Below are 57,671 nucleotides of genomic sequence, written 5' to 3'. Positions count from 1 at the left end.
TGGGAAAACGAATGCCCAAGTATACCCGCTAAACGCTGGCCTCAGGCCTCGATTGCACCACCGGCCAGCGCACACAGCTGGATCGGGTCGAGAATGTGCACTTCCTTGCCTTCGGCGCGGATCAGGCCATTCTGCTGGAACCGGGTGAACACCCGCGAAACGGTTTCCACCGCCAGGCCCAGATAATTACCAATTTCGTTGCGCGACATGCTCAGGCGGAACTGGTTGGCCGAATAGCCGCGGGCGCGGAAGCGTGCCGACAGGTTGACCAGGAAGGTGGCAATGCGCTCGTCGGCGGTTTTTTTCGACAGCAGCAGCATCATTTGCTGGTCGTCGCGGATTTCCCGGCTCATCACCCGCATCAGCTGGCGGCGTAGCTGCGGCAGCTGTACCGACAGCTCGTCGAGGCGCTCGAAGGGAATCTCGCACACGGAAGTGGTTTCCTGAGCCTGCGCCGATACCGGGTAGGCCTCGGTGTCCATGCCCGACAGCCCGACCAGCTCGCTGGGCAGGTGGAAGCCGGTAATCTGCTCTTCGCCGCTGTCGCTGAGGCTGAAGGTTTTCAGGGCGCCGGAACGTACCGCGTAGACCGAGCCGAAATTGTCACCCTGGCGGAACAGGAACTCGCCTTTTTTCAGCGGGCGGCCGCGTTTGACGATTTCATCCAGTGCATCCATGTCTTCCAGGTTCAGCGAAAGAGGCAGGCACAGGGGGGCCAGGCTGCAGTCCTTGCAGTGGGCCTGGTTGTGTGGGCGCAGTTTGACTGGCTCGGACATTTGAATCGATCCTTGTGGGAAAGCACACATAAGTCGTAAGGGTAACCTACGACGCAGGGTGTAGGCCAGTGTGCGCGTTTTTGGTGCGCACTGGCGAAACCCCGGCAGGTGCCCTGCCGGGAGTCCTTGTGTGCCCATAGTGTGCCCGGCAAGGAAACTTGTCCATGCGGTTGAACGCCTCGGTTTTCAGATCACCCGCGAGAAGCGCTGGCGGTTTTGCATGGCCAGGTAGGCGTCGAACACCATGCACACCGAGCGTGCCAGCAAGCGGCCCGCCGGCAAGATGCGGATGCCTTTGTCGTCCAGGCTGATCAGGCCGTCGCGCTGCAAGGTCAGCAGCTCGGGCCAGAGGTCGTTGAAGTAGCCGCGAAAATCGATAGTGAAGGCCTGTTCGATCGGCTCGAAGTCCAGCTCGAAATGGCAGATCAGCTGCTGGATCACAGCCCGGCGGATACGGTCGTCGTGGTTGCACAGCAGGCCGCGCTGGGTGGCCAGCTGGGCGTTGGACAGGCTGTCCTGATAGGTGTTGAGGTCGCTGCTGTTCTGGCAGTACAGGTCGCCGATCTGGCTGATGGCCGACACGCCCAGGCCAATCAGGTCGCAGTGCCCGTGGGTGGTGTAGCCTTGGAAGTTGCGCTGCAGGGTGCCTTCCTCCTGGGCAATGGCCAGCTCGTCGTCGGGCAGGGCGAAGTGGTCCATGCCGATGTAGCGGTAACCGGCGGCGGTCAGTTGGTCGATGGTGGCGTGCAGCATCTCCAGCTTGGCCGCCGCGCTGGGCAGGTCGTTGTTGTCAATGCGCCGCTGCGGCATGAAGCGCTCGGGCAGGTGGGCGTAGTTGAACACCGACAGCCGGTCGGGCTGCAAGCGGATCACCTCTTCGACGGTGCGGGCAAAGCCTTCCGGGGTTTGCTTGGGCAGGCCGTAGATCAGGTCGAGGTTGACCGAGCGGAACTGCAACGTGCGTGCGGCTTCGATCAAGGTGCGGGTTTGCTCAAGGCTTTGCAAGCGGTTGACCGCACGCTGCACGGCAGGGTCCAGGTCCTGCACGCCCAGGCTGACACGGTTGAAACCCAGCTCGCGCAGCAGGCCCATGGTCGACCAGTCGGCTTCGCGGGGGTCGATTTCGATGCCGTAGTCGCCAGAGTCGTCGTCCAGCAGGTGGAAGTGCTGGCGCAGGGTGGCCATCAGCTGGCGCAGTTCCACATGGCTGAGAAAGGTCGGCGTGCCGCCGCCGAAATGCAGCTGTTCAACACGTTGTTTAGGGGCCAGGTGGCAGGCGATCAGCTGGATTTCCTGCTCCAGGCGCTGCAAATAGGGCGCAGCGCGGGCGCGGTCCTTGGTGATGACCTTGTTGCAGGCGCAGTAGTAGCAGATGTTGGCGCAGAACGGCACATGCACGTACAGCGACAGCGGGCGCACGGCTCGACGGCTCTCGCGCAGGGCATGGAGCAGGTCGAACGAGCCCACCTCGCTGTGCAGTTGCACGGCGGTCGGGTAAGAGGTGTAGCGTGGTCCGGCCAGATCGTAGCGGCGGATCAGGTCGGTATCCCAACGTAGGTCGTCGAGCATGAGGGCGGTCCCCGGAAAGAGCAGCAGTGCACCGGAGTCTATGGCCGTCTGTAGGAAACTGTGTTGATTTGTATCAAGGGCATCGGGGCGTCAAAGCGGCCCCATCAATGCCCCATCAGCCAATGCTGGTGCGGCCCGGGCAGGGTCCACACCCCAAACAGCATCACCAACACCCCGCCAGCCACCCGCACACTGCGCCGTCTCAACAAAGCGTTTACCCGCTCTGCTGCCAACCCGGTAGCCAGCAGCACTGGCCACGTCCCCACCCCGAACGCCAGCATCAACGCCGCGCTATACCCGGCGTTGCCCTGGCTGGCCGCCCACAACAGGGTGCTGTACACCAACCCGCACGGCAGCCACCCCCACAGCGCGCCCAGCAACAATGCCCGGGGCAGGCTGGATACCGGCAGCAAGCGCGAAGCGACCGGCTGGATGTGCCGCCACAGCCCCCGGCCCAGCGCTTCGATGCGGGTCAGCCCGCTCCACCAGCCGGCCAGGTACAGCCCCATGGCAATCAGCAGCAGTGCCGCCAGCACCCGCAGTGCCAGTGCTGCCGGGCTGCTGGCCACGGCCCAGCCAGCCAGGCCCAGCAGCAGGCCGGCACAGGCATAGCTGGTAATGCGCCCGAGGTTGTACGCCAGCAGCAGGCGCAAACGCCGGCCACGCTGTTCGGGCGGGATGGCCAGGGTCAGTGCGCCCATCAGGCCGCCGCACATGCCCAGGCAATGGCCGCCGCCAAGCAGGCCAAGGACCAGTGCCGAGCCCAGCAGGGGAAGCAGGTCAGGCACGGGGCGGTGGTTCCTTGTCGGTGTCGGCCGGGGCGTCGTCAGGTTTTACCGCCGCCTGGTGGCGCGGGTCCTGGTCGTCGAAGAGGATGCTATGGGCGGGGCCTTCAAGGTCGTCGTACTGGCCGCTGTCCACCGCCCAGAAGAAGATGTACACGGCCACGCCCACCAGCAGCAAAGCGGCGGGAATCATGACATAGAGGGCGGGCATGGCGACTTCCTCCCGGGCAGGGGTGTTTCGGTGTTCGGCAAGGCCGCTGCCGGGTGCATGCGGGTCAGGCGCAGGGCATTGAGCACCACGATCAGCGAGCTGACCGACATGCCGATGGCGGCCCAAACCGGGGTAATCCAGCCGAGCGCGGCAAACGGCAACATCAGGCCATTATACAGCGATGCCCATAGCAGGTTCTCGAGGATGTTGCGGCGGGTGCGGCGGGCCAGGTCGAAGGCCTGCACCAGTGCCTGAAGGCGGTTGGACAGCAGCACGGCATCGGCGCTGGTCTTGGCAAGATCCGTGGCACTGCCCATGGCGATGCTGATATCGGCGGCGGCCAGTACTGGCACGTCGTTGACCCCGTCACCCAGCATCAGCACCTTGCTTCCGGCTGCCTGCAACGCTTTCAGCCGGTCCAGCTTGTCGTCCGGGCGCAGGCCGCCAATGGCCTGGTCTATACCCAGCTGCGCGGCCACTTCGGCGACCATCGGCGAGCTGTCGCCCGACAGCAGCAGCGTACGCCAGCCCCGGGCCTTGCAGGCGGCGAGCAGGGCAGGCGCATCGTCGCGCAGTCGGTCGTCCAGGCCGAACCAGGCCAGCGGCCCCTGGCGGTCACCCAGCAGCAACCACTGGCCGCGCGGTTCCGGCACGCCGGGGATCTCCGCGCCGCTCAGGGCACAGACGAAGGTGGCCTGGCCAATGCGCAGGCGCTGGCCGTCCACCAGGCCTTCCAGGCCCAGGCCGGGTACGGTCTGCACATCATCCGCGGGTGTGGCGGTGCGGCCAAAGGCGCGGGCGATGGGGTGTTCGGAGCGGTTTTCCAGCGCGGCTGCCAGGGCCAGGCAGCGGTCGGCGGGCAGGCTGCCGAGTGGGCGGATGCTGCGCAGGGTAAGGCGGCCTTCGGTCAGTGTGCCGGTCTTGTCGAAAATCACCGTGTCGATCTGGTTCAGGCCTTCCAGCACATGGCCACGGGTGACCAGCAGGCCGAGCTTGTGCAGGGTGCCGGTGGCGGCGGTCAGCGCCGTTGGCGTGGCCAGGGACAACGCGCAGGGACAGGTGGCTACCAGCATCGCCAGCACGATCCAGAACGCCCGTGCTGGGTCCAGATACCACCACCACAAGCCAATGGCCACGGCGGCCAGCAGCGAGAACAGCAGGAACCACTGCGAGGCCCGGTCGGCGATTTCGGCCAGGCGTGGTTTTTCGGTTTGCGCGCGTTCCAGCAGGCGCACGATGGCCGACAGCCGCGAATCGTGGCCCAGTGCTTCAACCTCCACGTTCAGCGTGCTTTCGACGTTCAGCGTGCCGCCGGTGACCCGTTCGCCCACCCGGCGCGGTTGTGGCAGGTATTCGCCGGTCAGCAGCGATTCATCCACACTGGAGCGGCCTTCGACAATGCGCCCGTCGGCGGGGATCACGGCGCCCGGCAGTACTTGCACCGTGTCGCCGCATTGCAGTTCGCTGAGCAGGATGCGTTCGCTGCGGCCGAGGGCGTCCAGGCGCAGGCACGAGGCCGGCAGCAGGTTGACCAGTTGCGCGGTGGCGGCGGCAGTGCGTTCGCGGGCGCGGCGCTCCAGGTAGCGGCCCGTGAGCAGGAACAGGGCGAACATGCCCACGGTGTCGAAATACAGCTCGCCACTGCCGGTGATGGCGGTCCAGATGCCGGCGCCGAAGGCCAGGCCAATGGCCAGCGATACCGAAACGTCCATGGTCAGGTGGCGGGTGCGCAGGTCGCGTGCTGCGCCTTTGAAGAACGGTGCGCAGCTGTAGAACACGATGGGGATGGTGAGGAACAGCGCCACCCAGCGCAGGATGGTGTGCAGTTCAGGCGACAGGTCGATGTTGAATTCCGGCCAGGTGGCCATGGTTGCCATCATCGCCTGGAACCACAGCAGCCCGGCCACGCCCAGGCGGCGCAGGGCGCTGCGGTTTTCGCGGGCCAGCTGTTCGGCGGCCTGGTCGGGTTGGTAGGGGTGGGCGGCGTAGCCAATCTGGCGCAGCTCGGCCAGCAGGCGCGAGAGCGGCTGTTGCTTGTCGTCCCAGTTCAGCAGCAGACGGTGGTTGGACAGGTTCAGGCGGACTTCGGCGACGCCGGGCAGGTTGCGCAGGTGCTTTTCGATCAGCCAGCCGCAGGCGGCGCAGCTGATGCCTTCGACCAGCAGCGTGGTTTCGGCCAGCTCGCCCTGGTGGCGCACGAAGCTTTGCTGCACGTCGCTACGGTCGTACAGGGCCAGCTCGTCTTGCAGCTGTTTGGGCAAGGCTTCGGGGTTGGCGCTGTTGTCGCTGCGGTGCTGGTAGTAGTGCTCCAGGCCACCGGCAACGATCGACTCGGCCACCGCCTGGCAACCGGGGCAGCAGAACTGCCGAGGCTGGCCAAGGACCACGGCGGTGAAGCGGCTGCCAGCGGGGACGGGCAGGGCGCAGTGGTAGCAGGGGGTGGGCTGGGTCATCACATCATTGCCTTACACATTTCGCGAGCGATACACATTACCTGTGGGAGCGGGCTTGCCCGCGAAGCAGGCGACGCGGTGGATGGCACGGGCTTCGTCCGTGTTCGCGGGCAAGCCCGCTCCCACAGTGATCGCGCCAACTTCTAGTTTTTGTGCAAGACAGTTACTCCCACAAGGGGCGGTGGTGGTGCAGTTATTGGTGTTCAGCACCTTGCAGCGCTTCGTCACCCAGCTGCAAGGTCACCCCATGCTCCACTTTTTCCTCTTCGAACAAGCGCCACACCTGGCCACCTTCGCTCCCCAGCAGCTCAACAAAGCGCCGCCCCTCCACCTTGTCCTCCAGTTGCCCCACATAACGCCCTGCTTCAACCCGGCTCAGCAGCACTCTGCGGTCTTTCTCTGGCTGGGTAGGCGAAATCAGGTTCAGCTCCAGGCTCTGCGGGCCGCTGTTGCCGGTCAGGCGCAGGTCCACTTCGCCGGTGAGCTCGTCCAGGTGCACGCTGGCCTTCAGCCCCAGCTGCTGCGCCAGCAGTTCACGGTCCAGCGAGCGGTTGATGCCCTTGCCGGCCTCGTAGTAGTTGTCGTTCACCAGGTTGTCCGGGTTGTTCACGGCGATACTGACCATGGTCAGGCTCAGGCACACCGAGGTGGTGAGGATGCCGATGATGATCCAGGGCCAGAGGTGCTTGTACCAGGGGCTGGCGGCGGTGGCGACAGGCATTGTGCGTTATCTCTCTTAGCGGATCTGTGGGCCGATGAAACGGCTCTTGGCTTCAACCTGGGCGTCACTGTCGTCGGCGCTTTTAAGGATGAAGGTGATTTCGTTGGTGGTCGAGGGCAGCTTCTCGGGGGCCACCGACAGCTGCACCGGAAGGCTGACGATATCACCGGCAGCCACGCGGATCTCGCGCTGGCCCTCAAGCTTGAGGTCTGGCAGGCCGGCGGCGTCCAGTACGTAGACGTGGTCGCGCTGGTCCTTGTTCATCACCTTCAGGCTGTACACGTTCTCGATCCTGCCCTGGGCGTTCTCGCGGTACAGCACGCGGTCTTTGCTGACGTCGAAGCCGACCAGCGAGCGGGTGGCGAAGGCGGTGGCCAGGCCGATGATCATCACCAGCAGCACCACGGCATAGCCGATCAGGCGCGGGCGCAGCATGTGGGTCTTCTGCCCGGACAGGTTGTGTTCAGTGGTGTAGCTGATAAGCCCTTTGGGGTAGTTCATCTTGTCCATGATGCCGTCACAGGCGTCGATGCACGCGGCGCAGCCAATGCACTCGATCTGCAGGCCGTCACGGATGTCGATGCCGGTAGGGCAGACCTGGACGCACATGGTGCAGTCGATGCAGTCGCCCAGCCCCTGTGCCTTGTAGTCGGCATCCTTTTTACGCGGGCCGCGGGTTTCGCCGCGGCGCGGGTCGTAGGAAACGATCAGTGTGTCCTTGTCGAACATCACGCTCTGGAAGCGGGCGTAGGGGCACATGTAAACGCACACCTGTTCGCGCAGCCAGCCGGCGTTGCCGTAGGTGGCGAGGGTGAAGAACCCGACCCAGAAGTAGGCCCAGCCATCGGCCTGGCCTGTGAAGAATTCGATGACCAGTTCGCGGATGGGCGAGAAATAGCCCACAAAGGTCATGCCGGTGACGAAACCGATCAGCAGCCACAGGCTGTGCTTGGCGAATTTGCGCAGGAACTTGTTGCCGCTCATGGGGGCTTTGTCGAGCTTCATGCGCTGGTTGCGGTCGCCTTCGGTGACTTTTTCGCACCACATGAAAATCCATGTCCACACGCTTTGCGGGCAGGTGTAGCCGCACCACACCCGGCCGGCGAACACGGTGATGAAGAACAGGCCGAAGGCGGCGACGATCAGGATGCCCGACAGTAGGATGAAGTCCTGCGGCCAGATGGTGGCGCCGAAAATGTAGAACTTGCGCTCGGGCAGGTTCCACCATACGGCCTGGTGAGCACCCCAGTTCAGCCATACGGTGCCGAAGTAGAGCAGGAACAACACGGCACCACCGACCATGCGCAGGCGGCGGAACAGGCCGGTGAAGGCGCGGGTGTAGATCTTTTCCCGGGAGGCGTAGAGGTCGACGGAATCCTTCCCTTTGCTGGCAGGCGGGGTGACGTCATGTACCGGAATTTGCTTGCTCATCATCAAGTCCCACGGCAGTGGAGAAACGCCGCGGCCAGTGCGTGCCGGCCGCAGTCTCGCGCAATCTGCTAGCGCTCTACGGCCCATGATACGCCGCTGATGGCGGTATGGGGTCGCACTGCGACCTTTAGTCGCGTTGGGTTTGTGGTGTGAATCGTGTTATAGCGGGTGTCAATTGATCCAGGTCAGTCTGGCGGTGGAAAACCGTTGTCAGTGCTGGCCTCTTCGCGGGCAAGCCCGCTCCCACAAGTACTGCACAGGTCCCGAGGCATGTGCAGGACCTGTGGGAGCGGGCTTGCCCGCGAAGAGGCCAGGCCTGCTTACTCGGTCTTGGCCGGCGCCTGGTCCTGATGCGACAGGCTGTACACATAAGCCGCCAGCAAGTGCACCTTGTCATTACCCTGCAACTGTTCCTGCGCCGGCATCTGCCCCTGGCGACCATAACGGATGGTCTGTTGCAGCTGGGCAAAGCTGGACCCGTAGATGAACGCCTGCGGGTGGGTCAGGTTCGGTGCGCCCATGGCCGGTGTGCCTTTGCCTTCCGGCCCGTGGCAGGCCACGCAGTTGGCGGCGAAGATCTTCTGACCGTTCTCGGCATCGGCCTTGACGCCTTCCGGCAGGGTGCGGCCATCCAGCTTGCTGACCACGAACGCCGCCACGTCGGCCACGCCCTGATCACCGATCACCTCGGCCCAGGCCGGCATCACGCCGTGGCGGCCGCCCATGATGGTGGTCTTGATGGTGTCGGGCTCACCGCCCCAGCGCCAGTCGTTGTCGGTGAGGTTAGGGAAGCCGAAGGCACCCTTGGCGTCGGAACCGTGGCACACCGAGCAGTTGGAGGCGAACAGCCGTGCGCCCATTTTCAGCGCCTGCGGGTCCTTGGCCACGTCCTCGATGGGCATGGCGGCGAACTTGGCGAAGATCGGCCCGAAGCGGGCGTCGGCCTTGGCCATTTCCTTTTCCCACTCGTGCACACCGGTCCAGCCCGGCTGGCCGTTGGAAAACTCGGTCTGCTTTTCGTTGTCCAGGTACGAGTAGCCCGGCAGCACGCCTTTCCAGTTGCCCAGGCCCGGGTACAGCACCAGGTAGCCAAGGGCGAAGATGATGGTGCCGACGAACAGCCAGAACCACCATTTCGGCAGTGGGTTGTCGTACTCCTCGATGCCATCGAAGGCATGCCCGACGGTTTCGTCGGTCACTTCTTCGCGCTGCCCCTTGCGGGTGGACAGCAGCAGCCAGGTCAACGAGAAGATGGTGCCCAGGGTCAGGACGGTAACGTACAGACTCCAGAAGGTTGTCATTGTTGTTTGCTCCCAGAAGCTTTTGCTTGCTCGACGTGCCGGGTGGCCTCGGGGTCATCCGCGAAGGGCAGTTGGGTTGCTTCGTCGAAGTCCTTTTTACGCCGTGGGTTGAACACCCACAGCGCCAGGCCCACGAAGGCCACCATCACCACGACGGTGCCCAGGCCGCGAATCATCCCGATATCCATCAGCGTCACCGTTTGCTTTTGATGATGGTGCCAAGACCCTGCAGGTACGCGACGATAGCGTCCATTTCGGTCTTGCCCTTGACCGCGTCACGCGCGCCGGCTATGTCGGCGTCGGTGTACGGGGTGCCGAGTGTGCGCAGCACTTCCAGTTTTTTCGCGGTGTCCTTGCCGTCGAGCTTGTTCTCGACCAGCCACGGGTAGGACGGCATCTTTGACTCCGGTACCACGTTGCGCGGGTTGTACAGGTGCGCGCGGTGCCAGTCATCGGAGTAGCGGCCACCCACGCGGGCCAGGTCCGGCCCGGTACGCTTGGAGCCCCACAGGAACGGGTGGTCCCACACGCTTTCGCCGGCTACCGAGTAGTGGCCGTAGCGCTCGGTTTCGGCGCGGAACGGGCGGATCATCTGCGAGTGGCAGCCCACGCAACCTTCGCGGATGTAGATGTCGCGGCCTTCCACTTCCAGCGCGGTGCGCGGCTTCATGCCTTCAACGGGTTTGTTGGTGACGTCCTGGAAAAACAGCGGGACGATCTGGGTCAGGCCACCGACGCTCACGGCGATGACCATGAAGAAGGCCAGCAGGCCTATGTTCTTCTCGACGGCTTCATGCTTCATCAGTGCGCTCCCACAACGACGATCTTGGCGGCTTCCTCGGCCTGTGCCGGGTTGGCGGCACGTACGGTACGGAACACGTTGTAGGCCATCAGCAGCATGCCGCTGGCGAAGAACGCACCGCCCAGGGCGCGGACGATATAGCCAGGGTGGCTGGCCTGCAGGGCTTCGACGAAGGAGTAGGTGAGGGTGCCGTCATCGTTGATGGCGCGCCACATCAGGCCTTGGGTGATGCCGTTGACCCACATCGAGGCGATGTACAGCACGGTACCGATGGTGGCGAGCCAGAAGTGCGCGTTGATCAGGCCGATGCTGTGCATCTGCTCGCGGCCGTAGAGTTTCGGGATCATGTGGTACACGGCACCGATCGAGATCATGGCCACCCAGCCGAGGGCGCCGGCGTGGACGTGGCCGATGGTCCAGTCGGTGTAGTGCGACAGTGAGTTCACGGTCTTGATGGCCATCATCGGGCCTTCGAAGGTGGACATGCCGTAGAACGCCAGCGAAACGACCAAAAAGCGCAGGATCGGGTCGGTGCGCAGTTTGTGCCAGGCGCCCGACAGGGTCATCATGCCGTTGATCATGCCGCCCCAGCTTGGCGCCAGCAGGATGATCGACATCACCATGCCCAGCGACTGTGCCCAGTCAGGCAGGGCGGTGTAGTGCAGGTGGTGAGGGCCGGCCCAGATGTACAGGGTGATCAGCGCCCAGAAGTGGACGATCGACAGGCGATACGAGTAGATCGGCCGCTCGGCCTGCTTGGGCACGAAGTAGTACATCATCCCCAGGAAGCCGGTGGTGAGGAAGAAGCCCACGGCGTTGTGGCCGTACCACCACTGGATCATCGCGTCGGTGGCGCCGGAGTACGCCGAGTACGACTTGAACAGGCTCACTGGCAGCGAGATGTGGTTGACGATGTGCAGCATCGCGGTCACCACGATGAAGGCGCCGTAGAACCAGTTGCCGACATAGATGTGCTTGGTCTTGCGCTTGACGATGGTGCCGAAGAACACCAACCCGTAGGTCACCCAGACGATGGCCAGCAGGATCGCCAGCGGCCATTCGAGCTCGGCGTACTCCTTGGTGGTGGTATAGCCCATCGGCAGGGTGATCAGCGCGCCGACGATCACCGCCTGCCAACCCCAGAAGGTGAAGGCCGCCATGCTGTCGGAGATCAGCCGGGTCTGGCAGGTGCGCTGCACCACGTAGTAGCTGGTGCCGAACAGCGCGCAGCCCCCGAAGGCGAAGATCACCAGGTTGGTGTGCAGCGGGCGCAGGCGGCCGAAGCTGGTCCAGGGCAGGTCCAGATTCAGTTGCGGCCATACCAGCTGCGAGGCGATGAAGACGCCGAGGCCCATGCCAAGGATCCCCCAGACCACCGTCATGATGGCGAACTGGCGGACGACCTTATAGTTATAAGCAGTCGGACTGATTGCTGTGCTCATGCTAAGGTTCCACGGTTTTAATGTTCTTGTTGGTCGAAAAATCGGCGCCAGTATTGATAACCATCAGGGTTACCGCAACGCAACTTTGGTACGCCGACCCGTGTCCGAGCCCGTTCGCTGATGTCCCGCAGCGATCGGGTCCGGACGATTGTACACAAATAAATATTTGTAATGTGTACCGTTTTTCATCTTTTTCTGATCGATCGGTCAGGCTTTTTATCGGGACGGCGACAGGCTATGCGCCGCGTCTGCATCGGTCCTTTCGGAGCGAAGCCCACTGAGGCAACAAGCTTAGTTCTGTTCGGAGGGGGTGCAAGGAGGGGGTAGGGTGGGGGTAAGGCTTTCGTGTTGTGGTGGGGCGGATATCGAGCGCCGCCCGCGCGGCGCATCGCGAGCTGCGCTCGCTCCTACGTTTGCTTCGGGCCAGTAACGCCTGTTACAGGCGCGCGCGACCGCCTTGTTTGTACGACCCGATATTACGCCATGCGCCAAGGCGTTCGCGCGCAAATCCCCCAGGAATAATTGGCCCGAAACAGACGTAGGAGCGAGCGCAGCTCGCGATGCGCCGCGCGGGCGGCGCTCGGTCTTACAGGCGCCGAATCCCTCTCGGCGAACTCATTTGGCGGTCACAGTTTCAGCAGCGCCATCCTGCGACAGGCTATACACATAAGCCGCCAGCAGGTGCACCTTGTCGTTGCCCTGGATCTCGGCCTGCGCCGGCATCTGCCCTTGGCGACCATAACGAATGGTCTGCTGCAACTGGGCAAAGCTCGACCCATAGATGAACGCCTGCGGGTGGGTCAGGTCTGGCGCGCCCATGGCGGGAGTGCCTTTGCCTTCCGGTCCGTGGCAGGCCACGCAGTTGCCGGCGAAGATCTCCTTGCCCTTGGCCGGGTCGGCCTTGGCGCCTTCCGGCAGGGTGCGGCCGTCCATGCTGGTCAGCACGTACGCGGCCACATCGGCCACACCCTGCTCGCCGATCACCTCGGCCCAGGCCGGCATCACACCATGGCGGCCGTTCATGATCGACGCCTTGATGGTTTCCGCATCGCCGCCCCAGCGCCAGTCCTTGTCGGTGAGGTTGGGGAAGCCGAAGGCACCCTTGGCGTCCGAGCCATGGCACACCGAGCAGTTGGAGGCAAACAGGCGGCCACCCATTTTCAGCGCTTGCGGGTCTTTGGCGACTTCTTCCACGGGCATGGCAGCGTACTTGGCGAAGATCGGGCCGAATTTGGCATCGGCCCTGTCCATTTCCTTCTGCCATTCGTTGGCGCCAGTCCAGCCGTTTTCATAACCCGGCAAGATGCCTTTCCAGTTGCCCAGGCCCGGGTAGAGGATCAGGTAGCCGACCGAGAACACCAAGGTGCCGACGAACAGCCAGAACCACCACTTGGGCAGCGGGTTGTCGTACTCCTCGATGCCGTCGAAGCTGTGGCCCATGGTCTGGTCGGTGGTGTTCTTGCTCTCGCCCTTGCGGGTGGCGAGCAACAGCCAGGTCAGGCCAATCAGGCTACCGATGGTTAGTACGCTGATGTACGTACTCCAGAAGGTGGTCATTGCCCGTTACTCCTTTTTGCAGCAGGTTCCTGCCCGGCAGGGGGCAGGCGGTCGTCGACGAAGGGCAGCAGGCGCGCTTCGGCGAAATCACGGTCGCGGCGGCGGTTGAATACCCACAGCGAGAGGCCGATGAAGGCGATCATCACCACCAGGGTGCCCAGGCCGCGGATCATGCCGATGTCCAGTTCCATCGCACTCACCTCTTGTTCTTGATCGCGGTGCCGAGCACCTGCAGGTAGGCGACCAGCGCGTCCATCTCGGTCTTGCCCTTGACCGCGTCGCGGGCGCCGGCAATGTCGTCGTCGGAGTACGGCACGCCCAGGGTGCGCAGGGTGCGCATCTTGGTGTCGGTGTGGCTGTTGTCGACCTGCTGGGCGACCAGCCACGGGTACGACGGCATCTTCGACTCCGGTACCACGTTGCGGGGGTTGTACAGGTGCGCGCGGTGCCAGTCGTCCGAGTAGCGGCCGCCCACGCGGGCCAGGTCTGGCCCGGTGCGCTTGGAGCCCCACAGGAACGGGTGGTCCCATACGCTTTCACCGGCTACCGAGTAGTGGCCGTAGCGCTCGGTTTCGGCGCGGAACGGGCGGATCATCTGCGAGTGGCAGCCCACGCAGCCTTCGCGGATGTAGATATCGCGGCCTTCCAGCTGCAGCGCGGTGTAGGGCTTCATGCCTTCCACCGGCTTGTTGGTGACGTCCTGGAAGAACAGCGGGACGATCTGGGTCAGGCCGCCGATGCTGACGGCGAACACCATCAGCAGGGCCATCAGGCCGACGTTTTTCTCGATGACTTCATGTTTCATCAGGCGTTTCTCCTCAAGCCAACTGGGCGTTCGCAGGGGCGACATCAAGCGCTGGCGAACGCACGGTGCGCCAGGTGTTCCAGGCCATCAGGAACATGCCGCTGAGGAAGATCGCGCCGCCGACGAAGCGCACGACAAAGCCTGGGTGGCTGGCCACCAGGGTTTCCACGAACGAGTACGTGAGCGTGCCGTCGCTGTTGACCGCGCGCCACATCAGGCCCTGGGCGATGCCGTTGACCCACATCGAGGCGATGTACAGCACGGTGCCGATGGTGGCCAGCCAGAAGTGCGCGTTGATCAGGCCGAGGCTGTACATGCGCTCTTTGCCGAACACTTTCGGGATGGTGTGGTACAGCGCGCCGATCGAGATCATCGCCACCCAGCCGAGGGCGCCGGCGTGCACGTGGCCGATGGTCCAGTCGGTGTAGTGGGACAGGGCGTTGACCGTCTTGATGGCCATCATCGGGCCTTCGAAGGTGGACATGCCGTAGAACGCCAGCGAAACGACCAAAAAGCGCAGGATCGGGTCGCTGCGCAGTTTGTGCCAGGCGCCCGACAGGGTCATCATGCCGTTGATCATGCCGCCCCAGCTCGGTGCCAGCAGGATCAGCGACATCACCATGCCCAGCGATTGCGCCCAGTCGGGCAGGGCGGTGTAGTGCAGGTGGTGCGGGCCGGCCCAGATGTACAGTGTGATCAGCGCCCAGAAGTGCACGATCGACAGGCGATAGGAATACACCGGGCGTTCGGCCTGCTTGGGCACGTAGTAGTACATCATCCCCAGGAAGCCCGCAGTCAGGAAGAAACCTACCGCGTTGTGGCCGTACCACCACTGCACCATGGCATCGGTAGCGCCGGCGTATACCGAATACGACTTGGTCAGGCTGACTGGCAGTTCCAGGTTGTTGACGATGTGCAGCAGCGCCACGGTCAGGATGAAGGCCCCGAAGAACCAGTTACCCACGTAGATGTGTTTGGTGTTGCGCTTCATCAGCGTGCCGAAGAACACGATGGCGTAGGCCACCCAGACGATGGTGATCAGGATGTCGATCGGCCATTCCAGTTCGGCGTATTCCTTGGAGCTGGTGTAGCCCAGCGGCAGGCTGATGGCCGCCAGCAGGATCACCAGTTGCCAGCCCCAGAAGGTGAACGCGGCCAGGCCCGGTGCGAACAGGGTGGTCTGGCAGGTGCGTTGCACCGAATAATAGGAGGTGGCGAACAGCGCGCAGCCGCCGAAAGCGAAGATCACCGCATTGGTATGCAGGGGGCGCAGGCGGCCGAAGCTGGTCCAGGGGAGGTCGAAGTTGAGGGAAGGCCAGGCGAGCTGGGCGGCGATGAAGACGCCGAGCCCCATCCCGACGATTCCCCACACCACCGTCATGATGGCGAATTGGCGGACCACCTTGTAGTTATAGGCGGTACTGCTGGTTGTGTTCATGTATGGGTTCCCATCCACGGTTATTTGGCAGGCTTTACAGCGAGGCAAGCATGATTAATGGGCAAAGTGCCGGTATTGACGGGGATCAATGGGCGAAGGTCGGAAATGTCCCAGGCTTGCGCTGCGATCCTCCACAGGTTCAGGGTAAGGACGGCTACAAGGGCTGCCTGATCCTGGCCCACGGCGCAGGTGCGCCGATGGACAGCGGGTTCATGGACGAAATGGCGCAAAGGCTTGCGGCGCTTGGGGTGGCGGTCGTGCGCTTCGAGTTCCCGTACATGGCCGAGCGCAGGGTTACCGGTGGCAAGCGGCCGCCGAACCCGCAGAAGGTGTTACTGGAATGCTGGCGCGAGGTGTACCGGCAGGTGCGACCTTTGGTCGCGGGCAGGTTGGCGGTGGGTGGCAAGTCCATGGGTGGGCGCATGGCCAGCCTGCTGGCCGACGAACTGGGTGCGGATGCACTGGTGTGCCTGGGCTATCCCTTTTACGCGGTGGGTAAACCTGAGAAGCCGCGCGTGGAGCACCTGACCGGGTTGAAAACACCGACGTTGATCGTGCAGGGCGAGCGCGATGCGCTGGGCAACCGTGAGGCGGTGGCAGGGTATGCGTTGTCGCCGTCGATCGAAGTGAGCTGGCTAGTGGCGGGGGACCATGACCTGAAGCCGTTGAAGGCTTCGGGGTTCAGCCATGAGCAGCATTTGCAGACGGCGGCTGAAAAGGTTGCGGCATTCCTGAAGGGTTAGTGCTGGATTCTTCGCGGGCGAGCCCGCGAAGAGGCCGGAACGGGCTACCGCTTAGTCGCGGTACTCGCACAGGTAAGCGGTATCCACTTTCACCTGCAGCTGGAACTTGCTGTCAGCCGGTACATTGAACTTGTCGCCCGCCTTGAAGGTTTCCCAGTTGTCGCTGCCTGGCAGCTTCACGGTCAGCGCACCCGACACCACATGCATGATCTCGCGTTTGGCGGTACCGAACTCGTATTCGCCCGGGGCCATCACGCCGACAGTGGCCGGGCCTTCTTCGCCCTTGAATGCGATCGACTTGACGGTGCCGTTGAAGTACTCGTTGACCTGGAACATGGGCGACTCCTGAACAGGGTGATGAAAAATGGCTGGCCAGTATGCCCAAGCCCATTGCCTGCGTCATCTGCTTTCAGGGGCCATTGGCGGGGAGCGTCAGCGGCAGCAACCGCGCCGTATTGCGCGCGTCTTCCAGCGCCCTGTGCTGCTGCCCGCAAAAGTGCATGCCGGCCAGTTGCAAGGCCCCGTTTAAACCCGTGGGGCGTTGCAGGTGACGGGCTTTGGCAAAGCGTTGTTTGAGGTTGATGTGCGGCAGGGTGCGCAGCAGACTGTCGAGCCCGTGCTGCTGCCATTCCTGGTGCAGTTGCTGGCGGTCGTAGTCGCCCCAGCTGACCCAGGCCTGAAGCTGCCCACGGTGGTGCCCGAGCCAGCGCTCGAAGCTTGCCCACACCTCGTGAAACGGTGCGGCGCCGTCCACGCTGGCCTGGCTGATGTGCGTCAGCTCACGGCAGAACGGGGTAAGCTGCGGACGCCGCCGTGGCCGCACAAAACGCTGGAAGTGGTCAACCTCGCGGCCTTCGCGGGTGACCAGGCTTGCGCCGATTTCAATGATTTCCATCTCTGTGACCGGCCACCCACCATCGTCGGTGGTGGCTTCCAGGTCGATCACCAACCAATGGCCCATACCAGGCTCCCTTGCAGATCCTGCTAGAGCGTAGCCAATGTCGGGGCATACGGCACCCTATGGCATTTTGCCGCCTGCTTTGGCACAAAGATGGGAACCGGCAGTTGTGCCGTCAAGGGAAAACGCCTAGCTTAGACGGACCCAGGCATGAACCGTGATGAGTGTCCGTCTTGACTCCAGCGCCCGGCCTCAAGGCCCTGTCCTCCCTGATGCTGCTGGCCGTGTACTGGCTGGCGGTGCCGGCATGGGCCGCAGATGCCGTCGAGGTGAAGATCGGCGCTGCGCACTTCCCGCCTTACACGGTGCGCCCCGAACAGGGGGCCGACACCGGCCTGCTGCCGCAATTGGTCGACGCGCTCAACCGCTTGCAACAGGCTTACCACTTCGTCCTGGTGCCCACGTCCATCCAGCGGCGTTTTGGTGACTTCCAGCAGGGCCGCACCGACATGGCCATTTTCGAGAACCCGCAATGGGGCTGGGAGCAGATTGCCCACCAGACCGTGGACATGGGCCTGGAAGATGCCGAAGTGTTCGTCGCCCGCCAGGCCAATGGCCGTGACCCGCATTACTTCGACGACCTGCGCGGCAAACGCCTGGCCTTGTTCAACGGCTACCATTACGCGTTCGCCCGCTTCAACCCCGACCCGGACTACCTGCGCAAGGCGTACAACGCGACCCTGACCTACTCCCATGACAGCAACCTGCTGATGGTGCAGGCCGGCCGCGCCGACATCGCCCTGGTCACGCGCTCCTACCTCAGTGACTTCATGGCGCGCAACCCGGCCAGCAAGGCGCAGCTTGTGCCCTCGCAGCGCATTGATCAGGTGTATCACCACTACGCCTTGCTGCGCCCGGGGGCGCCTATCGGCCAGCAGTCGTTCGCCGGCCTGCTGCGAGACCTGCGTGACAGCGGTGAGCTGGCCCGGATCTTCGAGCCTTACCGTATCACCGTCTTGGCCCCGAAAGACTAAATTCACGCGCCACGGCAACGTTCTCAGCAGTGAGCCTTTTCTTCATTTTCGTGAGTCAAGCCCATGCCGTTCGATGCCGCTTCGCAGCCCCCGTCACCGCCACGCTGGCGCCACCTCAGTGCCGAGGAGGGGGGCGGCTGGCTGAGCCTTACCCTTGAAGGCCAACCGTTGATCCAGGTGCGCCTGGAGGCCGGTGCCGCCTTGCATGTTCACCTGGACCGTCTTTGCCCCGAGCGCCCGTACCAGGCCTTGTGGGCTGCCTGCTACTGGTTGCTGTCTCGAGACACGGCCTGCCAGCGCCTGGTCTGGCACTTGCCCGAGCCACAGCCTCAGGCGCTGGCCTGTGGTTTGCTGCGGGTGGGCGAGCAGCCTGGCCAATACCTGTGCGAGCGGGCGTTGTTCTGGCAGTTGCCACAGCCTTGGCTGGGGGAGTCGATGGCGGCGGTGTACCCGCAGCAGATGCAGATCAGCAACGGCAAACGCCACCCACGCCGCGCACCCAAGCCGCGTGGTGAGGTGTACCGGCGCTTCGATGCGCGCCTGGGAAGCTGGGTGTCGTTGCGCACCCTTGAGATCGAGCACGACCTGGAGCGTTTCAACCGCTGGCAGAACAACCCACGGGTAGAGGCGTTCTGGCAGGAGGGCGGTACGCTGGCGCAGCACCGCGAATACCTGGACAAACTCGAAGCCGACCCGCACACCCTGACGCTGATCGGCTGCTTCGATGATGAGCCGTTTGCCTACTTCGAGGCGTACTGGGCCAAGGAAGACCGTATTGCACCGTTTTACCCGGCCGATGATTACGACCGTGGCATCCACATGCTGGTAGGGGAAGAGAGCCATCGCGGGCCACACAAGGTCGCCAGCTGGCTGTCGGCGCTGGTGCACTACCTGTTTCTGGATGACCCGCGTACCCAACGGGTGGTGGCCGAGCCGCGTGCCGACAACGGCAAGATGATCGGCTACATGCAGGACCAGTGCTTCCATTGTGACAAGGAGTTCGACTTCCCGCACAAGCGGGCGGCGTTGATGATTCTGGGGCGGGAGCGCTTCTTCGATCGCTGCAGATTGGCTTGAGGGTCATGGGGCCGCTTAGCGGCCCCGTAAGATCAACCTTGGCGATTGGCCGTCTTGCGGCAATGCACCAGTGCATCACGGATCATGAAGTTGACCAGTGTCGGCGACACGCCCAGCTCCTTGGCGATGTCCTTCTGCGGCACGCCGTGCAAGCGGTACATCTCGAAGGCGTAGCGGGTGCGCTGCGGCAGCTCGTTCAGTGCCTCGGCAATGTCATCCAGCGCAGCGAGGTTGATGTGCGTGGCTTCGGGCGAGGCGTTCTGGATGACCACATTCAGGCCTTCCTCCTCGCTGCCGGAGTATTTCAGCTCCATCGCCTGCTTGCGGTAATGGTCGATCGCCAGGTTGCGCACGATCTGGAACAGGTAGCTGAGCTGCGCCTTGAACGACGATGTGATCTGCGGGGCGGCGCTGAGCCGGAAGAAGGCGTCCTGCACCACATCTTCGGCGCGCGAGCGGCAGCCGGTAATGCGCGCAGCGATCTTGACCAGGATGCTGCGGTTGTCGACGAAGGCCTGCAGTAATGGTGAATCGCACTTACTTGTGGATAGTTGTTCCGCCATGGAAATCACCTTGTCACAGAGGGGAAAGGAGGCACCCAAGGCTGGGAAGCTTCCTACGACGTGCGACAAGCTATTCAGAATGATAATGGTTGTCAAATGCGAAACGTAATTAGTATCTGTATTTTTCAGTTCTAAGGCCGCGCGTCTCTGTCTCAGGAATAACTGGCCCGAAACAAATGTGGGAGGCGGCTTGCCGGCGATGCGCCGCGCGGGCGGCGCTCGATCTCCCAGGCGTCACACCTCTCAAGACATGACCCGTTAATTTCTGCCCCTGCCCATCCGTTCCCCTGTGTACATCCTTGGTCGCCATTCGCTGCCCGCCCACGTTCGCGCCGCAGCCGGCCCGCCCCACCCAGACACTGGCAGGAACACCCCATGACGGACGCCTTCGAACTCCCGCTCTCGCTGGTCCAGGCCCTGGCGCAACGCGCCGCCCAGACCCCGGACAAGGTCGCCTTGCGCTTTCTGGCCGACGCCCCCGGCGAGCAGGCCGTGCTCAGCTATCGGGACCTCGACCAGCGCGCCCGCACCATCGCCGCCGCCTTGCAGGCCCGTGCCGGCTTCGGCGACCGTGCGGTGCTGTTGTTCCCCAGCGGCCCGGACTACGTGGCAGCGTTCTTCGGCTGCCTGTATGCCGGCGTGATCGCGGTACCGGCGTATCCGCCAGAGTCCGCGCGCCAGCACCACCAGGAGCGTTTGCTGTCGATCATCGATGACGCCGAGCCACGTCTGTTGCTGACCGTGGCGGCACTGCACGGCAACCTGCAGGGCCTGGAAGCCCTGGCAGCGGACAACGGCCCTGAGCTGCTGGCAGTGGATAGCCTGGACCCGGCGTTGGCCGCGAACTGGCGCGAACCTACGCTGAAAGGCGATGACATCGCCTTCCTGCAATACACCTCCGGCTCCACCGCGTTGCCCAAGGGCGTGCAAGTCAGCCATGGCAACCTGGTGGCCAACGAGCAGTTGATTCGCCAAGGCTTCGGCATCGATCTCAACCCCGACGACGTGATCGTCAGCTGGTTGCCGCTGTACCACGACATGGGCCTGATCGGCGGCCTGTTGCAACCCATCTTCAGCGGAGTGCCGTGTGTGCTGATGTCGCCGGGCTACTTCCTGGCCCGGCCACTGCGCTGGTTACAGGCCATCAGCGAGTACGGCGGCACCATCAGCGGTGGCCCCGACTTTGCCTACCGCCTGTGCAGCGAACGGGTCAGCGAGGCCGCGTTGGCCGGGCTAGACCTTAGCCGCTGGCGCGTGGCCTATTCCGGCTCCGAACCGATCCGCCAGGATAGCCTGGCCACCTTCGCCGACAAGTTCCAGGCCTGCGGTTTCGATGCGTCCAGTTTCTTCGCCAGCTACGGCCTGGCCGAAGCCACCCTGTTCGTCAGCGGCAGCCGCCGCGGCCAGGGTATCGCCGCGCTGGAGCTGGACGCCGAAGCCTTCGCCGCCAACCGTGCCCAGCCGGGCCAGGGCAGCGTGCTGATGAGCTGCGGCTACCCGCAGCCTGGGCACGCCGTGCGCATTGTCGAGCCGCAGCAGCTGCAGGTACTGGGCGACAACCAGGTGGGTGAAATCTGGGCGGGTGGCCCAAGCATCGCCTTGGGTTACTGGCGCAACCCCGAAGCCAGCGCACGCACTTTTGTCGAAATGGACGGCCAGACCTGGCTGCGCACCGGCGACCTGGGCTTCATGCGCGAGGGCGAGGTGTTCGTCACCGGGCGCCTGAAAGACATGCTGATCGTGCGTGGGCAGAACCTCTACCCGCAGGACCTGGAGAAAACCCTCGAGCGTGAAGTTGAAGTATTGCGCAAAGGGCGGGTGGCCGTGTTCGCCGTCGAGCATCAGGGCGAGGAGGGCATCGGCGTGGCGGTGGAGATAAGCCGCAACGTGCAAAAGGCAATAAAGCCTCAAGACCTGATCAAGACCCTGCGCCAGGTAATCGCCGATGCCTGCCGCCAGGCCCCGGCCGTGGTCCTGCTGCTGAACCCCGGCGCGCTGCCCAAGACCTCCAGCGGCAAGCTGCAGCGCTCGGCCTGCCGCCTGCGCATGGGCGATGGCAGCCTGGACTGCTATGCCCGCTTCCCGGATGTGAGCGAAGCCGCTACGGGCGCGGGTGCTGCCGATGAACTGCAGGCACGCATCGCTGCGGTGTGGCGCGACATCCTCAAGGTCGAGGCGATTGCGGCCGACGACCACTTCCTGCTGCTGGGCGGCAACTCCATCGCCGCCACCCAGGCCACCGCCCGACTGGCCGATGAGCTGGGTATCAACCTGAGCCTGCGCACCCTGTTCGAAGCGCCGGTGCTGGCCGATTACAGTAGCGCTGTGGCGTCGGTCATCGCGCAGGGCGCTGCCGAAACCGCCACTATCGCAACGCTGGAACGCGGCCAGGCCTTGCCCCAGTCGCTGGCGCAAAACCGCTTATGGCTGATGTGGCAGTTGGCGCCACAATCGGCGGCCTACAACATTCCGGCCGGCCTGCAGCTGCGTGGCGAGCTGGACGAAAGCGCGCTGGAGGCTGCCTTTCAGGCGCTGGTGGCACGCCACGAATCCCTGCGCACCGTCTTCAGTGAAGAAGACGGCCAGGCCCTGCAGCGCATCCTGGCGCAACAGCCGTTCAGCCTGCACCGCCTGGACCTCGAAGGCCAGTCCGCCGAGCAGGTCAGCGCCCAGCGTGAAGCCGAAGCCCGCCAGCCGTTCGACCTGACCCAGGGCCCGCTTCTGCGCGTGACCCTGGCCCGGCTGGACGATGAAGACCACCAGCTGTGGGTGACCTTGCACCACATCGTCGCCGACGGCTGGTCGCTGAACATCTTGCTGGATGAATTCGCCAGGCTGTACGCCGCCTGCTGCCAGGGCCTGGAGGCCAACCTGGCGCCGCTGACCCTGGGTTACGCCGACTATGGCACCTGGCAGCGACAATGGCTGGCCGACGGTGAAGCCGAACGCCAATTGCAGTACTGGAAGGTACAGTTGGGCGGCGACCTGCCGGCGCTTGACCTGTGCACCGACCACCCCCGCGCCAGCCAGCGCGAGCACAGTGCTTCACGTTTCAATCTGAAGGTGCCGGCCAAGCTCACCGAAGCACTCAAAGGCCTGGCCCGCGAACAGCAGGCCAGCCTGTTCATGGTCCTGCTGGCCGGCTGGCAGGCGCTGCTGCACCGCTACAGTGGCCAGGCCGACATCCGCGTCGGCGTGCCCAACGCCAACCGCCCGCGCCTGGAAACCCAAGGCCTGGTCGGCTTCTTCATCAACACCCAGGTGCTGCGCGCACAGCTCGATGGCCGCCTGCCGTTCACGCAGCTGCTGGCCCAGGTGCGCCAAGCCACCCTGGAGGCCCAGGCCAACCAGGACTTGCCGTTCGAACAGCTGGTCGAAGCCCTGCCCGAAGCGCGCGAACAAGGCCTGTTCCAGGTCATGTTCAACCACCAGCAGCGCGACCTGTCGGCCTTGCGCCGCCTGCCGGGTCTGTTGGCCGAGGAGCTGCCGTGGCACAGCCGCGAAGCCAAATTCGACTTGCAGCTGCACAGTGAAGAAGACCACCAGGGCCGCCTGAGCCTGGCCTTCGACTATGCCGCCGAGCTGTTCGACACCAGCACCGTCAAACGCCTGGCCCATCACTTGCTGGCGCTGCTGGAGCAAGTGAGTGCCGCGCCACAGCGGGCCTTGGGTGAGGTGCAATTGCTGGACGAGGCTGGCCGAGCGCAGCTGCTGAGCTGGGGCCAGGCACCGGCCATCGCGCCGCAACGGCTGCTGGTCGAGCAGCTTAACGAACAGGCCCGCCTGACCCCGCAGCGCACAGCGCTGGTCTGGGACGGCGGCAGCCTCGACTACGCCGAACTGCACCAGCAGGCCAACCGCCTGGCCCATTACCTGCGTGACAAAGGCGTCGGCCCCGACACCTGCGTCGCCATTGCCATCGAGCGTTCGCCGCAGTTGCTGGTTGGCCTGCTGGCCATCCTCAAGGCGGGCGGCGCTTACGTGCCGCTGGATGTCGATTACCCGACCGAACGCCTGGCCTACATGCTCACCGACTGCAACGCCGGCCTGCTGCTGAGCCACAGCAGCCTGCTGGGCAAGTTGCCGCAGGTCGACGGCGTCAGCGCCATCGCCCTCGACCAGTTGCACCTGGACAGCTGGCCCAGCCACGCGCCAGGCCTGCAGCTGCACGGCGACAACCTGGCCTACGTGATCTACACCTCCGGCTCCACCGGCCAGCCCAAAGGCGTGGGCAACACCCATGCGGCACTGGCCGAACGCTTGCAGTGGATGCAGGCCACCTATGCGCTGAATGACAGCGACGTGCTGATGCAGAAGGCGCCGATCAGCTTCGATGTATCGGTATGGGAATGCTTCTGGCCGCTGGTCACCGGTTGCAAGCTGATACTGGCCGGCCCCGGCGAGCACCGCGACCCGCAGCGCATCGCTGCGCTGGTACAGGCCAATGGTGTGACCACGCTGCACTTCGTGCCGCCGCTGTTGCAAGTGTTTGTCCAGGAGCCGCAGGTGGCCGCCTGCAACAGCCTGCGCCGCGTGTTCTCGGGCGGCGAAGCGCTGTCTGCCGCCTTGCGCGACCGCGTATTGCAAGTGCTGCCACAGGTGCAACTGCACAACCGCTATGGCCCGACCGAAACCGCCATCAACGTCACCCACTGGCACTGCCAGGTGGCCGATGGCGAGCGCTCGCCCATCGGCCGCCCGTTGGGCAATGTGCTGTGCCGCGTGCTGGACGATGAGCTGGAACTGACGGCCCCCGGCGTACCGGGCGAGCTGTACCTCGGTGGCGCAGGCCTGGCCCGTGGCTATCTGGGCCGCCCCGGCCTTACCGCCGAACGCTTCGTGCCCCAGGCCGACGGCAATGGCGAACGCCTGTACCGCAGCGGCGACCGCGCCCGCTGGCAGGTTCAGCTTGAGGCCCTGGAGTACCTCGGTCGCCTCGACCAGCAGGTGAAGGTGCGCGGCTTCCGTGTCGAGCCGGAGGAAGTACAGGCCTGCCTGCTGGCCCAGGCCGGTGTCGATCAGGCACTGGTACTGATTCACAAGGATGCTGTCGGCGCGCAACTGGTCGGCTACTACAGCGGCAGTGCCCAACCCGCCGGGTTGCTGGCGGTGCTGGCTGAACAACTGCCCGCCTACATGGTGCCGGCGCAACTCATCCCGCTGGCACAGATGCCACTGGGCCCCAGCGGCAAAGTCGACCGCAAGGCGCTGCCGGCCCCGGTGTGGCAGCAACGCGAACACGTCGAGCCAAAAACCGAGCTGCAACAGCAGGTCGCTGCCATTTGGCGTGAGGTGCTGAACCTGCCGCGTGTCGGCCTGCAGGACGACTTTTTCGCCCTGGGCGGGCATTCGCTGCTGGCCACCCAGATCGTCTCGCGCAGCCGCCAGGCTTGTGACGTCGAACTGCCACTCAAGGCCTTGTTCGAAGCCAGCGAGCTGGGCGCGTTCTGTGCCGAGATCGCACGCATCCGCGCCGCCGGCGAGCGCAACCTGCAAGGCGAAATCGCCCGTGTCGACCGCAGCCGGGCCGTGCCGTTGTCGTATTCGCAGCAGCGCATGTGGTTCCTCTGGCAAATGGAGCCGGACAGCCCGGCCTACAACGTCGGCGGCATGGCGCGCCTGCGCGGCACCCTGCATGTAGACGCCTTCGAGCGTGCACTGCAGGCGCTGATCGTGCGCCATGAAACCCTGCGCACCACGTTCCCCAGCATCGACGGTGTGCCGTACCAGTGCGTGGCCGAAGACAGCGGCCTGCAGCTGGACTGGCAAGACTTCAGCGCCTTGCCCGCCGATACCCGCCAGCAACGCCTGCAACAACTGGCCGACGACCAGGCGCACCAGCCGTTCGACCTGGAGCGTGGCCCGCTGCTGCGCGCCTGCCTGGTCAAGACCCAGGAGCGTGAGCACTTCTTCGTGCTGACCCTGCACCACATCGTCACCGAAGGCTGGGCCATGGACATTTTCGCCCGCGAACTGGGCGAGCTGTACGAGGCCTTTGTCGATGACCGCGAATCGCCGCTGGCGCCGCTGCCGGTGCAATACCTGGACTACAGCGTGTGGCAACGGCAGTGGCTGGAAAGCGGCGAGGGTGCCCGCCAGCTGGATTACTGGAAGGCCCGTCTGGGCGACGAACACCCGGTGCTGGCATTGCCCGCCGACCGCCCGCGCCCGGCCGTGCAGAGCCACCGTGGCGAGCTGTACCGCTTTGAGCTCGACCCAGCATTGGTCGCTCGCGTGCATGCCTTCAACAGCCAGCGCGGCCTGACCCTGTTCATGACCATGACCGCCACCCTGGCCGCCTTGCTGCACCGCTACAGTGGCCAGCGAGACCTGCGCATCGGCGCGCCGGTGGCCAACCGCATTCGCCCGGAAAGCGAAGGCCTGATTGGCGCCTTCCTCAACACCCAGGTGCTGCGTTGCGAGCTGGACGGGCAGATGACCGCCAGCGACCTGCTGGAGCAGATGCGCCAGGCCGCCATCGAAGGCCAGTCGCACCAGGACCTGCCGTTCGACCAGCTGGTCGAGGCCTTGCAGCCACCGCGCAGCAGTGCCTACAACCCGCTGTTCCAGGTGATGTGCAACGTGCAGCGCTGGGCCTTCCAGCAAAGCCGTACGCTGGCCGGCATGCAGGTGGATTACCTGGTCAACGACGCCAGCGCCACCAAGTTCGACCTTTATCTGGAAGTGACCGACCTCGACGGCCGCCTGGGCTGCTGCCTGACCTACAGCCGCGACCTGTTCGACGAGCCACGCATCGCACGCATGGCCGAGCACTGGCAACAACTGCTGGTCGGTCTGCTGGACAACCCGCAACAGCGCCTGTGCGAGCTGCCGATGCTGAGCCGCGCCGAGCAGCAGGTGTTGGTGGGGCAGTTGCAGGGTGAGCAGGCCTTCGACCTTGACCACACGCTGCATGCCCTGTTCGCCACCCAGGCGGCCCGTACGCCGCAGGCAGGTGCACTGACCTTCGCCGGCCAGCACATGACCTACGCCGAACTCGACCAGCAGGCCAACCGCCTGGCCCGCGCCTTGCGTGAGCGCGGTGTCGGCCCGCAGGTACGCGTGGGTCTGGCGCTAGAGCGCTCGCTGGAAATGGTCGTCGGCCTGCTGGCCATCCTCAAGGCGGGGGGCGCCTATGTGCCGCTGGACCCAGAGTACCCGCTCGACCGCCTGCGCTACATGATCGAGGACAGCCGCATTGGCTTGCTGATCAGCCAGCGCGAGCTGCTGCAAACCCTGGGCGACCTGCCCGAAGGCGTGGCCCGCTGGAGCCTGGAAGACGATGCCGCCAGCCTTTCGGCCTACAGCGATGCACCGCTAAACAACCTCAGCCTGCCGCAGCACCAGGCCTACCTGATCTACACCTCCGGCTCCACCGGCAAGCCCAAGGGCGTGGTGGTCAGCCACGGCGAATTCGCCATGCATTGCCAGGCGGTGATCGCCGCATTCGGCATGCGCAGCGATGACTGCGAGCTGCATTTCTATTCGATCAACTTCGACGCGGCCAGCGAGCGCCTGTGGGTGCCGCTGCTATGCGGTGCCCGCGTGGTGCTGCGCGCTCAGGGGCAGTGGGGCGCCGAAGAGATCTGCCAGCTGGTACGTGATCAGCAGGTAAGCATTCTGGGCTTTACCCCCAGCTATGGCAGCCAGTTGGCCCAATACCTGGGCGGGCAAGGCGAACAACTGCCGGTGCGCCTGGTGATTACCGGTGGCGAAGCGCTGACTGGCGAGCACCTGCAGCGTATTCGCCAGGCCTTTGCGCCGCAGCAGTTCTTCAACGCCTACGGCCCGACCGAAACCGTGGTCATGCCGCTGGCCTGCCTGGCGCCAGAAACGCTGCAGGCAGAGCTGGGCAGCGTGCCGATCGGCCGCGTCATCGGTAGCCGCACGGCCTACATCCTCGACGAAGATCTGGCCTTGCTGCCACAGGGCGGCATTGGCGAACTGTATGTCGGCGGTGCCGGCTTGGCCCAGGGCTACCACGACCGCCCGGGCCTCAGCGCCGAGCGCTTCGTCGCCGACCCGTTCAGCACTGAAGGCGGGCGCCTGTACCGCACCGGCGACCTGGTGCGCCTGGGCACGGATGGCCTGGTGGAATACGTCGGCCGTGCCGACCAGCAGGTGAAGATTCGCGGCTTCCGCATCGAGTTGGGCGAAATCGAAAGCCGCCTGCAGGCGCATGCCGACGTCGAAGAGGCTGTGGTGCTGGCCCTCGACCTGCCTGGTGGCAAGCAGCTGGTGGGTTACCTGGTGTGCAAGCAGGCCGCTGCCGGTAGCGAGGCGCAAAGCCTGTTGCGCGAAGCAGTAAAGGCTGATGCCCGCCAGCACCTGCCGGACTTCATGGTGCCTGCGCACCTGGTGCTGCTCGAAAGCCTGCCGCTGATGGGTAACGGCAAGCTCGACCGCCGTGCCTTGCCGCTGCCCGATCTGGAGCAGGCCCGCCAGCAATACCAAGCCCCCGGCAACGAAGTGGAGGCGCAACTCGCGCAGATCTGGCGCGATGTGCTCCATGTTGCCCAGGTTGGCGTGCAAGACAACTTCTTCGAACTGGGCGGCGACTCGATCCTGTCGATTCAGGTGGTCAGCCGGGCCCGTCAGGCCGGCTTGCAATTCACCCCGCGCGACCTTTTCCAGCACCAGACCATCCAGATCTTGGCTGAGGTGGTTCAGCGCAGCGAAGCTGCCAGCACCATCGAACAGGGCGAGCGCCAGGGCCAGGTCGGCCTGACGCCGATCCAGCACTGGTTCTTCGACAGCGAGGTGCCGCAGCCGCAGCACTGGAACCAGGCGGTGTTGCTGGAAGCGCGTCAGCCGCTGGATGAGGCTGCGCTGGCGCAGGCCTTGGCCGCACTGGTCCAGCACCACGACAGCTTGCGCCTGCGTTTCAGCGAGGCCCATGGCCGCTGGCAGGCCGAGTATGCCCAGCCAGCCGCCGAGCAACTGCTGTGGACCGCCACTGTCGCCGACTTCGCCGATTGCCAGGCGCTATACACCGATTTGCAGCGTAGCCTCGACCTGCAACAGGGCCCGCTGCTGCGTGCCTTGCTGGTGCGTGACGGGCAGGGCAGCCAGCGCCTGTTGCTGGCGATTCATCACCTAGTGGTCGATGGCGTGTCCTGGCGGGTGCTGCTTGAAGACCTGCAGGCGTTGTACCGTGGCCAGCCGCTGCCGGCCAAGACCCACGCCATGGGCGACTGGGCCGCGCGCCTGGCCAGCTACGCGGGCAGCGATTCGCTGCGTGACGAACTGGGCTGGTGGCAAGGCCAGTTGGGTGGCGTGCGCCGCGAGTTGCCGTGCGATCACCCGCAAGGTGGCAACCTGCACCGCCACGCCCGCACCCTGGCCATCGGCCTGGATGTGGAGCAGACTCGGCAACTGCTGCAACAGGCTCCGGCGGCCTACCACACCCAGGTCAACGACCTGCTGCTGACGGCGCTGGCGCGAACCTTGTGCCGCTGGAGCGGCGATGAGGAGGTGCTGGTGCAGCTCGAAGGCCATGGCCGTGACGGGTTGTTCGAAGACATGGACCTGACCCGCAGCGTCGGCTGGTTCACCAACGCGTATCCGCTCAGCCTGCGCCCACAGTCAGGCGAGGACGATGCGGCGCGGGCCGGTTCGATCAAGCGCATCAAGGAACAACTGCGCCAGGTGCCGCACAAAGGCCTGGGCTATGGCGTGCTGCGCTACCTGGCCGACCCGCAAGTGCGCGAGCAGATGGCGGCCTTGCCGCAGGCGCGCATCACCTTCAACTACCTGGGCCAGTTCGACCAGCAGTTCGACCGCGCGGCGCTGTTCCAGCCGCTGGAAGCCCCGGCCGGCTTGGCGCATGACCTCGATGCTCCGCTGCCCAACGGGTTGAGCGTCGATGGCCAGGTGTATGGCGGTGCCTTGCAACTGCGCTGGACGTTCAGTGCCGAGCGCTACGACGAGCGCACCATCGCTGCCTTGGCCGAAGCCTACCGCCAGGAACTGCTGGCGTTGGTCGCCCATTGCCTGGCCGATGGCAACGGCAGCTTCACTCCGTCGGACTTCCCGCTGGCACACCTTAGCCAGGAGCAGATCGATGCGCTGCCCGTGCCAGCGGCACAGATCGAAGACGTCTACCCGCTGACGCCAATGCAGGAAGGCATGCTGCTGCACACCCTGCTGGAGCCCGGCACGGGTCTGTACTACATGCAGGACCGCTACCGCATCAACAGCGCCCTGGACCCCGCGCGTTTCGCCCAGGCCTGGCAGGCCGTGGTGGCACGCCATGAAGCGTTGCGCGCATCGTTCAGCTGGAACAGTGGCGAGGCGATGCTGCAGATCATCCACAAGCCGGGCAGCCTGGCGGTGGACTATCAGGACTGGCGCGGTCTCGCGGACGATGCTCAGGAGCAGCGCCTGCAAGCCCTGCACAAGCAGGAGCGTGAGGCCGGGTTCGCCCTGCTCAGTGAGGCGCCGTTCCACCTGCGCCTGGTGCGCGTGGCCGACGAGCGCTACTGGTTCATGATGAGCAACCACCACATCCTGATCGATGCCTGGTGCCGCTCGCTGTTGATGAACGACTTCTTCGAGGTGTACCAGGCCCTTGGCGAAGGCCGTCAGGCCCAGCTACCGGTGCCGCCACGTTACCGCGACTACATCGGCTGGCTGCAACGCCAGGGCCTGGACGACGCACGCGCCTGGTGGCAGGCGAACCTGGCCGGTTTCGAGCGCGCCACTGCCATCCCGAGTGACCGCCCGCTGCGCCATGACCACGCCGGCAGCGGCATGGTGGTGGGTGATTGCTACACCCGCCTTGACGTCAGTGATGGCGTGCGCCTGCGCGAACTGGCCCAGGCCCACCAGCTCACCGTCAACACCTTCGCCCAGGCGGCCTGGGCCTTGGTGCTGGCGCGTTACAGCGGCGACCGCGATGTGGCCTTTGGCGTGACCGTGGCCGGGCGCCCGGTGAGCATGCCGCAGATGCAGCGCACCGTCGGCCTGTTCATCAACAGCGTTGCCTTACGCGTGCAGTTGCCGGTAGCCGGTGAGCGCCGCAGTGTGCGCCAGTGGCTGCAAGGCCTGCTGCAAAGCAACATGGAGCTGCGCGAGTACGAATACCTGCCGCTGGTGGCGATTCAGGAGTGCAGCGAGCTGCCTAAAGGCCAGCCGCTGTTCGACAGCCTGTTCGTGTTCGAGAACGCCCCGGTGGAAACCGCCGTGCTCGATCATGCCCAGCACCTGAATGCCAGTTCCGATTCGGGCCGTACCCACACCAACTTCCCGCTGACGGCGGTGTGCTACCCGGGCGACGACCTTGGCCTGCACCTGTCGTTCGACCAGCGCTACTTCGACTTCCCAACCGTCGAGCGCTTGCTGGCCGAGTTCAAGCGCCTGCTGCTGGCGCTGGTGCAAGGCTTCGACGGCGAGGTCAGCGAACTGCCGCTGCTGGGTGCAGAAGAACAGCGCTTCCTGCTGGAGGACTGCAACCGCACTGAGCGGGCTTATCCGCTGGAGCAGAGCTACATCGCGCAGTTCGAAGCACAGGTGGCTGCGCACCCGGAACGTACCGTCGCCCGCTGCCTGGAAGCGTCTTACGACTACGCCGGGCTGAACTTGGCGGCCAACCGCCTGGGCCACGCCTTGGTCGCGGCAGGCGTGAAGGTGGACCAGCCGGTGGCACTGCTGGCCGAGCGCGGTTTGCCGCTGTTGGGCATGATCGTCGGCAGCTTCAAGGCCGGTGCGGGCTACCTGCCACTGGACCCGGGCCTGCCGGCGGCGCGCCTGCAAAGCATCATCCAGCTCAGCCGTACCCCGGTGCTGGTGTGTAGCGCGGCCTGTGCCGAGCAAGGCCGGCAGTTGCTGGGCGAACTGGAGGCTGCGCTACGGCCACAGTTGCTGGTGTGGGAAGACATCCAGGCAATCCCGGTTGCCAGCCATAACCCTGGCATTCACAGTGGCCCGGACAACCTGGCCTATGTGATCTACACCTCAGGCTCCACCGGCCTGCCAAAAGGGGTGATGGTGGAGCAGCGCGGCATGCTCAACAACCAGCTGAGCAAGGTGCCGTACCTGGCGCTGAGCGAGCAGGACGTGATCGCCCAGACTGCCTCGCAGAGCTTCGATATTTCGGTGTGGCAGTTCCTCGCTGCACCGTTGTTCGGGGCCAAGGTGGAGATTGTGCCGAACGCCATCGCCCATGACCCGCAGGGCCTGCTGGCACATGTGCAGGCGACCGGCATCACCGTGCTGGAAAGCGTGCCATCGCTGATTCAAGGCATGCTGGCCAACGACCACCAGGCCCTCGACGGCCTGCGCTGGATGCTGCCGACCGGCGAAGCCATGCCGCCGGAGCTGGCGGCGCAGTGGCTGCAACGCTACCCGCACATTGGCCTGGTCAATGCCTACGGGCCGGCAGAATGTTCCGATGACGTGGCGTTCTTCCGTGTCGATGCTGCGTCAACCCAAGGCAGCTACCTGCCTATCGGCACACCGACCGACAACAACCGCCTGTACCTGTTCGGCGAAGACCAGGCGCTGGTGCCGCTGGGTGCGGTGGGCGAGCTGTGTGTTGCAGGGACTGGCGTGGGCCGTGGTTATGTCGGCGACCCGGTGCGCACCGCCTTGGCGTTCATTCCTCATCCTTTCGGATCGCCGGGCGAGCGCCTGTACCGCACCGGCGATCTGGCTCGGCAGCGCCCGGACGGTGTGCTGGAATACGTCGGGCGCATCGACCACCAGGTGAAGATTCGCGGTTACCGCATCGAGCTGGGCGAGATCGAAGCGCGCCTGCACGAACAGGCAGAAATCCGCGACGCTGCGGTGGGCGTGCAGGAAGGCGTCAATGGCAAGCATCTGGTCGGTTACCTCGTGGCCCACCAGGGTATCGCCGCTGACGCCGGGTTGCTGGAGCAGGTAAAGCAACGCCTGCGTGCCGAGTTGCCGGAATACATGGTGCCGCTGCACTGGGGCTGGTTCGACCACCTGCCGCACAACGCCAATGGCAAGCTCGACCGCAAGGCGTTGCCAGCCATCGACATCGGCGGCCAGCACAGCCAGGCCTATCAGGCGCCGCGCAACGCGCTGGAGGAAGTGTTGGCCGGTATCTGGGCCGATGTGCTCAAGGCCGAACGGGTGGGGGTGCACGACAACTTCTTCGAGTTGGGCGGGCATTCGTTGCTGGCCACGCAAATTGCCTCGCGGGTGCAGAAACAGCTGCAACTGAACGTGCCACTGCGGGCGATGTTCGAGTGCAGCACGGTGGAGGAGCTGGCCGAGTATGTGCAGGGGCTTCAGGGCAGTGCGCTGGATGACGACAAGGTCGACCGGCTTAGTGACCTGATGGCTGAGCTTGAGGGGCTCTAAAGTGATTGGCTAGCCTGTACTGGCCTCTTCGCGGGCACGCCCGCGAAGAGGCCGGTACAGGCAACCGCCGATCAGCGCTTACCGAGAATCTTCCCAAGCATCTCTGGCCGAGGTGCCCCTTGCTGGCTCTGCAAATTGCCCTGTTCATCCTGATAGAAAATCGCCGGGGTTGCCTGCAACCCCATCTCTTCCATCAATGCCATGTTCGCCGCCAGCTTCTGCTGCACGGCCTCCGGCACCTGCTCCAGTGCCTTCAGCTTGCTGGCCTTGCCGGCTTTTTCATGCGCTTGCAATGCCTTGGCCGGGTCTTTCGCCGCCAGCAGGGCTGCCGATTTGCCCGGGCTGTCCTCGCGGATGATGCCGACCATGATGTGGCGCAACTGCACCTTGCCCGATTCCACCCAGGGCCGTGCCTGTTCCCAGAACATATTGCAGTACGGGCAGTTGGGGTCGCTGAACAGGTACACCTTGCGTGGCGCATCGGCCTTGCCGTCGGCAATCCACGCGGTTTTCTCCATCTTCGCCCAGATTTCCTTGCTCATCGGCGCATACACCAGCTTTTCCAGCGGTTCGGCGCTCAGGTCCTTGCCTTGTTCGTCGAACAGGCTGCCGACCAGCACATGCTTGCCGTCGGGGGTGAGGTACAGGGCCAGGGCGTTGTTCTGGTACTCGGCGGCGTAACCGCGCAGGCCGTTGGGCGCATCGAAGCTGCCTTTGATCACAGCGCCCTTGGCTTGCAGTTGCTGAACGGCCTTGGGCAGCTCTTCGGCCTGCAAGGCGGGGGCGGCCAGCAGGGCCAGGGACAGAAGCAGCAGGGCAGTCAGTCGCATGTCAGTTTCCTTGTGCGGCAGGGGCGGGCGCGGTGGCCCGGTCGAAAGGCTCCAGGGCGTGGCGCAGGCTGGCCCGGGACAGCTCGCCCAGGTGGCTGCCAACCAGCCGCCCGTCGGCGTCGTAGAACAGGGTGGTGGGCAGGGCCATGGAACCGACGCGCTGGGCCAGCAGGCCGGTGCCGTCGAACAGCACGTGGGTCAGGCTCAGGCCGGTGGTGGCAAGGAAGGTGCTGACGTTTTCCGGGGTCTCGCCCTGGTTGACGAACAGGAAGGTCACGTGCGGATAGTCGCTTTGCGCCTGTTGCAGCACCGGCATTTCCCGGCGGCAGGGCGGGCACCAGGTGGCCCAGATGTTGATCACCAGCGGCTTGCCACGGTAGCTGTGCAAGGCGACGGATTGGCCGCCAGCGTTGCGCAGGCTCAGTTCCGGCAGCTCGGTGCCTTTGCTGTACAGGTGCCCGCCCAGGCTGGCCAGGCCCCAGAACAACGCACCACTGAACAGCGCCCAACCGAGCGGGCGGCGCAGGCCCGGTTGGCGCCAGCCTTGCCACAGGGCAGCGAGGACGATACCGGCCAGGCCCGACCAGAACAGGAAGCCACCGTCGCGAATGTCGATGATCTGCAACGGCTCATCGCGGTACATCGGCCAGTAGGCCAGCACGAAGCCTGCGCGGGCAGCCAGCACGCCGATCAGGAACAGGTTGAACAGTGCCGACTCCGGGCTTTCGCCACCGCGCCGGGCGACCCACCAGCCGACCACGCAGGCAATCCCCAGGGCGGCGAGCATCAGCAGGTGGTTGAGGGCCATGGTCAGTGGCCCGAGGGTTACGGTCAGCATCAGCCTTGGCTCCTGGTCTGGGCCCAGTGTTGCTGGAACACAGCGGTGTCGACTTCACCGGTGATACGCCGCGCTCGGCGCTCGTCGCCCTCCGGGCCGATCCAGATGATGCTGGGCGGGCCGGGTACCTGGTAGCGTTGCAGCAGGGCTTTGCTGGCCGGGCTGTCGGCGGTCACGTCCAGGCGCAACAGGTGCACGCCGGCCAGGCTGGCCTGCACATCGGTGCGGGCGAACACCTGCTTTTCCATGACCTTGCACGACACGCACCAGTCGGCGTAGTAGTCGAGCATCACCCACTGGCCACGGGCCTTTGCCGCTTCCAGTTCACGTTGCAGGTCTTCGGGGCGGCTCACCGTGACGAAGCTGTCCTCGGCATGCTGACCAGCAACTGGCGCACCACCACCGGCGAACGGTTGCAGCGGCTGCCAGAGATCGTCGCCACCTGCTGCGGCGCCTACCAGCAACAAGCCGCCCCACAGGGCACCCAACAGTGGCACAGCGCGCAATGCTGGCAGACGCTGCAGGGCCGGCCAGCTGGCCCAGGCCAAGGCGATGAGCCAGGCGCCACTCAGCGCCAGCAGCAGGGTGGCGGGCAGCAGGCTGCGCACGGTGTACAGCGCCATGGCCAGGAACACGAAGCCGAACACGCCCTTGACCCGCTCCATCCAGGCGCCCGGACGCGGCAGGTAGCGGTTGCCCAGGGTCACCAGCAAAAGCAGCGGTACGCCCATGCCCAGGCCAAGGCTGAACAGCACCAGCGCGCCTTGCAACACGTCGCCGCTTTGGGCGATGTACAGCAGCGCCCCGGCCAGTGGCGCGGTCATGCACGGGCCAAGCAGCAGGCCGGACAACGCCCCCAGCAGTGCAGCGCCATACAGGTTGCCGCCACGGGTGCCTTGCCCGGCGCGGTCCAGGCGGTCCCGCAGGGCGGCGGGCAATTGCAGTTCGAAGGCGCCGAACATCGGCAGGGCCAGCAACACGAACAGCCCCGCCAGGCTGCCCAGCAGCCAGGGTTGCTGCAGCCAGGCTTGCAGGCTGGCCCCCAGCAGCGCGGCAACCACGCCCAGGGCGGCGTACACCAGCGCCATGCTTAGTACATACACCCCGGCCAGCAGCCAGCCGCGCCGGGCGCTAGCGCCGTTGCCCAGTACCAGCCCGGCAAGAATCGGCAGCATTGGCAGCGAGCAGGGGGTAAAGGCCAGCAGCAGGCCAAGGCCGAAGAACGCCAGCAGGCTCCAGGCCAGGCGGTCCTGTTGCAGGCCGCTGGCCAGCGCCTGGTCGCCGGCTTGCTCGGCGGCAGGCGCCACACCGCCACCCAGGTCGATTTGCGTGGTTTGCGGCGGGTAGCACAGGCCGGCGTCGGCACAGCCCTGCCAGCCCAGGCGCAATTGCCCCTGGGCATTGGCGGGCAGCAGCAGCTCAAGCTGGTCGCGGTACACCGCGCTGTCACCAAAGAACTCGTCATGGTGGTTGAGCGCCGGCGGCAGCTGCGGGTGCTGGTCGGCGGGCAAGCCGTCGAACTTCAGGCGCTTCTGGTACAGGTAGTAGCCCGGCTTGATCTGGAAGTACAGGCGCATCTGGCCATCGGCCTGGCGGTCGTGGGTGAGCACGAAGGCCTGGTTGACCGGTAAAAAGTCAGGTTTGACGTCGAACGGGTTGGCCTGCAAGGGGCCGGCCAGCAACAGTGTCAGGAAGAGCAGGAAAACGCGCATGTCTTCGCCTTGGTAGATCCAGGAATGGGGTCATGCTGGCTGGAGTCGATTAACCCAAGGTTAACCCCTTTTCAACGGATACGAATTGTGGCCCCCTGTATATCGGTCCTGAATCCCTGCGATTCGTCGCGCTGAAGGCGGAGCAAACGTGCAGCATTGTGAACGAAAGGGGGTATGCCGGGCGTTGCAGTGGCTTGGCAAGCGCCAGAAGGTCGCGCCGTGAGCGTCATGGCGCTGGTGTTGGCGGCTGGCAGCAGCACGCGCTTCGGTTCCGACAAGCGCCGGGCAACCCTGGCCGATGGCCGCAGCCTGTTGGCGCACAGCGTGGAGCGGGCCAGGGCGGTGTTCGACGAGGTGCGTGTGGTCTTGCGTGAGGGGGAGCGTGGGGAGGATTTCGGGTTGCCTGCCGGTTGCCGGGTAATCGGCAGCCCTGATGCCGCGTCCGGTATGGGGCATAGCCTGGCTGTCGGGGCACGGTCGCTTCACGACAGCCAGGCACAGGCGGTAGCGATTTTGCTGGGTGATATGCCATGTATCGACCCGGCAACCCTGCGCCGCCTGGCCGAGGCCGCCAATGCGTCCCGTATCGTGCTGCCACGCCACGCAGGGCAGCAGGGGCACCCGGTGATCTTCGGGCGGGATTTCTGGCCGGCGCTGGGGCAACTGCATGGCGATGGAGGGGCGCGCTCGGTGGTGCATGCCCACCGGGGTAGCTGTGTGGTGGTCGAGGTGGAAGATGCAGGGGTATTGCTGGATGTCGACACGCCGCAGGGCCTCGCTTGGTTCATAATCCCACCTTAATCCGCCCAAGGTGCAATGCCAGCCACACCACTCCGGGAGCCCCACCATGCACGTTCTGCTCTGCGAGGACGACGACCTGATCGCCGCCGGCATCTGCGCCGGCCTTACCGCCCAGGGCCTGACCGTTGACCGGGTGGGTAACGCCGCCGGTGCGCGGGCGATGCTGCAGGCCGCGCAGTTCGATGTGATGATTCTCGACCTCGGCCTGCCCGACGACGACGGCCTGAAACTGCTGCGCCGCCTGCGTCAGCAGGGCGAAACACTGCCGGTACTGGTGCTCACTGCCCGTGATGCCGTCACCGACCGCGTCGATGGCCTGCAGGCCGGTGCCGACGACTACCTGCTCAAACCCTTCGACCTGCGCGAGCTGGCCGCTCGTCTGCACACGCTGCTGCGGCGGGTGGCGGGGCGGGCGGTGAATGTGATCGAACACGGCCCGTTGCGTTACGACCCCAGCAGCTGCGAGGCGACCCTGGCCGGGCGGCCGGTCGACTTGTCCCGCCGCGAGCAGGCCCTGCTCCAGGCATTGCTGCAGAACCCCGGGCGGGTGTTGTCCAGCGAACAACTGAAAGACTGTGTGTACGGCTTTAGCGACGAAGTCGAGAGCAACGCCCTGAACGTGCATATCCACCACCTGCGGCGCAAGCTGGGCAACGGCATCGTCGAGACTGTGCGTGGCCTGGGTTACCGCCTGGGCCCGGCGCAGGCGCCGGAAGAGGCCGCATCATGAGCCTGCGGGTACGCCTTAGCCTGATCCTGGGCAGTGCTTTTGTGATCATCTGGGTGCTGGCCGCTGCGTGGATGCTGCGTGACCTGCGCCAGCAGATGATGTTTTCCCTCGACCAGCGCCTGGTGGCGTCGGCGCGTATGGTCGCCGGGCTGATCGACCAGTTGCCGCAGCCGCTCACCGCCAAGGGCGGGGAGGCGCACATTTCTGCCGACCAGTTCAGCGTGCCGGACGGCATGGCCTGCCAGGTCAGCTCGCTGCGTGGCGAGATCCTTGCCAGCAACCACAAGCACGATGGCGCCATGGACGATGAGCGCAGTGGCTTCCGTGACCAGACGATCGACGGTGCACTGTGGCGTACCTTCACCTACAACCATGGTGATGTGCGCATCACCACGGCTGACCGGCACATGGAGCGTGAGGCGCTGAACCAGTCGATTCTGCTGGCGGCATCTGCACCGGTGCTGATGGCCCTGCTCGGCAGCCTGGGGTTGTTGTGGATTGGCCTGGGCAAAGGCCTCGAGCCGCTCAACCGCATGCGCGATGCGCTACGGCGAAGGCGTGCCGATAGCGTCGAGCCACTGCAGGTGGCAGGCATGCCCAGCGAATTGCAGCCGTTGCTGGAAACCCAGAACCAGCTGTTCCTGCGCATTGCCCAGACCCTCGAGCGCGAGCGGCGCCTGACCGACGATGCCGCCCATGAGCTGCGCAGCCCGCTGACCGCGATCAAGACCCACCTGCAAGTGGCGCGCATGACCGACGGTACCGTGCGCGAGCAGGCGCTGGAGCATGCCGAACAAGGGGCCGACCGCATGCATCGCACGCTGGAACAGTTGCTGATGCTGGCGCGGGTGGAAGGCAGCCTGTCGTTCGAAGATGGCGTGCAGTGCAGCGCCGAACAGGTGGCCCGGCAGGCGGTGCAGGACGCCGGTGGCGGCGATAACCGGCGCATCGTGCTGCGTTTGCCTGAAGAAGCGACGCAGATCTACCTGGGCATGCCGGCCCCCTTGGCGGTGGCCGCGCTGCGCAACCTGCTGGACAACGCCCTGCGCCATGGTGGCGACGAGGCAGTGGAGCTGGAGGTGCAGATGGCCGACGGGCAGGTGGGGTTCATGGTGCGCGACCATGGGCCGGGGATTGCCGACGCCGACCTTGAGCACCTGACCGAGCGCTTTTGGCGTAATGGACAGAGTGGTGGGTGCGGGTTGGGGTTGGCAATTGTGCAGGCGATCGTGCAGCGGTGTGCCGGCAGCTTGCGCTTCGACAGCCGTAGCGATGGGTTGCGGGTGCTCTTGCAAGTACCGGCGCGCTCGGCCGGTTGATCTTCACTGCCTGTGCTGGCCCTTTCGCGGTTTTACCCGCGAAAGGGCCGGCGCGGGCTAAGTAAAATTCAGTAACAACCGCTAAATCCTCCCGGCACTCAAGCGTTTTCCAAGCGATAACTGCCCATTCGCTTGTTTGCGAGGATTTACCCATGTCCACCGCTTCCAGCCTTGCCCAGGTTGCACCGGTCAGCGCGTCGCAACCTTTGTACGAATTTACCGAATCGCCCCTGCTGCAACGCCAGCAACAACAGGAGTCCAACGCCCGAAGCTACCCACGGCGCATTCCGCTGGCGCTAAAGCGCGCCCGTGGCATCTACGTGGAGGATGTCGAAGGCCGCCAGTTCATCGACTGCCTGGCCGGCGCCGGCACGTTGGCGTTGGGCCATAACCACCCGGTGGTGGTCGAGGCGATCCAGCGGGTACTGGCCGATGAGTTGCCCCTGCATACCCTGGACCTGACCACGCCGGTCAAGGACCGCTTCGTCCAGGACCTGTTCGGCATCCTGCCCGAGGCGCTATGCCGCGAGGCCAAGGTGCAGTTCTGTGGCCCGACTGGCACCGATGCGGTAGAGGCAGCGCTGAAACTGGTCCGCACGGCCACCGGTCGTAGCACCGTGCTGGCGTTCCAGGGCGCTTACCATGGCATGAGCCTGGGGGCGTTGAGCCTGATGGGCAGCCATGGGCCGAAGCAGCCTTTGGGGGCCTTGCTCGGCAATGGCGCGCAGTTCATGCCGTACCCTTACGACTACCGCTGCCCGTTCGGCCTGGGTGGCGAAGCCGGGGTGAAGGCCAACCTGCATTACCTGGAAAACCTGCTGCTCGACCCGGAAAGCGGTGTGCCGCTGCCGGCGGCAGTGATCCTGGAGGTGGTGCAGGGTGAGGGCGGGGTGATTCCGGCCGATATCGAATGGCTCAAGGGCGTTCGCCGCATCACCGAGCAGGCCGGTGTGGCGCTGATCGTCGACGAGATCCAGAGCGGTTTTGCCCGTACCGGGCGTATGTTCGCCTTCGAGCATGCCGGCATCGTACCGGACGTAGTCACCTTGTCCAAGGCCATTGGCGGCAGCCTGCCGCTGGCGGTGGTGGTGTACCGCGACTGGCTGGACACCTGGAAGCCGGGCGCGCATGCCGGCACCTTCCGGGGCAACCAGATGGCCATGGCGGCGGGTTCGGCGGTAATCAACTACCTGGTGGAACACCGCCTGGCCGACCACGCCGAGGCCATGGGGCTGCGCTTGCGCAGGCACCTGCAGCAGTTGCAGCGCGATTACCCGCAGCTGGGCGACATTCGCGGGCGTGGGTTGATGCTCGGCGTGGAGTTGGTGGACCCGCAAGGTAAGCGGGATGCGCTTGGCCAGCCGCTGGCCAACCGCGATCTGGCGGCCAAGGTGCAGCGAGAGTGCCTGAAGCGTGGGCTCATTCTGGAGCTGGGTGGGCGGCATGGCGCCGTGGTGCGTTTCCTGCCGCCGTTGATCATCAGCGGCGAGCAGGTCGATGAAGTGGCGCAGCGTTTTGCCGAGGCGTTCATCGCGGCAGTCTGACCGAAAGCCGGGGGCGCACAACGCCCTCGGCTGTCTCACGTCAATCAAAGGTTCGGCCGGCCCGCCAATACCCCATCAACGTCAGGCATTCTCGCTGCAATCCACGTTCCTTGATCAGGTACCGGCGTATCTCCATCACCGTCGCCGATTCCCCCGCCACCCAGGCGTGAAACTCGCTGCTGTCGCTACTGGCCTGTTCCCACAGGATGCGAGTCTCAATATCCACGTCTTCCAGCTTCGCCCGTGGTGCGGCGTGCCCAAGCGGCAGGCTGGCCAGCTCGCGCACGGCGTGCTGCATGGCTTGGCCATGTGCGCAGCTCAGCCGTTCGCGCGGCAGCCAGCGCAGCGCCGTGGCATCGCCATGGCGCAGGCTCAGGCAATCCGCCTCCAGCGGCACCTCGATGAATGCTTGCACCGCCAGCTCGGGCTGGGTGTCAGCCAGTTGCTCCAGGATGCCGGCAATCGCCGGCAGTGCGGTTTCGTCACCTACCAGCAGCACATTGCGCACACCTTGCGGTGGCTTCCATTCATAACCGCCGGGGTCGCCGTCATAGGCCAGGTTGGGCGCGACTATCTGCAAACGGTCACCCACCTGGGCGTGGGTGGCCCAGGCCGAGGCGGGGCCGTTGACACCATGCAGCACGAAGTCGATATCCACCTCCAGCGCCTCACGGCGCAAGGCACGGATGGTGTAGGTGCGCATCGGCGGGCGCTGGGTCGGTGGCAGGGCACTGTGCGCGGCCTTCCAGTGCAGGTCGTTGTTCAGGCTGGGCGGTGAGCCGTCGGGGGCGGGAAACAGCAGCTTGACCCGTTGGTCTGGGGCCAGGGTGGTCATTTCAGCAACCTCCGGGCCGGTGAATACCAGCCGGGTGAGCGAAGGGCTGAGCGCGATCCGCCGCTTCAGCTGGACATTGAAGATTCGATAGCTGGGGTGTTTGCCGGGGAGCGCTTGAGTGACCCGCTTGCGCAGGTTGTTGGCCAGGGTGGAGAGCATCGCGAGGGCCGCCTTCTGGAGGATGGGTATGACGTTCAGACGAGTCGCCCACCCGGTGATTTAAGCGCGCAGCCTGGGCTGCCGGCGGTGGCCGGGGCTTTGGCTAAATCAGCTCGCGGCTGTTTCGTCTTTGAGGGATGACTGGGCCCTGTGGTCCCGCTTCCTATCGCTAAGGACGCATTGCATGAATGCCGAAAACTCGTTGAAACTCGCTCGCCGCTTTATCGAACTGCCGCCGGAGAAACGCCGTTTGTTCCTGGCCGGGCTAAAGGCAGAGGGCGTCGATTTTTCCTTGTTTCCGATCCCTGCCGATGTTGCCTGCGATGACCGCGATGGGTTGTCCTACGCCCAGCGGCGTATGTCGTTTCTCTGGCAGCTGGACCCCCAGGGCGCTGCCTACAACCTGCCCATGGCTGTGCGCCTGAAGGGCAAGCTCGACCGCCAGGCCCTGCAGCAAGCGTTCGATCGCCTGGTTGCGCGCCACGAGAGCCTGCGTACGCGCCTGCGTACCCAGGGTGAGCATCTGTACCAGGAGGTCCTCGCTGCCGAGGCCGTTGCCATCGTCGAGCACGACCTCACCGCCCTGGCAGCGGCGCAACGCGAGGCCCGTGTCGCGTCACTGGCCGAAGGCCAGGCGCAGGCACCTTTCAACCTGCTGCAAGGGCCGCTGTTGCGCGTGAACCTGCTGCAACTGGCTACCGACGAGCACGTGCTGCTGCTCACCCTGCACCACATCGTGGCCGATGGCTGGTCGCTGAACGTGCTGATCGATGAGTTCGTGCGCTTGTACGATGCTGCCTGTCAGGGCAGCGAAGCGACCCTGCCGGCGCTGCCCATCCAGTACCGCGATTATGCGCTGTGGCAACGCAGCTGGCTGGAAGCCGGTGAGCAGGCGCGACAGCTGAGCTACTGGCGCGAGAAACTGGGCGATGATCATGCCGTGCTTGAGCTGCCGCTCGACCATCCCCGTGTCGGCGCACCGAGCCATCGCGGTGCGCGGCGCGAGTTGCAGGTCGACCCCGCGCTTGCCGAGCGTCTCAGGGCGTTGGCCAGCGCCCAAGGGGTTACCCTGTTCATGGTGCTGCTGGCATCGTTCAAGCTGCTGCTGCAACGCTACAGTGGCCAGCGCGCCATCCGCGTCGGCGTTCCGGTCGCCAACCGCCACCGTACCGAAGTAGAAGGCTTGATCGGTTGCTTCATCAACACCCAGGTGCTGCATACCGATATCGACCCGCTCATGGATGTGAGCCAGCTACTCGGCCGGGTCAAAGACACCGCCCTGGGCGCCCAGGCGCACCAGGACCTGCCGTTCGAGCGCCTGGTCGAGGCGCTCGAACTGGATCGCAGCAGCGCGCAAAGCCCGTTGTTCCAGGTGCTGTTCAACCACCAGGCGGCCATCGCCGACGCCGGTCAGGTCCGCCTTGGCAGTGGGCTGACGCTGGAAAAAGTCGCCCTGGACAAGCACAGCGCTCGCTTCGACCTTTCCCTGGACACCTATGAAAGCGCCGGGCGTCTGCACGCGGTGTTCACCTATGCGCTGGATGTCTTCGAAGAAGCCACGATCATCGGTTTCGGTGAGGACTGGTTGCGACTGCTCGACGGGCTGACCCAATCGCCCTCCACTGCGGTCGGCGAGCTGCCCTTGGCGACCCAGGCGGTACAGCCGCTGGAACCGCAAGCTGCCGGGGCGCAAACGCCCGGCCTGTGCGTTCATCACCTGATCGAAACGGCCGCCAACCTCAACCTGCAAGGCCTTGCAGCGAGCGGCGACGCCGGTCGAATCAGCTATGCCACCTTGCAGGCACGCTCGGATGCCCTGGCCCACGCACTGCTGGCGCGTGGCGTACAGCTGGATCAGCGGGTCGGCGTGGTGGCCGACCGATCCTGCGAGATGCTCATCGGCATCCTGGCCGTGCTCAAGGCCGGTGCCGCCTACCTGCCGCTGGACCCTGACCAGCCCCAGGCGCGCATCGACTTCATGCTTGCCGACAGCGAGGTCAAATGGGTAGTGGGCCGAGCGGGGCAGATCAGCTTGCCTGAAGGCGTCACAGCGATTGACGTGGCGGGCGACTACCCGTCAGCGTCGGCGCCCAAGGTGGCGGTCCATGCCGACAACCTTGCCTATGTCATCTACACCTCCGGCACCACCGGCAAGCCCAAGGGCGTCGCGGTCAGCCATGGCGCCTTGGTCAACTACGTGCGCGGCGTCAGCCAACGCCTGCCCATGGACCAGATCGCCAACCTGGCGATGGTCACCACGCCGACGGCCGACCTTGGCCACACCATGCTGTTCGGTGCACTGTGCTACGGCAAGACCCTGCACATGCTGCCCAAGGAGACCGTGCTCGATGCCCAGGTCTTCGCCGCCTACCTGCAGGCGCATGCCATCGATGCACTGAAGATCGTCCCCTCGCACTTGCAGGCCATGCTCGCCGCAGGTGCCGAAGCCTTGCCACGGCGCTGCCTGGTGGTCGGGGGCGAAGCGTGTACTGCGGCGCTTCTGGGCCGCATCAAGACCTTGGCGCCCGACCTCGAGGTGATCAACCACTATGGTCCCACCGAGACAACGGTCGGCGTCCTTACCCATGCCCTGCAGGATCGACCGGTGCTCGGCCAGCCGCTGGAAAACCTGCGCGCCCATGCGCTGGACAGCTGCCTTCAGCCCGTGCCCGGCAAGGCCAGGGGGGAGCTCTATATCGCCGGTGCAGGGCTTGCGCGTGGCTACCTGGGCCAGGCGGCGCTGACCGCCGAGCGCTTCGTGCCCGACCCCTGCGGCACCGAGGGTGCGAGGATGTACCGTACCGGCGACTGGGTACGCCTGAACGCTGACGGCGAATGCATGTTTGCCGGGCGCATCGATGGCCAGGTGAAGATTCGCGGTTACCGCGTCGAACTGGCCGAGATCGATGCCTGTCTGCGGCAGTTGCCGGGAATCGAAAGCGCCGTTGTGCGCGTGGTTGGCGAAGACGCCGATCGGCAGCTGGCCGCCTACCTGGTCCCGCAGCACTGGGCTGCGCAGGACGAAGCCCGTCAAGCAGTCGTCGACGGTGTCCGGGCCGCGTTGAAGCTCGCCCTGCCTGAGCATCTGGTGCCGCATTACCTGATGCTGCTGGAGCATCTGCCGGTAACCCTCAACGGCAAGGTCGACGTCAAGGCATTGCCTGAGCCGGTCGCCGTCACAGCCCTTTACCGGGCTCCCGAGACCGCACTGCAGATGCAGGTCGCGGCCATTTGGGCCGACGTGTTGCAACAATCCCGGGTCGGCCTCGACGACAATTTCTTCGCCTTGGGTGGCCATTCGCTGCTGGCCACTCAGGTGGTCTCGCGGATCAGGCAGCAACTGCGCCTGGACGTGGCCTTGCGGGTGCTGTTCGACACTGCCGACCTGTCCGGTTTCGTCGAGGCGCTGCAGGGGCTGGAGCAGGTCGCCGGGGGCGAGATCCAGGTGCTGGACCGGACGGTGCCGCTGCAGGTTTCGCACGCCCAGTATCGCCAGTGGATGTTCTGGAAGCTGCACCCGCAAAGCACCGCCTACAACACCCCCCTGGCCATCCGCTTGCAAGGCCAGGTGGACCGGGCCGCGTTGCAGGCCGCGTTCGATGCGCTGGTGATGCGCCATGAATCCCTGCGCACGGTCTTCGAAGAGCATGACGGCATCCCCCGGCAGCGCATACTGCCCGCAGCGTCGCCGTGCATCGAGTACCATGACCTCAGCACTGCCGACGGCCGGGCGCTGCAGCAGTGCCTACAGGACGAGGCGCTTACGCCCTTCGACCTCGAGCAGGGGCCACTGATTCGGGTCAAGCTGTTCCAGGGTGGCTCGCACGAGCAGGTGCTGACCGTGCTGTTGCACCACATCGTCTCGGACGGCTGGTCCATGAGCGTCATGGTCCGCGAGCTGGCTGCCGTCTACAACGCCCACACCACCGGGCAGTCGCTCGAGCGCCAGGCGCTGGCGGTGCAGTACGCCGATTACGCCGCCTGGCAGCGCGAACGCCTGGCCTCGGGCGAGCTGCAGGCCCAGCTGGCATTCTGGAAAACCACGCTGGAAGACGATTTTTCAGTCCTCGAACTGCCTGCCGACCGTATTCGCCCTCAGGTCCAGAGCTATCGCGGCGGGCGCGTGGATATACTCCTGCCTGCCGCGCTCACCGCCGATCTGCAGCGTCTGGCGGTTGCTGCCAATGCCACGCTGTTCCATGTGTTCCTGGCCTCGTTCGCACTGCTGCTGTCGCGCTACAGCGGGCGCGAAACGCTCAACATCGGCATGCCGGTGACCAACCGTAATCGCCTTGAGCTGGAAGGGCTGATCGGTTTCTTCGTCAACACACTGGTCGCTCGCGTGGCGGTCGATCCGTTGCAGTCCTTCAGGCACTTGTTGCTGGCGGTCAAAGAGACCACCCTGCAGGCTCAGGCGAACAAGGACATCCCCTTCGATGTGCTGGTGGAAGCGCTCAAACCCGAGCGGGGGTTGGGCCACAACCCACTGTTCCAGGTCATGTACAACCACCTGAGCGACCTTGGCGAGCGGGTCTCCGGCGACAGCGTGCAAGGGTTGCGTGTCGAGGAGGTCGACCTGGTCGAACACACCACGCAGTTCGACCTGTCGCTGGACACCCTCGAACGCAGCGATGGTGTGATCGCTTCCTTTGGCTATGCATCGGACCTGTTCGACGTCGAGCGTATCGAACGCCTGGCATCGGTCTGGGTCAACCTGCTGGGCGCCCTGGCCAAGGACGCGGCATTGCCGGTGGCCGAGCTGCCTTTGCTGTCGGCTGCCCAGCACACGCTGGCACTCGAAGCCGTCGACCCGGCCCCCTTGCGTTTCGCCGAAGGCCTCGGTGTGCATCAGCTGTTCGAGGCGCAGGTTCTGCGCGCACCGGAGGCTACGGCGCTGGTCCTTGATGATCAGGCACTGACGTATCAGGCACTCAACCGCCGCGCCAACCAGTTGGCCCACAAGCTGCGCGAGCTTGGCGTGGGGCCTGAGGTGCGTGTTGGCATCGCCGTGGAACGCAGCCTGGACATGGTGGTAGGCCTGCTTGGCATTCTCAAGGCCGGTGGTGCCTACGTGCCGCTCGACCCGCAATACCCGCAGGAGCGCCTGCGCTTCATGATGCAGGACAGCGGTGTTCACCTGCTCCTGACCCAGCCCCACCTGGTACCGATGCTGCCGGTTTCCACAACGGTGACCTGCCTTGAAATGCAGGCGGGTGAGCAGTGGCTGGGCAACTACAGTACGGCCAACCCGGTGAGCCTGACCGTCCCCGACAACCTGGCCTATGTGATCTACACCTCCGGGTCCACCGGCAAGCCCAAAGGTGTGGCCATCGCTCATCGGGAGCTGTCGGTGTTCTGCAGCGTGGCGGCTGACTATTCGCGGCTCGATGCCAGTGATCGGGTGCTGCAGTTCGCCACGGTCAACTTCGACGGCTTTGTCGAGCAGCTTTACCCGGCCTTGTGTTGCGGTGCCCGGGTCGTCATGCGCGGCTCGCAGCTGTGGGACATCGAAACCCTCAAGCAGGCCATCGTCACCCACGGCATCACCGTGGCGGACCTGACCACCGCCTACTGGCGCATGCTGGCGGCGGAAAAGCTGCCCGCCGGCGCCTGCGCATCGCTGCGTCAGGTGCACGTGGGCGGTGAAGCCATGCCGATGGAAAGCCTTGGCGACTGGTACGCCAGCGGATTGCAGCAGGCACGTCTGCTCAATACCTATGGGCCTACCGAGGCGACCGTGGTAACCACTGTTCAGGACTGTGCAGGCTTGGAGCCGGGTGCCGGTGGCAAGGCCATCGTGCCGATCGGGCGGGCGGTGGGCGGCAGGGTGACCTATGTCTGTGACGATGGCCTTGTCCTGGCCCCGGCCGGTTGGGTGAACGAACTGCTGATCGGTGGTCGCGGCTGCCTCGCCCGTGGCTATTTCAACCGCCCGGCGCTGACCGCCGAGCGTTTCATTCCCGACCCGTTCGACCCGGTCGGCGGCGGCCGTCTGTACCGTACCGGTGATCTGGCAAGCGCGCGTGTCGAGGGTGTTCTCGACTATGTCGGTCGCATCGACCATCAAGTCAAGATTCGCGGCCTGCGCATCGAACTGGGCGAGATCGAAGCGCGACTGCAAGAGCATGCCAGGGTGCGTGAAGCACAGGTCATCGACATCGACGGGCCCACCGGCAAGCAACTGGTCGCCTATCTGGTAATCGAGGGCGGTGTTGAGCCGCAGGATGCGCTGCGTGAAAACCTGTCAAGCCACCTCAAGGCTGCATTGCCGGACTACATGGTTCCGGCGCACCTGATGTTCCTCGGCCAATTGCCGCTGACGCCGAACGGCAAGCTGGACCGCAAGGCACTGCCAAGGCCTGACCTGAGCCTCGACCAGCCTGCCTACGTGCCCGCTCGCAGCGAACGCGAAAAACAGATTGCAGCCATCTGGGCCCAGGTCCTCAAGGTTGAACGCATCGGCCTGACCGACCATTTCTTCGAACTGGGCGGGCATTCGTTGCTGGCTACCCAGGTCACCTCGCGCATTCGCCAGGTACTGGGCCTGGAAATACCCCTGCGCACGCTTTTCGAAGCCCCGGTGCTGGCTGATTTCGTTGCCTTGACAGGGCAGGGCACGCACGCGCCTGCCCTGGCGTTGCAGCCGGTCGACCGCACGCAGCCGTTGGCCTTGTCTTATGCCCAGCAGCGGCAGTGGTTCTTCTGGCAGATGGCCCCTGAAAGTACCGCCTACAACATGGCCACGGTCCTGCGACTGCGCGGCGAGCTGGATGTCGAGGCACTGCGCCTGAGTTTCGAAGCGCTGATCGCGCGGCACGAGACCCTGCGTACCACCTTCCGCCAGGCCGGTGACCAAGCCCTGCAGGTGATCCACCCGGCGCAGCCGTTCAGCCTGGCCTGCGAAGGGGTCGAACCGTGCGAGGGAGACGAACAGGCCGCGCTGCTCAAGCGCCTGGTCGAGGCAGAGACGCAACGCCCCTTCGATTTGGAGCACGGGCCGTTGTTGCGCGTGAAACTGTTGCGCGTGACCGAGGATGACCATGTCCTCGTACTGACCTTGCACCATATCGTCTCCGATGGCTGGTCGATGCCGGTGATGGTCGATGAACTGGTGCAGTTGTACCAAGGGCTGCGCAACGGGCAGGCGGCGCAGTTGCCTGCGCTGCCTGTCCAGTACGCCGACTACGCCGTATGGCAGCGCCAGTGGATGGAGGCCGGTGAGCGTGAGCGCCAGCTGGCCTACTGGAAGGCCCAGCTGGGCGACCGGCAGCCGGTGCTCGAACTGCCCGGTGATCGCCCGCGCCCGGCCAACCAGGACTTCGCCGGCGCCAGTTTCGCCATCGACCTGGACCGCGACCTCGTGCACGCGCTCAAGGCATTGGCCCAGCAGCAGGGCGTCAGCCTGTTCATGCTGCTGTTGGCCAGCTTCCAGACCCTGTTGCACCGCTATTCGGGGCAGGACGACATTCGCGTTGGGGTGCCGATCGCTAACCGTAACCGCCTGGAAACCGAGCGCCTGATTGGCTTCTTCGTCAATACCCAGGTGCTCAAGGCCGAGTTCGACCTGCACACCACCTTCAGCCAGCTGCTTGAGCAAACGCGTCAGACGGCCCTGGCGGCCCAGGCTCATCAGGATCTGCCGTTCGAGCAGTTGGTCGAGGCGCTGCACCCTGAGCGGAGCCTGAGCCACAGCCCCCTGTTCCAGGCGCTCTACAATCACCAGACCGAACAGCGGGGGCAGGTGCGCAGCCTGCCCGGGCTGGAAGTTCAAGGCATGGCCTGGGAGCGCTATACCGCACAGTTCGACCTCACCCTTGATACCTTCGAGCATGCCGAGGGGCTGGGCGCTTCGCTGGTCTACGCCACCGCGCTGTTCGACCGCCCGCGCATCGAGGCGCTGGCGCAGCATTGGTGCAACCTGCTGGCCGACATCGTGCGTCAACCCCATCAGCGTGTCGCCGAACTGGCGATGCTGGGCAGGCAGGAGCGTGAGCAACTGTTGGCAAGGTGGGACCAGACTGGCGACGACCATCCGGACGACCGTTTCGTCCATCAACTGTTCGCAGACCAGGTTGCCCGCACCCCCGAAGCCATCGCGATCCGCTTCGACGATCAACGCCTGAGCTACCGCCAACTCGATGCGCAGGCCAATCGCCTGGCGCACCGCTTGATCGAGCAAGGCGTCGGCCCGGAGGTCAGGGTGGTCATCGCCATGCGCCGCTCCACCGACATCATGGTGGCGTTCATGGCGGTGCTCAAGGCCGGTGGCGTGTATGTACCGCTGGACATCGCCTATCCGCAGGACCGCCTGCGCTACATGATGCAGGACTGCGCTGCGGCCTTGGTGCTGACGCAGAGCGATGTGCTGGGCACGCTGCCAATCCCGCACGGGTTGCCGACGCTGGCGGTGGACCTGCCGGCCACCTGGCAACAAGGCCCGGACACGGCGCCCGAGGTGGCGCTGTCAAAGCACAACCTTGCCTATGTGATCTACACCTCGGGTTCGACCGGCATGCCCAAGGGTGTCGCAGTGGCGCACGGGCCTCTGGCCTCGCACATTCTGGCCAACGGTGAACGCTATGAAACCGGCCCGCAGGATTGCGAGTTGCACTTCATGTCCTTCGCCTTCGATGGCGCCCATGAGGCCTGGATGCACCTGCTGATCAACGGCGCCAGTGTGCTGGTGCGTGACGACAGCCTGTGGCTGCCCGAGCAGGCCTACGCCGAGATGCACCGGCATGGCGTGACCATTGCCGTGTTCCCGCCGGTCTATCTGCAACAGCTGGCCGAGCATGCCCTGCGGGTGGGCAACCCGCCACCGGTGCGCATTTATTGCTTCGGTGGTGATGCCGTACCGCAAGCTGGATACGAGCTGGCCTGGCAGGCCCTGCGCCCGCAATACATCTTCAACGGCTACGGGCCGACCGAAACGGTGGTCACACCGTTGCTCTGGAGCGCGTCGCCAGGCGATACCTGCGGCGCGGCCTACGCGCCTATCGGCCGCCTGGTCGGGCGCCGCCGCAGTTATGTCCTCGATGCCAGCCTCAACCTGGTGCCGTTGGGGCACAGTGGCGAACTGTTCCTTGGCGGGCTCTGCCTGGCGCGTGGCTATCTCGACCGCCCAGGCCTGACCGCCGAGCGCTTCGTCCCCGACCCGTTCGCCGCGAACGGCGAGCGCGTCTACCGCAGCGGTGACCTGACCCGCACACGCGCCGACGGTCTGGTTGACTACCTGGGGCGCATCGACCATCAGGTCAAGATCCGCGGTTTCCGTATCGAGCTTGGCGAGATCGAGGCGCGGTTGCAGGATCACCCGGCGGTGCGCGAAAGTGTGGTCATCGACATCCAGGGCCCAGGCGGCAAGCAGCTCGCCGCGTATTTGGTCAGTGCGGATGTGCAGCTTGACGACCTGCCGGGGCAAAGCCTGCTGCGCAGCGAACTGCGCGATCACCTCAAGGCGACCTTGCCGGACTACATGGTGCCCACGCACCTGGTGTTCCTCGACACGTTGCCGCTCACGCCCAATGGCAAGCTGGACCGCAAGGGCCTGCCAGCGCCTGACGTCACTCAGCTGCAGCAAGTGTACGTGGCACCTCGAAACGCGCTGGAGCAGACCATCGCCGGGATCTGGGCGGATGTTCTGAAAGTCGACAAGGTGGGGCTGTCCGACAACTTCTTCGAACTGGGTGGCGATTCCATCATGTCGATCCAGGTGGTCAGCCGCGCGCGTCAGGCGGGTATCCACTTCACCCCCAAAGAGCTGTTCCAGCACCAGACCGTCCAAGGACTGGCCTCGGTCGCCAGGCAAGGGGACGAAGGCGGATTGCTGATCGAGCAGAAGGCTGCCACTGGCCAGACCCTGCTGCTGCCGATCCAGCAATCGTTCTTCGAGCAGGACATTGCCCAGCGCCACCACTGGAACCAGGCGCTGTTGCTCAAGGCAGGTCAGGCGTTCGACAGCCAGGCACTGGAGCAAGCGCTTCAGGCCCTGGTGATCCACCATGACGCGCTGCGCCTGCGCTTCGATTGTGCAGCGGGTGAATGGACGGCTCGTTATGGTTCGCCAGAGCCACAGCAAGGTCTGCTGTGGCAGGCTGCTGTGGCGGATGCCGAGGCGCTTGAAGCGTTGTGCAATGACGTCCAGGGTAGCCTTGACCTGCAGCGCGGCCCGTTGCTGCGGGCATTGCTGGCAACCCTCGCGGATGGCAGCCAGCGCGTGTTGCTGGCGATCCATCACCTGGTGGTGGACGGGGTGTCCTGGCGCGTGCTGCTGGAAGACCTGCAAACCGCCTACCGCCAGTTGCACGCCGGCCAGCCAGTCGACCTGCCAGCCAAGACCAGCGCGACCCAGGCGTGGGCTGCGCACTTGCAGCGCTACGCTCGCAGCGAAACGCTGCAGGCGCAGCTGGCTTACTGGCAGGCGCAACTCGGCCAGGCTGATGCCGACCTGCCTTGCGACAACCCGGGTGGCTCGTTGCATGGCATGCATGTCGGCACCGCCCGCACCCGTCTTGACTCGGCCAGTACCCGGCAACTGCTGCAACAGGCACCTGCTGCCTACCGTACGCAGATCAACGACTTGCTGCTGACCGCACTGGCCCGCGTCATCGCACGCTGGACCCAGCGCAGCGACGTGCTCGTGCAACTGGAGGGGCATGGCCGCGAAGCGTTGTTCGATACCATTGATCTGACGCGGACCGTGGGTTGGTTCACCAGCGTGTTCCCGGTGCGACTGAGCCCAGAGCAGACGCTTGATGCGTCGATCAAGCGGATCAAGGAACAGCTACGGTCGATCCCGGACAAAGGCATTGGCTACGGTGCCCTGCGCTACCTGGGCGATGAGCAGGCCCGCGCGGCGCTCGCGCAGTTGCCGAACCCCCGCATCACCTTCAACTACCTGGGGCAGTTCGACGGCAGCTTCGCGCCGGGCTCGGACGCCGATGCGTCGGCGTTCCTGGTGCCTGCTGGCGAAAGCGCCGGCGCCAGCCAGAGCAGCGAAGCGCCGCTGGACAACTGGTTGTCGATCAATGGCCAGGTCTATGCCGGTGAGCTGAACCTTGAGTGGACCTTCAGCCGCGACATGTTCAACGTTGACACGGTGCAGCGCCTGGCCGACCAGTTCGCTGCCGAGCTCAAGGCGATTGTCGAGCATTGCCTGGCGGATACCCACGCAGGTTTGACGCCTTCGGATGTTCCGCTGGCCGGGCTGACCCAGGCCCAACTGGACAGTCTGCCTGTTCCGGCGGCGCAGATCGAAGATCTTTATCCCCTTGCGCCCATGCAGCAGGGCATGCTGTTCCACAGCCTGTTCGAGCAAGGCGGGGGGCATTACATCAACCAGATGCGCGTCGACGTCAAAGGGCTCGACGTGCCACGCTTCAGGCTCGCCTGGCAGGCCGCTGTCGATCGCCATGAGGTGCTCAGGGCCAACTTCGTGACCTGCTTCCAGCACCCGCTGCAGGTCATTCGCAGGCAGCTCGAATTGCCGTTCACGTACCTGGACTGGGCCGGCATCGCCGAGCAGGGTGCGGCTCTGGACAGCTGGGCCGAAGCGGATCTGCGCAAGGGCTTCGACCTGCAGCATGACCCCCTGCTGCGCCTGGCGGTTATCCGCACCAGTGAAGCATCGTGCTATCTGGTCTTCACCAGCCATCACATTCTGATGGATGGCTGGAGCAATGCGCAGTTGCTCGCGGAGGTGCTCCAGGCGTATGCCGGGGTGCCGAACGGTGGGCTGCCGGGCCGCTATCGCGATTACATCGAATGGTTGCAGCGCCAGGATGCCCGGCAAGCTCAGGCTTTCTGGCAGCAGCAGGTGCATGACCTGAACGAGCCTACGCGCCTGGCACTGGCCATGCGTCAGGACAAGGCCCGCCTGGGTACCGGCTACGGTGAACACCAGCAGCGCTTGAGCGAGCAGCAGACGCAGTCGCTGGCTGCTTTTGCCCGGCAGCAGCGGGTGACCGTCAATACCTTGGTGCAAGCGGCGTGGCTGCTGCTTCTGCAGCGTTACACCGGGCAATCGTGCGTGAGCTTCGGTGCGACGGTATCCGGTCGCCCGGCGGAGCTGCGCGGTGTGGAGCAACAGCTGGGGCTGTTCATCAACACGCTGCCGGTGGTCGCCAACCCGCGTCCGCAGCAGCGGGTGGCAGAATGGGTGCAGCAACTGCAGGCGCAGAACCTGGCGCTGCGCGAATACGAACACAGCCCCTTGTACGACATCCAGCGCTGGGCCGGATCGGGTGGGGAAGGGCTGTTCGATACCTTGCTGGTGTTCGAGAACTACCCGGTCGGCGATGCGCTGCAGCAGAGCGCACCCGCCGGGCTCGTGTTCGGCAACGTGCACGGGCATGAACAGTCGAGCGTGCCGCTGACCTTGGCGATTGGCGCAGGTACGCACCTGTCGGTGCACTACAGCTACGACCGCCAGTGTTTCACGCAAGAAAGCATCGCGCAGATCGCCCGCCACTTCGGCACGCTGTTGCAGGCGCTGGTCAGTGGTGCAGATCAGAGGCTGGGTGACCTGGCAATGACGACCGAGGGCGAGGACCTGCAAGACCTCGTTCATCGACACGGTGATGCCTTGTCGCTTTCGGACGCGCCTTGTGTACACCTGTTGATCGAAGCGCAGGCCGCTCGCACGCCGAATGCCACCGCGCTGATTTTCGGCGACCAACACCTGACCTATCAGCAGCTCAACCGGCGTGCCAACCAGTTGGCGCACCACCTTCGCGAACGCGGGGTGGGCCCGGATGTACTGGTAGGGGTTGCACTCGAGCGCAGCCAGGAGATGGTGATCGGTCTGCTTGCGATCTTGAAGGCAGGCGGTGCGTATGTGCCGCTGGACCCTCTCTACCCCCGTGATCGCCTGGCCTACATGATGCAGGACAGTCAGGCTCGTCTGTTGCTGTCCCAGGCTTCGCTGGCGGATCGCTTGCCGCAGGGCGGGGCGGCCGAAGTCTTGCTGCTTGACCGGTTGCAGCTGCGAGACGACGCTGATGGGCATCTGGACAATGTCACCGCGCCGGGCAACCTGGCACTGAGCATCTACACCTCGGGATCCACAGGGCTGCCCAAAGGTGTGCTGATCGAGCACCGCAATGTCACGGCGCTGATCGGCTGGGCGCGCACGGTCTACACCACGCAGGACCTGCAAGGCGTGCTGGCATCGACGTCCATCTGTTTCGACCTGTCGGTATGGGAGCTGTTTGTCACGCTGGCTGCGGGTGGCTACGCGGTGCTCGCGCAGAATGCGCTGGAACTGCCCTACCTGGCGGCACGAGAACGCGTACGCCTGGTCAATACCGTGCCCTCGGCCATCAAGGCGCTGCTCGACGCCGGTTCGCTGCCTGCGAGCGTGCGCATTGTCAACCTGGCAGGCGAACCCTTGCGGCAGCCAGTGGTGGACAGGCTCTATGCACTGGGCCACGTGGAGCATGTCTACGACCTGTACGGGCCGTCCGAAGACACCACCTATTCCACCTGGACCCGCCGTGAGTCCGGTGGGCGAGCCAATATTGGCCGGCCTATCGCGAACACGACAGCGTACACGCTGGACATCAATGGTAAATCCATGCCGTCCGGGGTTGCGGGCGAGCTCTGCCTTACCGGTGCCGGTCTTGCCCGGGGCTACCTGGGGCGTGCGGCACTGACCGCGGAGAAATTCCTGCCTGATCCTTTCGACACTTCCGAGCATGGCGGAGGCCGTCTGTACCGGACCGGTGATCTGGCGTCCTATCGCAACGACGGCATGATCGAGTACATCGGGCGTATCGATCATCAGGTGAAGATCCGTGGTTTCCGCATCGAGCTGGGCGAGATCGAACTCAAGCTGCTTGCGCATCCCGCCATTCGCGAAGCGGTGGTGATCGATAGCGAAGGCCCGGGTGGGCGGCAACTGGTCGCGTACCTTGTGGCTGATGCGTGCATGCAGTCGCTTCGCGACACCCTGCGTGAGTATCTGAAGGCCATGCTCCCGGAATACATGGTCCCGGCGCACTTCGTCGCGCTGGACGCTCTGCCACTGACCCCCAATGGCAAGTTGGACCGCAAAGCCCTGCCTGCACCGGATGCAAACACGCTTCAGCAAGGTTTCGTGGCGCCTTGCAGCGAACTTGAAGTGCAGGTGGCAGCGATCTGGGCCGATGTGCTGAAGCTTGAAAGGGTCGGCATGAACGACAACTTCTTCGAGCTGGGCGGACATTCGCTGCTGGCAGTCCAGGCGACCCAGCGCGTGCAGTTGCTGCTGGGGCTGGAGGTGCCGCTTTCGGCCCTGTTCAGTGCCGGGCGACTTGCGGACTACGTGGCGACGATGGCTGAGCTGGCGCCTGCCAGCCCAGCGGATGTCGATGAGTTGAGTGATTTCCTGGCAGAACTGGAGAGTGTTTGAAATGACGGCCCAGAACATCGACCTGGTTAAACGGTTTCTGCATCTGCCACTGGAGCAGCGCAAGCAATTCTTTGAAAAGATGCAGTCCAAGGGCATGAGCTTCGCTCGGCTGCCGATCCCGCGGATACGGGACGAATGGGGGCCCATCGGGTTGTCGTATGCCCAGCAGCGCCAGTGGTTCCTTTGGCAGTTCGAGCCCGAAAGCGCGGCCTACAACATCAGCATGGCCCTGCGTTTCAGGGGCGCATTGGACCCCGCGCTTCTGCAGCGTAGCCTTGAAGACCTGGTGCACCGCCACGAAAGCCTGCGCACCGCTTTTGCCCAGGACGGCGACCAGCCTGTCCAGGTCATTGAACCGAGTGTGCGGGTGGACATTGTGCAGGAGCCCTTTGCAGCGGCACCCGACGCTGATTTTGCCGAGCGCCTTGAACGTCGCATCGAAGAAGAGGCCGGCCAGCCTTTCGACCTGGGGCAGGCGCCGCTGTGGCGGGTAAGGCTGCTGCAGGTGAACGAGGCCGACCATGTGCTGATCCTGGTCATGCACCATATCGTCTCCGATGGCTGGTCGATGCCGATACTGCTGGACGAGTGGATCCGCAGTTACGAGGGGCATCGCCTTGGCCAGCCGGCGTCGTTGCCGGAACTGCCGATCCAGTATGCCGACTATGCCATCTGGCAGCGCCGGTGCATGGAAGCGGGTGAGCTGGCGCGTCAGCTGGCGTACTGGGAGGCCGAGCTGGGGGGGGAGCAGCCGGTGCTGGAACTGCCGATCGACCGTCCTCGCCCGGCCGTGCAGAGCCGGGCAGGTGCAAGCCTGGATATCAGCCTGGACGACACACTGTGTGCCGGCCTCAAGCAGCTGGCGCGTGATCGGGGCGTGACCGTGTTCATGCTCCTGCTGGCCAGCTACCAGACCTTGCTGCACCGCTACAGCGGGCAGAACGATATCCGTGTCGGCATACCCACGGCCAACCGCAATCGAATGGAGACCGAAGGCCTGATCGGCTTTTTCGTCAACACCCAGGTACTCAAGGCGGACTTCGACCTGGGGATGACCTTCACTGAACTGCTTGAGCAGACTCAGCGACGCGTCTCGGGTGCCCAGGCCCATCAGGACCTGCCGTTCGAGCAGCTGGTCGAAGCCTTGCAGCCAGAGCGCAGCCTCAGCCATAGCCCGTTGTTCCAGGTCATGTTCAATCACCGGACTGAAGCGCGCGGGCAGGGTCGGCAGCTGCCTGGCTTGGCTGTCGAGACCCTGAACTGGGAACGCGGGACAGCGCAGTTTGACCTGACGCTGGAGACCGTGGAGCACGAGGCAGGGATTGCAGTGTCGCTGACCTACGCAACCGCGCTGTTCGACGAAGCCACCATCGCCCAGCTTGCCGGGCACTGGCAGGGCCTGTTGGCCGCCATCGTCGCCCAGCCGCAGCAGCGCATCGCCGAGTTGCCGCTGTTGAATGCCGCGCAGCAGCAACAGGTGGTCTACGACTGGAACCGCACCCACGCCGACTACCCGCTGGAGCAGTGCCTGCAGCAACTGATCGAGGCGCAAGTCGCCGCCACCCCGGACGCGCCCGCG

Annotated in this window: 32 protein-coding genes; 10 read left to right on the top strand and 22 right to left on the bottom strand. The window is 64.9% G+C overall.

The features are described from left to right. Positions 1 to 41: 41 nt before the first annotated feature. From fnrA to ccoN (ACF8R4_RS11625), 15 genes are all read right to left on the bottom strand, one after another. A complete protein-coding gene (gene fnrA, locus ACF8R4_RS11695; RefSeq protein ID WP_016711709.1) occupies positions 42 to 776 on the bottom strand; it encodes a Crp/Fnr family transcriptional regulator FnrA in 735 nt (244 codons plus the stop codon). Between the two features lie 186 nt (positions 777 to 962). After that, a complete protein-coding gene (gene hemN, locus ACF8R4_RS11690; RefSeq protein WP_060499654.1) occupies positions 963 to 2,345 on the bottom strand; it encodes an oxygen-independent coproporphyrinogen III oxidase in 1,383 nt (460 codons plus the stop codon). 104 nt (positions 2,346 to 2,449) lie between these two features. Next, a complete protein-coding gene (locus ACF8R4_RS11685; protein WP_027615219.1) occupies positions 2,450 to 3,133 on the bottom strand; it encodes a sulfite exporter TauE/SafE family protein in 684 nt (227 codons plus the stop codon). Further along, positions 3,126 to 3,341, bottom strand: coding sequence for a cbb3-type cytochrome oxidase assembly protein CcoS (ccoS, locus tag ACF8R4_RS11680; protein WP_021783040.1), 216 nt, complete (start codon positions 3,339 to 3,341; stop codon positions 3,126 to 3,128). The genes ACF8R4_RS11685 and ccoS overlap by 8 nt, the downstream gene beginning before the upstream one ends. After that, entirely contained in the window at positions 3,320 to 5,794 is a 2,475-nt protein-coding gene (locus ACF8R4_RS11675; RefSeq protein ID WP_060499656.1) for a heavy metal translocating P-type ATPase, read from the bottom strand. Before ACF8R4_RS11675 ends, ccoS begins: the two co-directional genes overlap by 22 nt. 193 nt (positions 5,795 to 5,987) lie before the next feature. Beyond that, positions 5,988 to 6,515, bottom strand: a complete 528-nt coding sequence (locus ACF8R4_RS11670) for a FixH family protein (RefSeq protein ID WP_060499657.1) — start codon at positions 6,513 to 6,515, stop codon at positions 5,988 to 5,990. Between the two features lie 15 nt (positions 6,516 to 6,530). Continuing rightward, entirely contained in the window at positions 6,531 to 7,946 is a 1,416-nt protein-coding gene (gene ccoG, locus ACF8R4_RS11665; protein ID WP_392492442.1) for a cytochrome c oxidase accessory protein CcoG, read from the bottom strand. Positions 7,947 to 8,266: 320 nt separating this feature from the next. Continuing rightward, a complete protein-coding gene (gene ccoP / locus ACF8R4_RS11660) occupies positions 8,267 to 9,247 on the bottom strand; it encodes a cytochrome-c oxidase, cbb3-type subunit III (protein ID WP_060499659.1) in 981 nt (326 codons plus the stop codon). Next, positions 9,244 to 9,435, bottom strand: a complete 192-nt coding sequence (locus ACF8R4_RS11655; protein WP_003254287.1) for a CcoQ/FixQ family Cbb3-type cytochrome c oxidase assembly chaperone — start codon at positions 9,433 to 9,435, stop codon at positions 9,244 to 9,246. The genes ccoP (ACF8R4_RS11660) and ACF8R4_RS11655 overlap by 4 nt, the downstream gene beginning before the upstream one ends. Before the next feature lie 5 nt (positions 9,436 to 9,440). Continuing rightward, on the bottom strand, positions 9,441 to 10,049 hold the full coding sequence (ccoO, locus tag ACF8R4_RS11650; protein ID WP_016488340.1) for a cytochrome-c oxidase, cbb3-type subunit II: 609 nt from the start codon (positions 10,047 to 10,049) through the stop codon (positions 9,441 to 9,443). Further along, positions 10,049 to 11,491, bottom strand: a complete 1,443-nt coding sequence (gene ccoN / locus ACF8R4_RS11645) for a cytochrome-c oxidase, cbb3-type subunit I (RefSeq protein ID WP_003254284.1) — start codon at positions 11,489 to 11,491, stop codon at positions 10,049 to 10,051. Before ccoN (ACF8R4_RS11645) ends, ccoO (ACF8R4_RS11650) begins: the two co-directional genes overlap by 1 nt. Positions 11,492 to 12,106: 615 nt before the next feature. After that, entirely contained in the window at positions 12,107 to 13,048 is a 942-nt protein-coding gene (gene ccoP, locus ACF8R4_RS11640; protein ID WP_104834258.1) for a cytochrome-c oxidase, cbb3-type subunit III, read from the bottom strand. Then, complete coding sequence (locus tag ACF8R4_RS11635) at positions 13,045 to 13,239, bottom strand: cbb3-type cytochrome c oxidase subunit 3 (protein ID WP_016711696.1); 195 nt, start codon at positions 13,237 to 13,239, stop codon at positions 13,045 to 13,047. Before ACF8R4_RS11635 ends, ccoP (ACF8R4_RS11640) begins: the two co-directional genes overlap by 4 nt. A 5-nt stretch (positions 13,240 to 13,244) precedes the next feature. Continuing rightward, on the bottom strand, positions 13,245 to 13,853 hold the full coding sequence (gene ccoO, locus ACF8R4_RS11630; protein WP_060501205.1) for a cytochrome-c oxidase, cbb3-type subunit II: 609 nt from the start codon (positions 13,851 to 13,853) through the stop codon (positions 13,245 to 13,247). A gap of 13 nt (positions 13,854 to 13,866) precedes the next feature. Further along, a complete protein-coding gene (ccoN, locus tag ACF8R4_RS11625; RefSeq protein ID WP_016488335.1) occupies positions 13,867 to 15,291 on the bottom strand; it encodes a cytochrome-c oxidase, cbb3-type subunit I in 1,425 nt (474 codons plus the stop codon). A 50-nt stretch (positions 15,292 to 15,341) separates the two neighbouring features. On the opposite strand from ccoN (ACF8R4_RS11625), the gene ACF8R4_RS11620 reads away from it, so the two are divergent. Then, positions 15,342 to 16,034: an alpha/beta family hydrolase gene (locus ACF8R4_RS11620; protein WP_156867828.1), complete on the top strand. Its 693-nt coding sequence runs from the start codon at positions 15,342 to 15,344 to the stop codon at positions 16,032 to 16,034. Positions 16,035 to 16,085: 51 nt separating this feature from the next. Here ACF8R4_RS11620 and ACF8R4_RS11615 read toward each other — a convergent pair whose 3' ends face one another. Together ACF8R4_RS11615 and ACF8R4_RS11610 are read right to left on the bottom strand one after the other, a co-directional pair. Beyond that, complete coding sequence (locus ACF8R4_RS11615) at positions 16,086 to 16,370, bottom strand: pyrimidine/purine nucleoside phosphorylase (protein ID WP_392492438.1); 285 nt, start codon at positions 16,368 to 16,370, stop codon at positions 16,086 to 16,088. A gap of 73 nt (positions 16,371 to 16,443) precedes the next feature. Then, the gene (locus tag ACF8R4_RS11610) at positions 16,444 to 16,995 is read right to left on the bottom strand and encodes an exonuclease domain-containing protein (RefSeq protein ID WP_060501198.1); all 552 of its coding nucleotides are present in this window, start codon (positions 16,993 to 16,995) and stop codon (positions 16,444 to 16,446) included. A 170-nt stretch (positions 16,996 to 17,165) separates the two neighbouring features. Here ACF8R4_RS11610 and ACF8R4_RS11605 point away from each other — a divergent pair, with 170 nt between their 5' ends. Continuing rightward, on the top strand, positions 17,166 to 17,966 hold the full coding sequence (locus ACF8R4_RS11605) for an ABC transporter substrate-binding protein (RefSeq protein ID WP_060501196.1): 801 nt from the start codon (positions 17,166 to 17,168) through the stop codon (positions 17,964 to 17,966). A 63-nt stretch (positions 17,967 to 18,029) separates the two neighbouring features. After that, on the top strand, positions 18,030 to 19,043 hold the full coding sequence (locus ACF8R4_RS11600) for a GNAT family N-acetyltransferase (protein ID WP_200928662.1): 1,014 nt from the start codon (positions 18,030 to 18,032) through the stop codon (positions 19,041 to 19,043). A gap of 32 nt (positions 19,044 to 19,075) precedes the next feature. On the opposite strand, the gene ACF8R4_RS11595 is transcribed toward ACF8R4_RS11600, so the two are convergent. Then, positions 19,076 to 19,606 (bottom strand): RNA polymerase factor sigma-70, encoded by a 531-nt coding sequence (locus ACF8R4_RS11595; RefSeq protein ID WP_016711688.1) that lies wholly within the window; start codon positions 19,604 to 19,606, stop codon positions 19,076 to 19,078. A gap of 375 nt (positions 19,607 to 19,981) precedes the next feature. On the opposite strand from ACF8R4_RS11595, the gene ACF8R4_RS11590 reads away from it, so the two are divergent. Next, on the top strand, positions 19,982 to 32,935 hold the full coding sequence (locus ACF8R4_RS11590) for a non-ribosomal peptide synthetase (RefSeq protein ID WP_392492435.1): 12,954 nt from the start codon (positions 19,982 to 19,984) through the stop codon (positions 32,933 to 32,935). 71 nt (positions 32,936 to 33,006) lie between these two features. On the opposite strand, the gene dsbG is transcribed toward ACF8R4_RS11590, so the two are convergent. From dsbG to dsbD, 3 genes are read right to left on the bottom strand one after another with little or no spacing between them, the layout of a single operon-like run. Continuing rightward, a complete protein-coding gene (gene dsbG, locus ACF8R4_RS11585) occupies positions 33,007 to 33,765 on the bottom strand; it encodes a thiol:disulfide interchange protein DsbG (RefSeq protein WP_223624336.1) in 759 nt (252 codons plus the stop codon). 1 nt (position 33,766) lies between these two features. After that, entirely contained in the window at positions 33,767 to 34,603 is an 837-nt protein-coding gene (locus tag ACF8R4_RS11580) for a TlpA disulfide reductase family protein (protein ID WP_060501190.1), read from the bottom strand. Next, entirely contained in the window at positions 34,603 to 36,315 is a 1,713-nt protein-coding gene (gene dsbD / locus ACF8R4_RS11575; RefSeq protein ID WP_392492432.1) for a protein-disulfide reductase DsbD, read from the bottom strand. Before dsbD ends, ACF8R4_RS11580 begins: the two co-directional genes overlap by 1 nt. 219 nt (positions 36,316 to 36,534) lie before the next feature. Here dsbD and ACF8R4_RS11570 point away from each other — a divergent pair, with 219 nt between their 5' ends. From ACF8R4_RS11570 to ACF8R4_RS11555, 4 genes are all read left to right on the top strand, one after another. Then, positions 36,535 to 37,116, top strand: coding sequence for an NTP transferase domain-containing protein (locus ACF8R4_RS11570; RefSeq protein ID WP_164524861.1), 582 nt, complete (start codon positions 36,535 to 36,537; stop codon positions 37,114 to 37,116). A 46-nt stretch (positions 37,117 to 37,162) separates the two neighbouring features. Next, positions 37,163 to 37,846: a response regulator gene (locus ACF8R4_RS11565; RefSeq protein WP_392492430.1), complete on the top strand. Its 684-nt coding sequence runs from the start codon at positions 37,163 to 37,165 to the stop codon at positions 37,844 to 37,846. Beyond that, positions 37,843 to 39,165 (top strand): ATP-binding protein, encoded by a 1,323-nt coding sequence (locus tag ACF8R4_RS11560; RefSeq protein ID WP_060501184.1) that lies wholly within the window; start codon positions 37,843 to 37,845, stop codon positions 39,163 to 39,165. The genes ACF8R4_RS11565 and ACF8R4_RS11560 overlap by 4 nt, the downstream gene beginning before the upstream one ends. A 152-nt stretch (positions 39,166 to 39,317) precedes the next feature. Continuing rightward, positions 39,318 to 40,709 (top strand): aspartate aminotransferase family protein, encoded by a 1,392-nt coding sequence (locus ACF8R4_RS11555; RefSeq protein WP_060501182.1) that lies wholly within the window; start codon positions 39,318 to 39,320, stop codon positions 40,707 to 40,709. A 40-nt stretch (positions 40,710 to 40,749) separates the two neighbouring features. Here the strand turns inward: ACF8R4_RS11555 and ACF8R4_RS11550 are convergent, their stop codons facing one another. Continuing rightward, positions 40,750 to 41,703, bottom strand: a complete 954-nt coding sequence (locus tag ACF8R4_RS11550; protein ID WP_164524860.1) for a siderophore-interacting protein — start codon at positions 41,701 to 41,703, stop codon at positions 40,750 to 40,752. A 184-nt stretch (positions 41,704 to 41,887) separates the two neighbouring features. Here ACF8R4_RS11550 and ACF8R4_RS11545 point away from each other — a divergent pair, with 184 nt between their 5' ends. Both ACF8R4_RS11545 and ACF8R4_RS11540 read left to right on the top strand, forming a co-directional pair. Beyond that, positions 41,888 to 56,092, top strand: coding sequence for a non-ribosomal peptide synthase/polyketide synthase (locus tag ACF8R4_RS11545; RefSeq protein ID WP_392492427.1), 14,205 nt, complete (start codon positions 41,888 to 41,890; stop codon positions 56,090 to 56,092). 1 nt (position 56,093) lies between these two features. Next, the coding region (locus ACF8R4_RS11540; RefSeq protein ID WP_392492425.1) for a condensation domain-containing protein at positions 56,094 to 57,671 on the top strand (1,578 nt) is incomplete at its 3' end.

Source organism: Pseudomonas sp. FYR_2 (genome assembly GCF_043106425.1).
Classification (GTDB): Bacteria; Pseudomonadota; Gammaproteobacteria; order Pseudomonadales; family Pseudomonadaceae; genus Aquipseudomonas; species Aquipseudomonas monteilii.
This window is presented reverse-complemented; position numbering and strand designations above follow the sequence as displayed.

Coding starts and splice junctions, on each gene's coding strand:
- ACF8R4_RS11620 (WP_156867828.1), top strand. CDS start 15,342: ATGATTAATGGGCAAAGTGCCGGTATTGACGGGGATCAATGGGCGAAG.
- ccoG (WP_392492442.1), bottom strand. CDS start 7,946: ATGAGCAAGCAAATTCCGGTACATGACGTCACCCCGCCTGCCAGCAAA.
- ccoS (WP_021783040.1), bottom strand. CDS start 3,341: ATGCCCGCCCTCTATGTCATGATTCCCGCCGCTTTGCTGCTGGTGGGC.
- hemN (WP_060499654.1), bottom strand. CDS start 2,345: ATGCTCGACGACCTACGTTGGGATACCGACCTGATCCGCCGCTACGAT.
- ACF8R4_RS11675 (WP_060499656.1), bottom strand. CDS start 5,794: ATGACCCAGCCCACCCCCTGCTACCACTGCGCCCTGCCCGTCCCCGCT.
- dsbG (WP_223624336.1), bottom strand. CDS start 33,765: ATGCGACTGACTGCCCTGCTGCTTCTGTCCCTGGCCCTGCTGGCCGCC.
- ACF8R4_RS11590 (WP_392492435.1), top strand. CDS start 19,982: ATGACGGACGCCTTCGAACTCCCGCTCTCGCTGGTCCAGGCCCTGGCG.
- ACF8R4_RS11555 (WP_060501182.1), top strand. CDS start 39,318: ATGTCCACCGCTTCCAGCCTTGCCCAGGTTGCACCGGTCAGCGCGTCG.
- dsbD (WP_392492432.1), bottom strand. CDS start 36,315: ATGCGCGTTTTCCTGCTCTTCCTGACACTGTTGCTGGCCGGCCCCTTG.
- ACF8R4_RS11615 (WP_392492438.1), bottom strand. CDS start 16,370: ATGTTCCAGGTCAACGAGTACTTCAACGGCACCGTCAAGTCGATCGCA.
- ACF8R4_RS11545 (WP_392492427.1), top strand. CDS start 41,888: ATGAATGCCGAAAACTCGTTGAAACTCGCTCGCCGCTTTATCGAACTG.
- fnrA (WP_016711709.1), bottom strand. CDS start 776: ATGTCCGAGCCAGTCAAACTGCGCCCACACAACCAGGCCCACTGCAAG.
- ACF8R4_RS11600 (WP_200928662.1), top strand. CDS start 18,030: ATGCCGTTCGATGCCGCTTCGCAGCCCCCGTCACCGCCACGCTGGCGC.
- ACF8R4_RS11655 (WP_003254287.1), bottom strand. CDS start 9,435: ATGGATATCGGGATGATTCGCGGCCTGGGCACCGTCGTGGTGATGGTG.
- ccoN (WP_016488335.1), bottom strand. CDS start 15,291: ATGAACACAACCAGCAGTACCGCCTATAACTACAAGGTGGTCCGCCAA.
- ACF8R4_RS11595 (WP_016711688.1), bottom strand. CDS start 19,606: ATGGCGGAACAACTATCCACAAGTAAGTGCGATTCACCATTACTGCAG.
- ACF8R4_RS11670 (WP_060499657.1), bottom strand. CDS start 6,515: ATGCCTGTCGCCACCGCCGCCAGCCCCTGGTACAAGCACCTCTGGCCC.
- ACF8R4_RS11635 (WP_016711696.1), bottom strand. CDS start 13,239: ATGGAACTGGACATCGGCATGATCCGCGGCCTGGGCACCCTGGTGGTG.
- ccoO (WP_016488340.1), bottom strand. CDS start 10,049: ATGAAGCATGAAGCCGTCGAGAAGAACATAGGCCTGCTGGCCTTCTTC.
- ACF8R4_RS11565 (WP_392492430.1), top strand. CDS start 37,163: ATGCACGTTCTGCTCTGCGAGGACGACGACCTGATCGCCGCCGGCATC.
- ACF8R4_RS11580 (WP_060501190.1), bottom strand. CDS start 34,603: ATGCTGACCGTAACCCTCGGGCCACTGACCATGGCCCTCAACCACCTG.
- ACF8R4_RS11550 (WP_164524860.1), bottom strand. CDS start 41,703: ATGCTCTCCACCCTGGCCAACAACCTGCGCAAGCGGGTCACTCAAGCG.
- ccoN (WP_003254284.1), bottom strand. CDS start 11,491: ATGAGCACAGCAATCAGTCCGACTGCTTATAACTATAAGGTCGTCCGC.
- ccoO (WP_060501205.1), bottom strand. CDS start 13,853: ATGAAACATGAAGTCATCGAGAAAAACGTCGGCCTGATGGCCCTGCTG.
- ACF8R4_RS11560 (WP_060501184.1), top strand. CDS start 37,843: ATGAGCCTGCGGGTACGCCTTAGCCTGATCCTGGGCAGTGCTTTTGTG.
- ccoP (WP_104834258.1), bottom strand. CDS start 13,048: ATGACCACCTTCTGGAGTACGTACATCAGCGTACTAACCATCGGTAGC.
- ccoP (WP_060499659.1), bottom strand. CDS start 9,247: ATGACAACCTTCTGGAGTCTGTACGTTACCGTCCTGACCCTGGGCACC.
- ACF8R4_RS11610 (WP_060501198.1), bottom strand. CDS start 16,995: ATGGGCCATTGGTTGGTGATCGACCTGGAAGCCACCACCGACGATGGT.